The sequence below is a fragment of the Amaricoccus macauensis genome, from assembly GCF_014201905.1.
In the GTDB taxonomy this organism is placed as follows: Bacteria; Pseudomonadota; Alphaproteobacteria; order Rhodobacterales; family Rhodobacteraceae; genus Amaricoccus; species Amaricoccus macauensis.
Genome location: NZ_JACHFM010000006.1, coordinates 1 through 56,141, shown reverse-complemented (window position 1 = coordinate 56,141; position 56,141 = coordinate 1). Strand labels below are relative to the sequence as shown.

At 68.8% G+C, this 56,141-nt stretch carries 52 protein-coding genes, 1 pseudogene and 1 CRISPR repeat array (1 of these 54 running past the window's edge); of the genes and pseudogenes, 34 read left to right on the top strand and 19 right to left on the bottom strand.

The genetic code is table 11. From position 1 onward, the window contains the following. The 11 genes from casA to HNP73_RS20930 form a co-directional block, all read left to right on the top strand. Positions 1–912 carry the 3' portion of a type I-E CRISPR-associated protein Cse1/CasA gene (casA, locus tag HNP73_RS20980; RefSeq protein ID WP_184154832.1) on the top strand. It extends 573 nt beyond the left edge of the window, so the window shows 912 of its 1,485 coding nt (coding positions 574–1,485); the start codon falls outside the window, past its left edge; its stop codon occupies positions 910–912. After that, complete coding sequence (casB, locus tag HNP73_RS20975) at positions 909–1,436, top strand: type I-E CRISPR-associated protein Cse2/CasB (protein WP_184154829.1); 528 nt, start codon at positions 909–911, stop codon at positions 1,434–1,436. Before casA ends, casB begins: the two co-directional genes overlap by 4 nt. Continuing rightward, on the top strand, positions 1,433–2,503 hold the full coding sequence (gene cas7e / locus HNP73_RS20970) for a type I-E CRISPR-associated protein Cas7/Cse4/CasC (RefSeq protein WP_184154826.1): 1,071 nt from the start codon (positions 1,433–1,435) through the stop codon (positions 2,501–2,503). The genes casB and cas7e overlap by 4 nt, the downstream gene beginning before the upstream one ends. After that, positions 2,503–3,192 carry a type I-E CRISPR-associated protein Cas5/CasD gene (gene cas5e, locus HNP73_RS20965; RefSeq protein ID WP_184154824.1) on the top strand — a complete coding sequence of 230 codons (690 nt, stop codon included), beginning with the start codon at positions 2,503–2,505 and terminating at the stop codon, positions 3,190–3,192. Before cas7e ends, cas5e begins: the two co-directional genes overlap by 1 nt. After that, positions 3,189–3,860, top strand: a complete 672-nt coding sequence (gene cas6e, locus HNP73_RS20960) for a type I-E CRISPR-associated protein Cas6/Cse3/CasE (RefSeq protein WP_184154821.1) — start codon at positions 3,189–3,191, stop codon at positions 3,858–3,860. Before cas5e ends, cas6e begins: the two co-directional genes overlap by 4 nt. Further along, positions 3,857–4,795: a type I-E CRISPR-associated endonuclease Cas1e gene (gene cas1e / locus HNP73_RS20955; protein WP_184154818.1), complete on the top strand. Its 939-nt coding sequence runs from the start codon at positions 3,857–3,859 to the stop codon at positions 4,793–4,795. The genes cas6e and cas1e overlap by 4 nt, the downstream gene beginning before the upstream one ends. A 15-nt stretch (positions 4,796–4,810) precedes the next feature. After that, on the top strand, positions 4,811–5,098 hold the full coding sequence (gene cas2e, locus HNP73_RS20950) for a type I-E CRISPR-associated endoribonuclease Cas2e (RefSeq protein WP_184154815.1): 288 nt from the start codon (positions 4,811–4,813) through the stop codon (positions 5,096–5,098). A gap of 80 nt (positions 5,099–5,178) precedes the next feature. Next, positions 5,179–5,512: direct repeats of the CRISPR family, unit length 29 nt; unit sequence CTGTTCCCCGCGCCCGCGGGGATGAACCG. A 1,006-nt stretch (positions 5,513–6,518) separates the two neighbouring features. After that, on the top strand, positions 6,519–7,415 hold the full coding sequence (gene osmF / locus HNP73_RS20945) for a glycine betaine ABC transporter substrate-binding protein OsmF (RefSeq protein WP_221288965.1): 897 nt from the start codon (positions 6,519–6,521) through the stop codon (positions 7,413–7,415). Positions 7,416–7,460: 45 nt separating this feature from the next. Further along, positions 7,461–8,657 (top strand): ABC transporter permease, encoded by a 1,197-nt coding sequence (locus HNP73_RS24000; protein ID WP_343063401.1) that lies wholly within the window; start codon positions 7,461–7,463, stop codon positions 8,655–8,657. Further along, complete coding sequence (locus HNP73_RS20935) at positions 8,654–9,694, top strand: ATP-binding cassette domain-containing protein (protein WP_184154812.1); 1,041 nt, start codon at positions 8,654–8,656, stop codon at positions 9,692–9,694. The genes HNP73_RS24000 and HNP73_RS20935 overlap by 4 nt, the downstream gene beginning before the upstream one ends. Further along, a complete protein-coding gene (locus HNP73_RS20930) occupies positions 9,691–10,428 on the top strand; it encodes an ABC transporter permease (protein WP_184154810.1) in 738 nt (245 codons plus the stop codon). Before HNP73_RS20935 ends, HNP73_RS20930 begins: the two co-directional genes overlap by 4 nt. Positions 10,429–10,662: 234 nt before the next feature. On the opposite strand, the gene HNP73_RS20925 is transcribed toward HNP73_RS20930, so the two are convergent. After that, entirely contained in the window at positions 10,663–12,021 is a 1,359-nt protein-coding gene (locus HNP73_RS20925) for an aminotransferase-like domain-containing protein (RefSeq protein WP_184154808.1), read from the bottom strand. A 158-nt stretch (positions 12,022–12,179) separates the two neighbouring features. On the opposite strand from HNP73_RS20925, the gene HNP73_RS20920 reads away from it, so the two are divergent. Beyond that, the gene (locus tag HNP73_RS20920; protein ID WP_184154806.1) at positions 12,180–13,040 is read left to right on the top strand and encodes a DMT family transporter; all 861 of its coding nucleotides are present in this window, start codon (positions 12,180–12,182) and stop codon (positions 13,038–13,040) included. Between the two features lie 7 nt (positions 13,041–13,047). Here the strand turns inward: HNP73_RS20920 and HNP73_RS20915 are convergent, their stop codons facing one another. Next, positions 13,048–13,701, bottom strand: coding sequence for a helix-turn-helix domain-containing protein (locus HNP73_RS20915; RefSeq protein ID WP_184154804.1), 654 nt, complete (start codon positions 13,699–13,701; stop codon positions 13,048–13,050). Positions 13,702–13,979: 278 nt separating this feature from the next. Here HNP73_RS20915 and HNP73_RS20910 point away from each other — a divergent pair. From HNP73_RS20910 to HNP73_RS20900, 4 genes and pseudogenes are all read left to right on the top strand, one after another. Then, positions 13,980–15,365: pseudogene (locus HNP73_RS20910) on the top strand (hydantoinase/oxoprolinase family protein); the annotation flags it as partial. 43 nt (positions 15,366–15,408) lie between these two features. Continuing rightward, the gene (locus HNP73_RS23510; RefSeq protein ID WP_246400013.1) at positions 15,409–15,999 is read left to right on the top strand and encodes a hydantoinase/oxoprolinase family protein; all 591 of its coding nucleotides are present in this window, start codon (positions 15,409–15,411) and stop codon (positions 15,997–15,999) included. Between the two features lie 13 nt (positions 16,000–16,012). Beyond that, complete coding sequence (locus HNP73_RS20905; protein ID WP_221288943.1) at positions 16,013–17,815, top strand: hydantoinase B/oxoprolinase family protein; 1,803 nt, start codon at positions 16,013–16,015, stop codon at positions 17,813–17,815. Positions 17,816–17,882: 67 nt separating this feature from the next. Next, positions 17,883–19,262, top strand: a complete 1,380-nt coding sequence (locus HNP73_RS20900) for an NAD(P)/FAD-dependent oxidoreductase (protein ID WP_184154799.1) — start codon at positions 17,883–17,885, stop codon at positions 19,260–19,262. Between the two features lie 20 nt (positions 19,263–19,282). Here HNP73_RS20900 and HNP73_RS20895 read toward each other — a convergent pair whose 3' ends face one another. Next, on the bottom strand, positions 19,283–20,509 hold the full coding sequence (locus HNP73_RS20895) for an NnrS family protein (RefSeq protein ID WP_184154796.1): 1,227 nt from the start codon (positions 20,507–20,509) through the stop codon (positions 19,283–19,285). A gap of 51 nt (positions 20,510–20,560) precedes the next feature. Beyond that, the gene (locus HNP73_RS20890) at positions 20,561–21,004 is read right to left on the bottom strand and encodes a pseudoazurin (RefSeq protein WP_184154793.1); all 444 of its coding nucleotides are present in this window, start codon (positions 21,002–21,004) and stop codon (positions 20,561–20,563) included. Between the two features lie 232 nt (positions 21,005–21,236). On the opposite strand from HNP73_RS20890, the gene HNP73_RS20885 reads away from it, so the two are divergent. From HNP73_RS20885 to HNP73_RS20855, 7 genes are read left to right on the top strand one after another with little or no spacing between them, the layout of a single operon-like run. Then, positions 21,237–23,453 carry a NosR/NirI family protein gene (locus tag HNP73_RS20885; RefSeq protein WP_184154790.1) on the top strand — a complete coding sequence of 739 codons (2,217 nt, stop codon included), beginning with the start codon at positions 21,237–21,239 and terminating at the stop codon, positions 23,451–23,453. Between the two features lie 14 nt (positions 23,454–23,467). Next, positions 23,468–25,372, top strand: coding sequence for a TAT-dependent nitrous-oxide reductase (nosZ, locus tag HNP73_RS20880; RefSeq protein ID WP_184154787.1), 1,905 nt, complete (start codon positions 23,468–23,470; stop codon positions 25,370–25,372). Next, positions 25,369–26,715 (top strand): nitrous oxide reductase family maturation protein NosD, encoded by a 1,347-nt coding sequence (locus HNP73_RS20875; RefSeq protein WP_184154784.1) that lies wholly within the window; start codon positions 25,369–25,371, stop codon positions 26,713–26,715. Before nosZ ends, HNP73_RS20875 begins: the two co-directional genes overlap by 4 nt. Continuing rightward, positions 26,712–27,599, top strand: coding sequence for an ABC transporter ATP-binding protein (locus HNP73_RS20870; protein ID WP_184154781.1), 888 nt, complete (start codon positions 26,712–26,714; stop codon positions 27,597–27,599). The genes HNP73_RS20875 and HNP73_RS20870 overlap by 4 nt, the downstream gene beginning before the upstream one ends. Then, entirely contained in the window at positions 27,599–28,477 is an 879-nt protein-coding gene (locus HNP73_RS20865; protein ID WP_246400012.1) for an ABC transporter permease subunit, read from the top strand. Before HNP73_RS20870 ends, HNP73_RS20865 begins: the two co-directional genes overlap by 1 nt. After that, the gene (locus tag HNP73_RS20860; RefSeq protein ID WP_184154778.1) at positions 28,477–29,013 is read left to right on the top strand and encodes a nitrous oxide reductase accessory protein NosL; all 537 of its coding nucleotides are present in this window, start codon (positions 28,477–28,479) and stop codon (positions 29,011–29,013) included. The genes HNP73_RS20865 and HNP73_RS20860 overlap by 1 nt, the downstream gene beginning before the upstream one ends. Next, complete coding sequence (locus tag HNP73_RS20855; RefSeq protein ID WP_184154775.1) at positions 29,003–29,920, top strand: FAD:protein FMN transferase; 918 nt, start codon at positions 29,003–29,005, stop codon at positions 29,918–29,920. The genes HNP73_RS20860 and HNP73_RS20855 overlap by 11 nt, the downstream gene beginning before the upstream one ends. Here HNP73_RS20855 and hemN read toward each other — a convergent pair. Genes hemN through HNP73_RS20820 form a run of 7 tightly spaced genes read right to left on the bottom strand, consistent with a single transcriptional unit; the run spans position 29,915 to position 36,196 of the window. Next, positions 29,915–31,273, bottom strand: coding sequence for an oxygen-independent coproporphyrinogen III oxidase (hemN, locus tag HNP73_RS20850; RefSeq protein ID WP_184154772.1), 1,359 nt, complete (start codon positions 31,271–31,273; stop codon positions 29,915–29,917). The genes HNP73_RS20855 and hemN overlap by 6 nt on opposite strands. A gap of 44 nt (positions 31,274–31,317) precedes the next feature. Further along, positions 31,318–31,563 (bottom strand): NnrT protein, encoded by a 246-nt coding sequence (locus HNP73_RS20845; protein WP_184154769.1) that lies wholly within the window; start codon positions 31,561–31,563, stop codon positions 31,318–31,320. After that, positions 31,542–31,715 (bottom strand): hypothetical protein, encoded by a 174-nt coding sequence (locus HNP73_RS20840; protein ID WP_184154765.1) that lies wholly within the window; start codon positions 31,713–31,715, stop codon positions 31,542–31,544. Before HNP73_RS20840 ends, HNP73_RS20845 begins: the two co-directional genes overlap by 22 nt. Before the next feature lie 3 nt (positions 31,716–31,718). Beyond that, the gene (locus HNP73_RS20835; RefSeq protein ID WP_184154763.1) at positions 31,719–33,581 is read right to left on the bottom strand and encodes a nitric oxide reductase activation protein NorD; all 1,863 of its coding nucleotides are present in this window, start codon (positions 33,579–33,581) and stop codon (positions 31,719–31,721) included. A gap of 8 nt (positions 33,582–33,589) precedes the next feature. Further along, a complete protein-coding gene (locus tag HNP73_RS20830; protein WP_184154760.1) occupies positions 33,590–34,387 on the bottom strand; it encodes a CbbQ/NirQ/NorQ/GpvN family protein in 798 nt (265 codons plus the stop codon). A gap of 2 nt (positions 34,388–34,389) precedes the next feature. Further along, positions 34,390–35,733 carry a cbb3-type cytochrome c oxidase subunit I gene (locus HNP73_RS20825; protein WP_184154757.1) on the bottom strand — a complete coding sequence of 448 codons (1,344 nt, stop codon included), beginning with the start codon at positions 35,731–35,733 and terminating at the stop codon, positions 34,390–34,392. 10 nt (positions 35,734–35,743) lie between these two features. Next, positions 35,744–36,196, bottom strand: coding sequence for a c-type cytochrome (locus HNP73_RS20820; protein ID WP_184154754.1), 453 nt, complete (start codon positions 36,194–36,196; stop codon positions 35,744–35,746). A gap of 130 nt (positions 36,197–36,326) precedes the next feature. On the opposite strand from HNP73_RS20820, the gene HNP73_RS20815 reads away from it, so the two are divergent. Continuing rightward, positions 36,327–36,584: a DUF1858 domain-containing protein gene (locus tag HNP73_RS20815; RefSeq protein ID WP_184154751.1), complete on the top strand. Its 258-nt coding sequence runs from the start codon at positions 36,327–36,329 to the stop codon at positions 36,582–36,584. Here the strand turns inward: HNP73_RS20815 and HNP73_RS20810 are convergent. The 3 genes from HNP73_RS20810 to HNP73_RS20800 all read right to left on the bottom strand — a co-directional run bounded on the left by HNP73_RS20810 (position 36,532) and on the right by HNP73_RS20800 (position 40,122). Next, on the bottom strand, positions 36,532–37,227 hold the full coding sequence (locus HNP73_RS20810; RefSeq protein WP_184154936.1) for a Crp/Fnr family transcriptional regulator: 696 nt from the start codon (positions 37,225–37,227) through the stop codon (positions 36,532–36,534). The two genes, HNP73_RS20815 and HNP73_RS20810, sit on opposite strands and share 53 nt — an antisense overlap. Positions 37,228–37,353: 126 nt before the next feature. Beyond that, positions 37,354–38,874, bottom strand: a complete 1,521-nt coding sequence (gene nirK, locus HNP73_RS20805) for a copper-containing nitrite reductase (protein WP_221288941.1) — start codon at positions 38,872–38,874, stop codon at positions 37,354–37,356. A 303-nt stretch (positions 38,875–39,177) separates the two neighbouring features. After that, on the bottom strand, positions 39,178–40,122 hold the full coding sequence (locus tag HNP73_RS20800; RefSeq protein WP_184154747.1) for a sulfonate ABC transporter substrate-binding protein: 945 nt from the start codon (positions 40,120–40,122) through the stop codon (positions 39,178–39,180). Between the two features lie 117 nt (positions 40,123–40,239). Between HNP73_RS20800 and msuE the strand changes: the two genes are divergently transcribed. From msuE to HNP73_RS20760, 8 genes are all read left to right on the top strand, one after another. After that, positions 40,240–40,821, top strand: coding sequence for an FMN reductase (gene msuE / locus HNP73_RS20795; RefSeq protein ID WP_184154744.1), 582 nt, complete (start codon positions 40,240–40,242; stop codon positions 40,819–40,821). A gap of 34 nt (positions 40,822–40,855) precedes the next feature. Then, complete coding sequence (gene sfnG, locus HNP73_RS20790) at positions 40,856–41,953, top strand: dimethylsulfone monooxygenase SfnG (protein WP_184154741.1); 1,098 nt, start codon at positions 40,856–40,858, stop codon at positions 41,951–41,953. 117 nt (positions 41,954–42,070) lie between these two features. Then, entirely contained in the window at positions 42,071–43,318 is a 1,248-nt protein-coding gene (locus tag HNP73_RS20785; RefSeq protein WP_184154737.1) for an SfnB family sulfur acquisition oxidoreductase, read from the top strand. Positions 43,319–43,366: 48 nt separating this feature from the next. After that, the gene (locus tag HNP73_RS20780; RefSeq protein WP_221288939.1) at positions 43,367–44,809 is read left to right on the top strand and encodes an FAD/NAD(P)-binding protein; all 1,443 of its coding nucleotides are present in this window, start codon (positions 43,367–43,369) and stop codon (positions 44,807–44,809) included. A 113-nt stretch (positions 44,810–44,922) separates the two neighbouring features. Beyond that, positions 44,923–45,900, top strand: a complete 978-nt coding sequence (locus HNP73_RS20775; RefSeq protein ID WP_184154731.1) for an aliphatic sulfonate ABC transporter substrate-binding protein — start codon at positions 44,923–44,925, stop codon at positions 45,898–45,900. Between the two features lie 17 nt (positions 45,901–45,917). Then, positions 45,918–47,078 carry an FMNH2-dependent alkanesulfonate monooxygenase gene (gene ssuD / locus HNP73_RS20770; protein WP_184154728.1) on the top strand — a complete coding sequence of 387 codons (1,161 nt, stop codon included), beginning with the start codon at positions 45,918–45,920 and terminating at the stop codon, positions 47,076–47,078. Continuing rightward, positions 47,075–47,839 (top strand): ABC transporter permease subunit, encoded by a 765-nt coding sequence (locus HNP73_RS20765; RefSeq protein ID WP_184154725.1) that lies wholly within the window; start codon positions 47,075–47,077, stop codon positions 47,837–47,839. Before ssuD ends, HNP73_RS20765 begins: the two co-directional genes overlap by 4 nt. A 10-nt stretch (positions 47,840–47,849) precedes the next feature. Next, positions 47,850–48,683 carry an ATP-binding cassette domain-containing protein gene (locus HNP73_RS20760; RefSeq protein ID WP_184154722.1) on the top strand — a complete coding sequence of 278 codons (834 nt, stop codon included), beginning with the start codon at positions 47,850–47,852 and terminating at the stop codon, positions 48,681–48,683. A 3-nt stretch (positions 48,684–48,686) separates the two neighbouring features. Here HNP73_RS20760 and murI read toward each other — a convergent pair whose 3' ends face one another. Continuing rightward, entirely contained in the window at positions 48,687–49,502 is an 816-nt protein-coding gene (murI, locus tag HNP73_RS20755) for a glutamate racemase (protein WP_184154719.1), read from the bottom strand. Then, positions 49,499–50,428 carry a LysR substrate-binding domain-containing protein gene (locus tag HNP73_RS20750; protein WP_184154716.1) on the bottom strand — a complete coding sequence of 310 codons (930 nt, stop codon included), beginning with the start codon at positions 50,426–50,428 and terminating at the stop codon, positions 49,499–49,501. The genes murI and HNP73_RS20750 overlap by 4 nt, the downstream gene beginning before the upstream one ends. Before the next feature lie 108 nt (positions 50,429–50,536). On the opposite strand from HNP73_RS20750, the gene HNP73_RS20745 reads away from it, so the two are divergent. Then, entirely contained in the window at positions 50,537–51,760 is a 1,224-nt protein-coding gene (locus HNP73_RS20745; protein ID WP_184154930.1) for an aminopeptidase P family protein, read from the top strand. Positions 51,761–51,911: 151 nt separating this feature from the next. Then, positions 51,912–53,252, top strand: coding sequence for an MFS transporter (locus HNP73_RS20740; RefSeq protein ID WP_184154713.1), 1,341 nt, complete (start codon positions 51,912–51,914; stop codon positions 53,250–53,252). Positions 53,253–53,273: 21 nt separating this feature from the next. Here HNP73_RS20740 and HNP73_RS20735 read toward each other — a convergent pair whose 3' ends face one another. The 3 genes from HNP73_RS20735 to HNP73_RS20725 all read right to left on the bottom strand — a co-directional run. Continuing rightward, on the bottom strand, positions 53,274–54,059 hold the full coding sequence (locus tag HNP73_RS20735; protein WP_184154710.1) for a metallophosphoesterase: 786 nt from the start codon (positions 54,057–54,059) through the stop codon (positions 53,274–53,276). A 79-nt stretch (positions 54,060–54,138) separates the two neighbouring features. Continuing rightward, on the bottom strand, positions 54,139–55,749 hold the full coding sequence (locus tag HNP73_RS23995; RefSeq protein WP_184154707.1) for an FAD-dependent oxidoreductase: 1,611 nt from the start codon (positions 55,747–55,749) through the stop codon (positions 54,139–54,141). Positions 55,750–55,994: 245 nt separating this feature from the next. Further along, positions 55,995–56,141, bottom strand: a 147-nt coding sequence (locus tag HNP73_RS20725) for an EF-Tu C-terminal domain-related protein (protein WP_484477030.1), incomplete at its 5' end; no start/stop codon positions are given.

Here is a 56,141-nt window from a genome sequence, read left to right as displayed (position 1 = left end):
AATGTTCCTTGCGGTGCGCCCCCGAGCGCGGACGAATTGCCCTGGATGCACCGGACGCGAGTCTCGGACAACGGGCAGCAGGTCCATCAGCCCTCGGGCGAAGGGATCGCGATTGAAGCCTTCTTCGGAATGCCCCGCCGATTGCGGCTGGTCTTCGCCGAAGGGCGGGTGGCGGGCGTGATCCAGCGACCCTGGGGCACGAACTACGGCCTGTGGCGGCACCCGCTGACGCCCTATTACCGGATGAAGCCCGGCGAGGCGCCTCTGCCGGTCCATCCGCGCGCCGGGCTCTTCGGCTATCGCAACTGGCTCGGCGTTGTCGCCAAGGCTGGGAACGGTGAGCTGCGCGAACGAGCGGCGGCGCTCGACGAATTCGACGCTCGCGTGCGGGAGGGCGAGCAGCTGGCGGCGCGGGTTATCGTCGCCGGTTGGGCGATGGACAACATGAAGCCGCTGGACTTCACCCTGTCGGTGCAGCCCTTCGTGGATCTGCCGGAGGACGGAGCACTGATCCTGTCCGGGCTGGTCGAGGCGGCGGACCAGGCGGCGCTGGCCCTGCGCACGGCGCTCGAGCCGCTGCTCGCCGGGGGCGCGACCCGCGAGGCGGAGCGGGAAGCGTTCCATGCCGCCACGGAACGTGCCTTCCGAGACCGTTTCGACGAACTCAAGGCCGGCGCCGCGGCGGCCGAGATTGCGACGCGCTGGCTCTCGGACCTGCGCGGCCAGGCGCTGGCGCAGTTCGACGCGCTGGCCCTGCCGGGGCTCGACCAGCGGGAGACCGACGTGATCGCGCGCATCGTCACCGCCCGGCGCCTCCTGCTCGGGGCCTTCGCGGGTCAGGGCAAATACGGCGACGCGATGTTCGGCAAGCTGATGCTGGAAAAGCCGGCACGGAAAGGGAGGGCCGCATGAGCGCGGCGGAGGACGACAAGACCCCGGCCCGGATCATCCTCGGCTGGTGGAGCCATGCCCTGGCCGATCGCCAGAGCGGACGCGCCAGGGCTCTGGCGGCGCGGCTGCGCCGGGCGAGCCCGGTCGAGGCGCTGGCGGAGCGGGAGGTCCATGACCTCGCCGGTGCCCTCAACCTGCGCGACGGCCTGCGCCTCACCCGGATCGTCACCCTGCTGGCCGAGGTCCGAACCCACTCACCGCAGACCCTGATGCAACGCCTGGGCGGGCCCGATCCGGCGCTCTCTCCCCTTCGGTTCCAGCGGCTGATGCGGGCGAGTGTCGAAGAGTTGCCCGACGCCCTGCGCCGGGCGATCGGGCTGGCGGAGCGGAGCTGCAACGTCGCCGCGCTGGGGGAGGATCTGCTGTACTGGTCCGAAAAGACCCGGCTGCGCTGGTCCTTTCAGTATTTCGGGGGCGCCGCGCCCCTGAGCCTGTCGATCGGGAGCCCGTCAGGCGGCACCCCGTCCAAGGAGACGACCGAATGACCACCTTCCTGCAATTCCATCTGCTGACGGTCTATGGCCCTTCGAATCCGAACCGCGACGACCAGGGGCGGCCCAAGCAGGCCATGGTGGGCGGCGCGCCGCGGCTGCGGCTGTCTTCGCAATCGGTGAAGCGGGCGCTTCGCGAGAGCGCCTTCTTCGCGCTGGATCTGGCGGGCCATCAGGGCGTCCGCACCAAGCGGCTTTGTGGTGAGTTGACGGATAGGCTCGTGGCGAGCGGCGCCGATGTGGCTGCGGCCCGGGGCGCCGCCGAGAAGGTGGCCGGCATCTTCGGCAAGCTGGAGGCTCCGGACAAGAAGGCGCCCGAGAAGGTCGTGGCGACAACCCTCGCCTTCATCTCGCCCGACGAATGGCGGCTGGCCGAGGATCTCGCCGCGCGGATCCTGGCCGGCGAGGACCTGCCGAAGGACAAGGATCTGAAAAGCCTCGTCCTGCGCAAGGCCGACGGCGCGGTGGACATCGCCATGTTCGGCCGGATGCTGGCCGATGACGCGGATTTCAACCGCGAGGCTGCGGTGCAGGTCGGCCATGCCATCACCACCCATCGCGCCCAGGCCGAAGAGGATTGGTATTCCGCCGTGGACGACCTGAACAAGGCCGAGGACACCGGCGCGGGCCATCTGGGCGAGCACGCCTTCGGCTCGGGGGTCTATTACCAGTATGTCTGCGTGAACGTGGATCTGTTGGTGAAGAACCTCGGCGGCGATGCGGAGCTGGCGGCGAAGGGCCTGGAGGCGCTCGCCCGCGCGCTCGCCATCGCCACGCCGACCGGCAAGCAGAACAGCCACGCCCATCATCCCCGCGCCGCCTATATCCGGGCGGAACGCGGGCGGCAGGCCCCGCGCGATCTGACCGGGGCGTTCTTCGCGCCAGTGACCGACCAGCCCTGGGCCACCCGCTCGGTAGCGGCGCTGGAGGAGATGGCCGCGATGATGGACCGCGCCTATGGTCCCGCCTGGGACGACGAAGCGGTGCTGGACGTGGTGCGCGGTCTCGGCTCGCTGGATGAGATTGCCGCCTTCGCTGCCGCCTCGGCCCCGACCGCCTGATGCAGCCCTATCTGGTCTTCACCCTCGCGGCGAACCTCGCCGCCATGGGCGAACTGGCGGGGCACGAGCGGCGCGGCTCGCTGACCTGGCCTGGTCGCTCGGAGATTCTCGGGCTGCTGGGCGCGGCCCTGGGGCTGGAACGCGGCGGGGACTTCTCCGCCCTCGACCTGCTGCGCGTAGGGGTTGCGGTCTTCGACGACGGGACGCTCCTGCGCGACTATCACACGGTAGAGACCGTGCCCTCCGCGGCGATCCGGAGGCCGAATTCCCGACCACAGGCGCTGGCCGCCGCGCGGCTGCGCTCCAGCACAACGATCACGCTCCGCGACTACCGCACGGATGCGCTCTATGGGGTGGCGGTCTGGGGTGGCGACCTCGCGCCCTTGCGCGACGCACTGGCAACTCCGCATTTCACGCTCTACCTCGGCCGCAAGTCCTGTCCCCTGTCCGCACCGCCGGGCGCAAAGATCGTCACCGCAGCCGGGCCGGAGGAGGCGCTGGATGCCCTCGTCTTGCCGCCGTGGCGGCAAGGGGAGACGGCCAGCTGGCTGATGACCGACGCCGAGCCCGGCGACACGCATGTGGAGCAGCGGCAGGACCAGCCGCTCGACCGGATGAGGTGGCATTTTGCCGCGCGCCGTGTCGCCGTCCGCAAGGTTGCGATCCAGCCGAAGGGCCGCTCAGCATGACGCTGTATCTCTCTCGTCTGCGTCTGTCCCGAACGGCCTCCGCGAAGGCGCTGGACGCGATCCTGAACCCCGCCGAGCCTGGTCTGCGTCTCGATGCCCATCACCGTCTGCTCTGGGCCGCCTTCGCCGACAGCCCGGACCGGAGGCGGGATTTTCTCTGGCGCGAGGAAAGGGGGGGTGAGTTCCTGACGCTCTCCGCCCGTCCGCCCGCGCCCAGCGACCTGTTCGAGGCGGCGGAGGTGAAGGACTTTGCCCCCCGGCTCGGGACGGGCGACCGCCTCGCCTTCGCGCTGCGGGCGAACGCCACCCGTGACCGAAAGGATGTCGGCCGGGTCGATGTGGTGATGGACGCGCTCCACGCCGTGCCGAAAGGCACCAGGGCCCCCGAACGCGCGGCCTTGGCCCAGCGGGAGGGCGCCGCCTGGCTGACCCGACAGGGCGAGACCACCGGCTTTCGCCTGATCGGGGTCGAAGTCGGCGACTATTCGGTCGCGGCGCTTCCTGGCTATCGGGGGAAGCGGATGGGCCAGCCGCAGTTCGGCATCCTCGACATGACCGGCACGCTGGAAGTGACGGACCCCGCCGCCTTTCTCGCCCGACTCGCCCAGGGTTTCGGCAGAGCCAAGGCTTTCGGCTGCGGGCTGATGCTGATCCGACGGGCAGGATGACCCTGCCCGGCCTGCCGCCGCCGAAGCCGGTCCCGCTCAAGGATCGCGCCTCGCTCGTCTTTGTTGAGCGCGCCCAGCTTGATGTGCAGGATGGGGCCTTCGTCGCGGTCAACGCCGACGGAACGCGCACCCAAATTCCAGTCGGCGGCCTCGCCGGGATCATGCTCGAGCCCGGCGCGCGCATCTCGCATGCCGCGGTGTCGCTGGCCGCTCGGACCGGAACGCTGGTCACCTGGGTGGGCGAGGCCGGCGTTCGGCTCTACTCCGCCGGTCAGCCAGGCGGGGCTCGCTCGGACCGGCTGCTCTGGCAGGCCGCCATCGCCCTCGATCCTGAGGCGCGGTTGCGGGTGGTGCGGCGTATGTATGCCATGCGCTTTGGAGAGGACGCGCCCCAGCGCCGCTCCATCGACCAGCTTCGCGGAATAGAGGGCGCACGGGTGCGCAAATCCTACGAGCTGCTTGCCCGGGCCCATGGGGTACGATGGGCCCGACGCAGTTACGACCCCAGGGACTGGGAAGCCGGGGATATTCCGAACCGATGCCTCTCAGCCGCCACTGCCTGCCTGCACGGATTGACCGAAGCTGCCGTCCTCGCGGCGGGCTACGCACCGGCGATCGGCTTCCTGCATACCGGCAAGCCGCTCTCCTTCGTCTATGACATCGCCGACCTCTGGAAGCTTGACACGGTCGTCCCCGAGGCGTTTCGGGTCGCCGGGCTGGCTTCGAAAGGCAAGCTCGATATGCACCCTGACCGTGCAGTGCGGCTTGCCTGCAGGGACGCATTCCGCCGCACCGGACTTCTGGCGAAGATCATTCCGCGTATCGAGGAGGTGTTGGAGGCCGGTTCCCTGCCGCGTCCCGAGCCGCCGCCGGAAGCGCTCGGTCCTGCCTTCGACGACAGCCCTGCCGCAGGCGACGAGGGCCATCGTGGTTGATCGGACAGCTTCGCCATGATGGTCATCGTCGTGACCAATGCCCCACCGCGCCTGCGCGGCCGCCTTGCGGCCTGGCTTCTGGAGATCCGGGCGGGCGTCTTCGTGGGGGACTATTCCGCGCGAACGAGAGAGCGGATCTGGGATCAGGTGGTTGGCGGCATTGATACCGGAGACGCCGTCATCGCCTGGACCGCATCAACCGACCAGGGTTTCGACTTCCGCACGACCGGTCAGAACCGTCGAGAGCCGGTGGATTTCGACGGATTGAAACTCGTCGCATTTCGACCCCGGCGGCAGGATTGACCTGGAGGCCGAGAGACCTCAGAATCGGTAAGTTCTTTGACTTCGCGAAAATCCCAATAGCGCAATGCCTTCCAGGCAGTCTGTTCCCCGCGCCCGCGGGGATGAACCGTGGCTGACGATCTGGTGGAGGACGCCAACTTCCTGTTCCCCGCGCCCGCGGGGATGAACCGTATTTTCGGGATCGCGGCGAAGCGTGGGACGACTGTTCCCCGCGCCCGCGGGGATGAACCGCGAAAATACTTCGCGACTTTCTGCGCTGCACTCTGTTCCCCGCGCCCGCGGGGATGAACCGAGTTCCGCCGGCAGAAGGTCGAACGCGACGCGCTGTTCCCCGCGCCCGCGGGGATGAACCGTGCGACTACCAGCGAGTCGCCGTCGCGGACTGCTGTTCCCCGCGCCCGCGGGTAGGTACGATGGCCTGTGCGCAAGGTTACGGTCGAACGCGTCGTCCGTCCTGGTGGAACAAGGTGGCGGCCGACGAGGGCGCCGGCGGCGCGGATCACCGCGAGGTGCCCGTGACCGCGCTTAAAAGGCGTGGACTCCGCCTGTACCGCGGTATGCGATGATCTCGGCCTACAACTCGGAGATGGCGAGGCTCGAACCACTTCCAAAACGGGCAAGCCAGTGACCCGTGCGAAAGCTCTCGCCAGCCGACAAGGCCTCTGCGCCAGTCCAGACCCATGCTTCGACGAGTAACCGGCGTTGGTATCCTGCCACCGCAACGAGAATACCAAACGCCGCGTGCCGAAAGGCCGCGGCGTCTTGCGTTTGTAAGCCAACGGACGGCCCATCGCGCCCCGCAGCACGTCGCCGGAGCCCGTCTCCGTAAGTTGAAGCTCGAATCCGCCTCAGGCAGCACACGCAGAAACCTCAGCCCGCGCAGCGGTGGCCATGAACGGCGTCGTATGATCTGAAAACCCTGCAACGATAGAGAGATCGGCCATGGCCGGATGCAGGATCGGCCAAGCCGTCTTGAAATGGCTCGGCCTCAGCGTCACCCTGCGCCATAATGCTGACGTGCGGGCTGTCGGTGAGAGGTCGGGCGCTTGCTCGTGAGAATGTCCTCAAGGTCAGCTTCCCCGTTCCCACAGTCTTAATCTGCGGGCGACCGCCGTCATCCTGGAGTCCGTGCACCGTGACGGCGAGAGGTCCGAGATTGGCGGGTTCAAAGGGCATCACCGGCCGCCCTTCGGTTGAATTCGAGGCCGTCTTCCTTTTCCCATGCCGGACGTCATGGAATGGTTATTCGGGGGCTGGGGTGGAACTCGGGGCCGCGCGAGCCATTTCCCCCGTTTGGGGTGGGGGAAACGCGGGTGCCGACGCGGCCGCCTCTTCGTGATACCCAATTGGCTTCGCAAAGAGGAGATCGCCGATGCTTCGACAGCTTGCCACTCGCGCTTCCACCCTGGTCCCGGCCATGATGGTGGCCGCGTTCGCGACACTGGCCGCCGCCGTCGTGCCATCGGCGGCAGGGGCAGTCGTGGTCTCGTCGAAGATCGACACCGAAGGGGGTGTGCTGGGCAACATCATCCTCAAGGTGCTGGACCATGCCGGGATCCCGGTAGAGGATCGCCTGCAGCTCGGTGCCACGCCCATCGTCCGGCAGGCGCTGCTGGCCGGGGAGATCGACATCTACCCCGAATACACCGGCAACGCGGCGTACTTCTTCGAGCGGGCAGAAGAGCCGATCTGGCAGGATGCGGCCAGGGGCTATGCGGAGGCGAAGGCCCTCGATCTTGCGGCGAACGACATCGTCTGGCTGGCGCCGGCTCCCGCGAACAACACTTGGGGGATTGCCTTGCGCACGGACGTGGCTGAGCCCAACGGCATCGTGAGCCTGTCGGACTTCGGAAAATTCATCACAGGGGGTGGCGCGGTGAAACTTGCCGCGTCGGCGGAGTTCGTGAACTCGGCCCCGGCGCTGCCTGCGTTTCAGACGGCATACGGCTTCACGTTGACTCCCGATCAACTCATCGTGCTGTCCGGGGGCGACACCTCGGCGACGATTCAGGCCGCCGCGGCGGGCACCAGCGGCGCGAACGCGGCCATGGTCTATGGCACGGATGGCGGCATCGCCTCGACCGGGCTGACGGTGCTCGAGGACGACAAGCACGTGCAGCCGGTCTATGAGCCGGCGCCGATCGTGCGCAAGGCGGTGCTCGATGCGAACCCCGAGATCGCCGACCTGCTCGCGCCGGTGTTTGCGAAGCTCACTCTCGAGACACTCCAGACGCTGAACGGCAAGGTTCAGGTCGAGGGGGTGCCGGCGAACGACGTGGCAACCACATGGCTCACCGAGGCGGGATTCCTGAATTGAGGCCGCCGATGCGGTTCGGGAAGCCGCAGGTGTGAGGTATCTGGCGTGAGGCAGGGAGGAGTCGATCTTCTGCGCCTCGGGCTCGCCGTCGTTGGCGTTGCGGCGGCTATGGCGTTGCCGGTCGTGTCAGTGCGTGCGTCGCGCATTGCGCCGCCGGAGTTGCGCTGGCTGGCGGCGGTCCTTGGGCCGGGGGAGCTTGCCGCGGCCGCGTCGGTGGGGCTCGCGGCGCTGGCCACGCTCGTGCTGGCGCGAGACGCGCGGGTGCGGCTCGCGGTGGCACTCGTCACGGTGGCGGGGCTGCTCGTGGGGCTCGGCCAGCTGGCGGCGGCGCTCGTGCCCGAGGCGGGACCCTATGCACGGATCGCGCCGGGCCCGGGCGCCTGGCTGTTGCTCGGGACACTGTCGCTGTTCCTGACCGAAGCGGCGGCGGCGCTCACGCTCGGGCCGCTCGGTCGGCTCGGGCTGGGTGCGGGGATCCTGGCCGGGCTCGTAAGTCTGCTCGGCTCGCCGATGCTGGCGTCCTTGTCTCTCCTCGTCGAGTACCGCAATCGTGCGGCGAGCTTCTGGAGTGAGGCGGCGCAGCATCTGGTGCTCGCCGGTGGCTCGTTCGCGGCGGCGCTCGTGGTTGGGGTGCCGCTGGGGCTCGTCGCGGCGCGAAGTCGTCGGGTGGGCCGACCGGTGCTCGCGGCGCTGACCGCCATCCAGACGGTCCCCTCGATCGCGATGTTCGGCCTGCTGCTCCTGCCGCTCGGCTGGCTCGCGACCCATGTGGCATTGGCGGCGACGCTCGGGGTGCGGGGCATCGGCACGGCACCGGCGCTGGTGGGGCTCTTCCTCTACGCGCTCCTGCCGGTGGTCGGCCATACCGCGGCCGGGATCGCTGGCGTGCCCGCCGCGGTTCTCGAGGCCGCCTCCGCCATGGGTCTCGACCGCCGCCAGCGACTGCGCGACGTAGAGCTGCCGCTCGCGCTGCCGGTGCTGCTCACGGGGGCGCGGATCGCGCTGGTGCAGAACATCGGGCTCGCGACCGTCGGGGCGCTGATCGGAGCGGGCGGCTTCGGGGTGTTCGTGTTCCAGGGCATTGGTCAGACGGCCACCGATCTGGTGCTGCTGGGTGCGCTGCCGCCGGTGGCGCTGGCACTCATGGCGGCTCTCGTCATGGACGCGCTCATCGCCGCCGTGCCGGGGAGCGCCGCGGCGGGGCGGGCCCGGTCGGGGTCCGCGCCGGAGGTTGCGGCGTGATCGAGCTCGACACTCTCAGGAAGAGCTATGGCGACGAGGTGGTGGTCGACGACGTGTCGCTCACGCTTGAGACCGGGACGATCACCGCGGTGGTCGGCACCTCGGGCTCGGGCAAGTCGACGCTCCTGAAGCTGGTGAACCGCCTCGTGGAGCCGGAGTCCGGAACGGTGCGCGTCGACGGCACGGACACCCGGGCGCTGCCGCTTACGGAACTGCGCCGGAGCATCGGCTACGTGATCCAGGACAACGGGCTGTTCCCGCACTGGAGCGTGGCGCGCAACGTTGGTGCGGTGCCGCGGCTGCTTGGCTGGCCGCAGGACGAGATCGACGCGCGGGTGAGCGAGCTCCTCGAGCTGATGCGGCTCGACCCGGAGCGGATCGGGCCGCGCTATCCGCACGAGCTCTCCGGTGGGCAGGCGCAGCGGGTGGGGGTGGCGCGCGCGCTGGCGGCGCGGCCGCGGATGATGCTGATGGACGAGCCATTCGGGGCGCTCGATCCGGTGATCCGGCAGGAGGCGCGGGCCGAGCTTGCCGCGATCCAGCGCCGGCTCGGCGCCACGGTGCTGCTCGTCACGCATGACATGGGCGAGGCGCTGTCGCTCGGCGATCAGATCGCGGTGATGGAGGCGGGGCGGCTTTTGCAGGTGGGGACGCCTGCGGAGATCGTGCTCAGCCCGGCGGCACCGCAGGTGCGGGCGTTGATCGGCGAGGACGAACGCGGCTTCCGGCATCTGGCGCTGCTGCCGCTCGCGCCGCTGGTCCGGCCGAACCGGGCCCACGTCCCGACGGGCGGCGCGGAGCTGGGCGAGCCGCTCGCGGCGGGCGCGAGCTGCGCCGATGCGTTGTCGCGGATGATCTGGACCGGCGCGCGGATGCTGCCGGTGGCCGGTCAAGCCGGGGAGCCGCCCGGGGTCGTCGCGATCGAAGACGTGCTCGCCGCGGGCCGGGCCGGCGGCCCGCAGACCGGTCGCAGCGGTCGCCCGGACGGCGTTGGCAGCGGCTGTGACGGGCGGCGGAACCGGGGCACGGGGCGATGAAGGCGAGCCTCGGGCTCGCGGCGGTGACGGGCGCGTTCCTGGCGATGCCCGGTGCCTTCGAGCCGCTGCTCCGGCCGTTCGCACCGCCGGGTGGGCCGATCCTCTATGACCGGGCGTCGCTCGCGGGGCTCGCTGCCGCGCACTTGCTGCTGGTTGCGGCTGCTCTCTTGCCCTCGGCGCTGCTCGGGGTTGGCCTCGCGATCTGGGTGACGCGGCCGGGGCAGGGGAGAGTGCTGCCGCTGGCCCGGGCGGTGGTGACGTTCGGCCAGACCCTGCCGCCGGTCGCCGTGCTGGCGATCTGCGTGCCGATTTTCGGCTTCGGCGCGTTGCCGGCGCTCATGGCGCTGTTCCTCTACGGGCTGCTGCCGATCTTCGAGTCGGCGCTCGCAGGCTTCGGGTCGGTGCCGGTATCGGTGCGGACCGCCGCTGACGGGATGGGGCTCACCCCGCGCCAGCGGCTGTTCCGGGTGGAGCTGCCGCTGGCGGCGCCGCTGATCCTCGAGGGGCTGCGCCTCTCGGCGGTGATCTCGCTCTCGACGGCGGCGATCGGGTCGACGGTCGCGGCGCGCACGCTGGGCGAAGTCATTATCGCCGGGATCAACGTGATGAACCTCGCCTTCGTTCTTCAGGGTGGGCTCCTGACCGCGGCGCTTGCGCTGCTCCTGCATGAAGCCTTCGGCGTGCTCGCCGATCGGGCGCGTCCGCCGGGGAGCACGGCGCACCCGGGGCCGTGAAGCGCGCCGCCCGCAAGAGACCCGGACATTCCGGCTCCGCGCGGCCCAAGGTTCGGGAGCAGTGCACAAACCGGGAGATTCCAGTTTGGCGCGGCCCTGAACGCGGGGAAAGGTCAGTCGGGAATCGCTTCCTTGCGCAGGCGGGCATGCGAGCGCAGCGACCAGCGTCGTCGTACTGCCATCGGTGACAGTGGACGGTGGATACAGGCTGACTGGAGGCCTCCTCGGGGTGTTTCAGGTTCTCGCCATTGCTTCCCGCACGACCGAGAACACGCGCGGGTCGTTCAGTTGCGCGGCGTTGAAGCGGAGGAAAGACGCTGCGGACTGCGAGATGCTGAAGACGTTTCCCGGCGCGAGGACCACATTCTCGTCCATGCAGCGCTGCGCGAGCACGGTGGAATCCTGGCCGTCGGGCAGGCGGCACCAGAGGTAGAAGCCGCCGCGCGGGATGATCCAGGGGGTGATCCCAAGCGGGCGCAGCCGGTCGATTGCGTCTTTCCTCGCGCGGGCCAGCCGGTGACGGACCTCGTCCATGTGCTTGCGATAGCCGCCCCCGGCGAGGACGCTTGCGATCAGTTCAGTTGCAACCGGGCTCGGGCCGCCGAAGCTGGTCGCGACCTGAAGATCGACCAGCCCTTCGATCCAGTCGGGCCGGGCCGCGATATAGCCGCAGCGCACGGCCGCCGAGAGGGTCTTGGAGAAGCTGCCAACTCGAATGACGCGGTTGAGACCGTCCAGGATCGCCAGGCGCGGCGACGACGCGGGCTCGAAATCGGCGAAGATGTCGTCCTCCACGATGGTCAGGCCGTGTGTTGTCGCCGCGCTCAGCACGCGATGGGCCACCTGAGGAGAAAGGCTCGCGCCGGTCGGATTGTGCAGCGCGGAGTTGGTGATGTAGAGGCGCGGCTTCTCGACCACGAGAGCCTGCTCGAAGGCCGAGGCGTCCGGCCCGGACGGTGTGAAGGGGATGCCGACGATCCTGACCTGATGCGCGCGCAACAGGGCCTGAAAGTTGAAGTAGCAGGGATCATCGACAAGGACTGTGTCGCCGGGCCGCAGCAGCAGACGGCATATGAGGTCGATGGCCTGCGTCCCCGACGCGGTCAGCAGGATCTGGTCCGCCGTTGCCGGGAGGCCTTCGTCGGCAAACCGGCCAAGCAGAAGGCGCCGCAAGGCCGGCGAACCGCGCGTCCCGGCATAGTCCGACAGCACCGTGTCGTCGGCACGGCCGAGCGCCCGCAATCCTCGCCGAAGCGCTGCGTTCGGCATCCAGTCGGCCGGCAGCCACCCGCAACCGGGCTTCAGGACCGAGGCATCGGCGTCGAGGGATTGTCGGGACACCCAGAAGGGGTCGACGTTGCGCTCGCGCGGCGGCCCCATCTCCGCGAGAGCCATGGGGGGCAGATCGGCGCCGGTGACATAGAACCCCGAGCCTCGACGCGCCCGGACGATGCCTTCGGCCTCCAGTCGGTCGTAGGCCTCGACCACGGTGGACGGCGAGACGCCCATGGTTGCCGCGAAACCGCGAACCGATGGCAGCCGGTCCCCGGGGCCGAGCACGCGGTTGGCGATCCTGTTTCGGACGGCCTCCATCAAGGCTTCCGTGCGTGTCGTCGCCTGGCTGTCCAAGGGGCCGGTCTCCCGAATTGTATGGGCATCAATACCAATACAGTTCGTTGACATTGTATCCCGCTGTTTCTGTCCAGCCCAGCCCCGGATCGCTATCTGATCGCATGGGAAGGCGAGGGCACATGGAACGAACGGCTACGGGTCTGGGCAGCGGCCTACTTGGCGTCATCATCTTCAGCGGGTCGCTGCCGGCCACGCGCGTTGCCGTTGCGGACTTCTCGCCGCTGTTTCTCACATCTGCCCGCGCGGTGATTGCCGCCTTGCTGGGCGCCGCATTCCTGTTCGCACTGCGTCAGCCGAAGCCGGAACGGCGCGATATCCTGCCCCTGACGCTCGTCGCCATCGGCGTGGTGGTCGGGTTCCCGTTGCTCACGGCGCTGGCGCTCCGGCACATCACCGCCGCGCACTCGATTGTCTTCATCGGGCTGCTGCCGCTGGCGACGGCCATCTTCGGCGTTGTGCGCGGTGGCGAGCGTCCCCACGCGCCGTTCTGGGTCTTCTCCGTCATCGGCGCGGCCGCAGTGGCGGGTTTTGCCCTCCATGGCAGCGGTGGCGGAACGCTGGTCGGCGATCTGCTCATGGTCGCGGCGATCCTCGTCTGCGGGCTTGGCTATGCCGAAGGGGCCACCTTGTCCCGGCGTCTTGGCGGTTGGCAGGTCATCTCGTGGGCGTTGTTGCTGTCCCTGCCGATCATGGCGGGCATCGCCCTGCTTGCCCTGCCCGCGAGATGGGCGGACATCGGGGTGCCCGCCTGGATCGGTCTCGCCTACGTGTCGGTCTTCTCGATGCTGGTGGGGTTCATCTTCTGGTATCGCGGCCTCGCGCTTGGCGGGATCGCCGGGGTAGGGCAGCTGCAACTCCTGCAACCCTTCTTCGGGTTCGTGCTGGCGGCAATCCTGCTGGGCGAGCCGATCGCGTGGACCATGATCGCGTCCACGGTGATCGTCGTGGCCTGCGTCGCCGGAGCCAAGCGCTTCGCGTGACGCGGGGTCAGTAGGACGGGGGCGTGATCGCCCAGATGACGACCGAGACCTGATCGGTGGGGTTCGCGTACTTGTGCGGCACGTCGCTCGGGAAGGCGAAGCTGTCGCCTTCGTTGAGGATGATCTCGTCACTGCCGAGCCAGAGATGCAGCGTGCCGGAGACGACGATGCCCGCTTCCTCGCCGCGGTGGGTGTAGCTCTCGGTGCCGCTCTCGGAGTGCGGCCGGAAGGTGCAGCGCAGGAGTTCGATCTGCCGGGAGAGGTTGGGCGAGAGCAGCTCATCAGTGATGCCGCTCTCGAACTGCAGGCTGCGGCGCTTGTCCGCGCGCACCACGTAGTCCTTCAGGTGCTCCTCGCCGTCCTCGGTCGCGCGGAAGAACCAGCTGATCGTGACGCCGAGCGCCCGGCTGATGGCGTGCAGCGCCTTGACCGATGGCCGGGAGAGACCACGCTCGATCTGGCTCAGGTAGCCCTGCGACAGGCCGGTGAGCTCGCTCAGCGTTGAGAGCGTCGTCTCGCGGGCGCGTCGGAGGTTGCGGATTTCCTCGCCGACACCTGCGTCGACTTCGAGAACATCGGCGATGCGCACCTGTTCGCTCGTGGCCTCCACCGGCCCCCGAAGGGTCGAGGGCCGCAGAATCTTGGGAAGCTCGCGCTCCATTCGTCCTTGCTCCTCCGCAGGCGCGCCCGATTGCTACCATCCGGGATTCAGCGGGGCAATCTTCACCGGTGTGAAAATGGTGCGCGCGAATCGATCATTTTCCGCTCGGATGACGATCCTCTGGTGCGATCGGGATGGACTCATCCTCGAAAATACCATTAATTCCAGATGGTTAGCCTTGTCACACCGAAGTGCAGAAATGCACTATCATTCTGATTGACAGTGAATTTGTTGGCTAGATAATTCACTTTATCAAAAAGATCACACGGGAGGTTGGCATGTGGCGCGTAGGGATCGACGTCGGAGGCACGTTCACTGACCTGTTCGCCTGGAGCGAGGCGGACGGGAGTTATCGGACGGCGAAGGTGCTCACGACGAAGGACGACCGGTCGCGGGGGGTGTTGAGCTCGATCGAGACCGCCGGGATCGACTTCGGCGATATCTCCTACCTGATGCACGGTACGACGACCGCCACCAACGCGCTCATCGAGCGCAACTATCCCGACGCGGCGTTCGTCACCACCGACGGCTTTCGCGATACGATCGAGATCGGACGCCAGCATCGCAAGTCGCTCTACGATCCCTATCAGACCAAGCCCGCGCCGCTGATCCGGCGGCGGAACCGCTTCTCGATCGGCGAGCGGATGTCCGCGGGCGGTGAGGTGCGCCGGCCGCTCGACGAGACCCGCGCCGCGGAGATCGCCCGCGAGATTGCCGCGCGCGGCATCCGGGCCGTGGGCATCGGCTTCATCAACTCCTACGCCAATCCGGCCCATGAGCAGCGGATGCGCGAGATCCTCCGGGAGCACGCGCCCGACGCGCACATCGTCATCTCGGCCGAGACGCGGCCGGTCTTCCGCGAGCACGGCCGCTTCACGACGACGGCGATCCGGGCCTGCCTGATGCCGATCATGACCGAGTACTTCGACCGCCTCTCGGACGCGCTCAGCGAGCGCGGTTTCAAGGGCACGCTCCTGATCCTGAAGAGCAACGGCGGGGTGATGGGCGCAGACAACGCCAAGCTTCGTCCCGAAGAGCTGATCGAGTCGGGACCGGCCGGCGGCGTGGCCTATGCAAGCTATCTCACGCGCTCGACCGGGTTCGAGAACATCATCCACACCGACGTCGGCGGCACCAGCTTCGACGTGTCGCTGGTGGAGAAGGGCGAGGGGCTCATCACCCGCGACTACGAACTGCAGTGGGAGGTGCCGGTCAGCGTGCCGATGCTCGACATCCACAGCGTCGGCGCCGGTGGCGGCTCGGTTGGCTGGGTGGACGAGGGCGGCTCGCTGCGCGTCGGGCCGCAGAGCGCGGGCTCGGAGCCCGGGCCCGCGTGCTATGGCCGAGGCGGCACGGAGCCGACCATCACCGACGCAAACCTCGTGCTCGGCCGGCTCAATCCGTCGCTGAACGACAAGTTCACTCTCGACCGCGCGGCGGCGGAGGCGGCCATCGACCGGCTGGCGGAGGAGATCGGCCTGTCGCGGCTCGAGACCGCGGAAGGCATGATCAAGATTTCCTGCGAGACCATGGCGCAGGCGGTGAAGGGTGTGGTCGTGGCGCGCGCCCGTGATCCGCGCGACTTCGTGCTGGCGAGCTTCGGCGGTGCGGGACCGATGCACGCGACCTTCGTGGCGCAGGCGATGAACATCCCCAAGGTGGTGATCGCGACAGGCGGGGGTGGCGTCGGCCTTTGGTGCCACGGCGATGAACATCCGCCACGATATCGAAAGCTTCCACTTTGCGCCGCTCGAGTCGGTCGACACGGAAACGGTGAACCGGCTCTATGCCGAACTCGAGGAGGGCGCGCGGGCGCGGCTCCGGCTCGACGGGATCGACGTCGCCAACATGACGACGACCCGCACCGCGCAGATGCGCTACATCGGCCAGACCTACGAGGTGGAGACCGACATCCCCTCCGGCGACCTGCGGGCGGAGCAGATCCCCGAGATCGCGAACGCGTTCCACGCGGCGCATCAGCGCGAGTACGGCGTCAGTGACGAGCAGTTCCAGATCGCGCTCGTGGCACTCGGCGTCACCGCCACGGGGACGTTGCAGTCGCCGCCGGAATACGACTTCGGCGAGGCGATGGAGAGCGCGCCGCGCAGGTCGCGCGACGTCTACTTCGACGGCAAGTGGTACGACTCCGGCCTCTACGACGGGTCGCGCCTCGCTCCGGGCGCGGAGATCGAGGGGCCGGCGGTCATCGAATATCTCGACTCGATCGCGGTCGTCCCGCCGGCCTGCCACGCCAGCATGGATCGCCGCGGCAATCTCGTCGTCTCCGTGGCCCAGTGAAGGATCGCACACCATGAACCAGATGTCGGAGACCAAGGCGCGCGTGAGGGCCCCGGAGACCCGTGGCAACTTCGGTGACGTCGATCCGGTGACCTTCGAGGTCCTGCGCAACACCTTCGAGTACGCCTGCAACCGCATGACGACGATCATGCAGCGCACGTCGTTCTCGCCGATCCTCGCGGACGTGCTCGACTTCTCGAACGCGGTCTACGACGCCAACCTGCAACTGCTGGCGCAGGCGGCGAACTGTCCGGTCCACCTCGCCGCCATGCAGTTCAGCGCGCAGGCGGCGGTGAAGCGCTTCCCCGTCGAGACGCTGAAGCCGGGCGACATCATCGCGTTGAACGACCCGTATCAGGGCGGCACGCACACCAACGACATCACCTTCACGATGCCGGTGTATCACGAGGGCGAACTTATCGGCTTCGCCGTCAGCCGAGGCCACTGGATGGATCTCGGCGGCGGTGCTGCGGGGGGCATGTCGTTCAGCACCCATGTGGCGGCCGAAGGGCTGCGGCTGCCGCCGATCAAGCTTTACGAGGGCTACAAGATCAATCGCGACTTCCTCGCGATCATCCTCAACAACACCCGCACGCCGCATTTCGTGGAGGGCGACCTGCAGGCCCACCTCGGCGCGCTCAAGGCCGCCGAGCAGGAGCTGCAGCGCGCGGCCGACCGCTATGGCCGGGAGACCGTCCAGTCCTGCATGCGCGAGCTGATCGGCTATACCGAGCGCATCATCCGCAAGAGCATCGAGGACATTCCGGACGGCACCTACACCGCCGAGGATTTCGCCGATACCGATGGCTTCTCGCCGAAGCCCGTGAAGGTGAAGGTGACGCTCCGGGTCAGGGGCTCGGAGATCGAGGTGGACTTCACCGGGTCGGATCCGACCTGCAAGGGCTCCATCAACTCGCCCTATGCCAACACGGCGTCGGCGGCCTACTATTCGCTGCAGTTCTTCCTCGCGCCGCATGCGCCGTCGAACGCCGGGATGTTCCGGCCGATCACTCTCAATATCCCCAAGGACAGCTGGCTGAACCCGTCCTGGCCGGCGCCGGTGATCGGTTGCACCACTGTCGCGTCGTCGAAGATCACGTCGGCGATCTGGCAGGCGCTGGCGCAGGCGATCCCCGACCGGGTGACGGGCTCCACGTGCTCGGAATGCAACTGGTTCGTTTCCTCGACGACCGACGCGCAGGGGCGGGCAGACGTCTTCTCCGATCTGCCCGCCGGCGGCTGGGGCGGCACGCCCTTCAATGACGGCATGTCGGTGACGATGGATCCGCTCGGCAACTGCATGAACATGATGGCCGAGACCGCCGAACTGCTTTTCCCGATCGAATACGAGAGCTTCGAGCTTCGGCCCGACTCCGCCGGTGCCGGCAGGTTCCGCGGCGGGCTCGGAGCGGTCTTCAAGGTTCGCTTCCTGCACGAGGGCGAGATGAACATGGAGACCTCGCGCACCCGGGAAGGCAGCCCCGGCGTCAACGGCGGCGGGCGGAGCGTGGTACAGCGTTCGAGCCACATCGCCCCGGACGGCTCGGCGACGGTGATCGGCGGGATTGCTCCCGATGGCACGTGGCGCAGTCCGCTGCTCTCGGGGCATCATTTCGGTCCCGACGAGGTCTTCATGTTCGAGAGCACCGGCGGCGGAGGCTGGGGTAACCCGCACGAGCGGCCGAAGGAGCGGGTCCTCGAGGACGTGCTCGACGGCTATGTCTCGCTCGAGCGGGCGCGCAGTGACTACGGCGTCGCGATCGACCCGGGCACACTGACGATCGACGAGGCCGAGACCGCTCGGCTCCGCGCCTGACCCTTTTCCCGCCGCCGAAAGGCCCGGCGGCGGGGCCCCTCCAATTGCCTGAATCCGGAGACGACCGATGACCTCTCTCTGGCTTGCCGAGATCGAAGGGCAGGGCGAGGCGCAGCCCGAGCTGACGGGCGATGTCCGGGCCGACGTGGCCATCGTCGGCGGCGGCTTCGTCGGGCTCTGGACGGCGATCCACCTGCGGCTGCTCGATCCTTCGTGCGACGTGGTGGTCCTCGAGAAGGGCCGTTGCGGACACGGCGCCTCCGGTCTCAACGGCGGCTTCGTCATGTCCTGGTGGCCGAAGATCGCGAGCCTGCTGAAGATCTGCGGTGCCGAGGATGCGGTGTGGCTCGCCGATCAGACCAGCGAGGCGGTGGGCGATCTCGGGCCGTTTCTCGACGCGCATCACATCGATGCCGAGTTCGTCCGGGCCGGCTGGCTCTGGACCGCGACGACGAAGGGCCATGTGGGCGCCTGGGAGAGTGTCGTGCGCACCGCCGAGCGGCTTGGGTGCGGCGATGTCTTCGAGCGCCTCGACCCCGACGAGGTGGCGCGGCGCACCGGCTCCGCGGCGCATCTCTCGGGTGTCTTCGAGCCGATGAATGGCACCATCCATCCGGCGAAGCTGGGGCTCGGGCTCGCCCGGATCGCGCGCGGGATCGGGGTGCGGATCTTCGAGAACACGCCGGCTGCGCTCGCTTCTCGCGGCTGTCCCGTCCGGCTCACGGCGCCGCGCGGCGCCGTGACGGCGGAGCGCGCGGTCATCGCCACGAATGCATGGGCGGCGACCGTGCCCGAGCTTGCCTCGCGCTTCATCTGCGTCACCAGCGCGGTGGTCGCGACCCCGCCGATCCCCGAACGGCTTGCGGAAATCGGCTGGACGGGCGGCGAGAGCATCACCGACTCTCAGACCACCGTCGATTACTACCGTACCACCCGGAGCGGGCGGATCGTCTTCGGCAAGGGCGGCGGTCGGCTTGGCTTTACCGGTGAGCCGGGGGACGCGGTGTTCCGTGACGCGGCGCTCATTGCCGCGGCTGAAGCCGATTTCCGCCGGGTCTATCCCACGCTCGCCGACGTGCCGATCGACCGGAGCTGGTCCGGTCCGATCGACCGCACCTATGACAGCCTGCCGCTCATCGGCCGCCTCGCCGGAGCGGAGCACATCTCGTACGGCGTCGGCTGGAGCGGCAACGGCGTCAATCCGAGCAAGATCGGCGGGCGCATCCTCGCGGGCCTCTCCCTCGGGCGGCGGGAGCGCTGGACGGAGAACGGCCTCGTCGACCGTCGGGCGCGCCGCTTTCCGCCGGAGCCGCTGCGCTTTCTCGGCGGCAACCTCGTCCTCAGCGCCGTGGGGCGGGCGGACATGGCAGAGATCGCCGGCCGCCGGCCCTCGGTGATCGACCGCAATCTCGCGCGGCTGGCGCCGGCCGGGCTGGAAGACAAGTGAGCGCCCGACCGGGCTGAAGCTCAGGACTTGCGGTCTCGCAGCAGCATCGGTCCGTACTCGATCAGGAACAGACCGAACGCCGCGATCCAGAGCCCGCCCGCGAGGTCGAGGAGCCACGACGCGGCGAAAACATCGGCCGCCGGCCGGGCCAGCGCCGCGGCGAAGAGGCAGGCGTAGGACGCGACCGTGATGCGCGAGGCGGTGAGTTCGTGCCGGGTGTGGCCGCGTGTCGCCCGTGTCATCACCGCGAGCATCATTCCGGCGATGCCGCCGACCAGCATCGGATGCATCGCGCCGGCGGGCGGCAGCCAGCCGACGGCGCCGGCCGCGAGGCTGAGAAAGCCGAGGACGAAGAACCCGAACGCGATGTGAAGGACGAGAAGCAGCGGCTCGGGCCACGTGGTGACCCCGCGCCAGCGCAGGAGCCGCCAGAGGACGACCCCGGCACCGGCGACACTGGCAACGGCCGCGGGAATGCCGGCGGGTGCCACGACCCAGACGAGCAGCGCCACGATGACGGCGCCGATGGCGATCCCGTCCTGACGGTTGAACGCCACTGGCAGGCGCTTTGCCCGCCGCATCGCCAGCCAGTTGCGGGTGAAGCTCGGGATGATGCGCCCGCCGATCACCATGACGAGGGTCACGTAACCCGCGAGGGCGGCGCGTTCGGCGATCTGGCCGGAGCCGGTCAGGATGACCTCCGCATGATAGCCGAGGTTCGCGAGGGCGATCACCGAGATCACGACGAGGACCTTCATGTCCTTGTATTTCCGCCCGGCGATCAGCTCGCGGGCGCAGACGGCGACGAGCACCGGCAGGAACAGCGCATCAATCGCCACCGCGGCCGTCACCCCGATCCACGGGGCGCCGAGCATGGCGAGCCGGCCTGCGAGCCAGAGGAGGGCGAGGGCCGCGAGCGGCGGACCCGACAGCGGCATCTGGCCGGTCCAGTTGGGGATCGCGGTCATCAGGAACCCCGCGACCACCGCCGAGGCGAAGCCGAAGAGCATCTCGTGTCCGTGCCAGGCGACCATCCCGTAGTCGCCGCCGAGCGGCAGGCCGCTCGTGAGGGCGGTGATCCAGAGGACCATCGCGACCACGGCGAAGACGCCTGCCCCAAGGAAGAACGGCCGGAATCCATAGGAGAGCAGCGCCGGGCCGGTGCGGCGCAGGCCGCGCGGAATGCCATGACGGCGGGGCGTGTCACCGGGCGCTTGCAGGGGCGCCGCAGGCGTGGTGCTGGACATCTCGGGTCTCCTTCAGGGGGCGGAACCTCTCGCCCGCCCCGTTCGTGGCGCCTACTGCCCGATCTTGGCGAAGGCCGCGTCGAAGCGCTCCTGCGCCTTCTTCGGGTTCTTCACGGCCTTGGCCGCCTCGAGGTTCGAGGACGGATCACCGACGACAATTAGCGCGACCATGCCCATGGGAACATGCGGCGTGCACTTCACGCCGTAAACGCCTTCCTCGGTGACGGTGAGGTCGTAGGCTTCATTCATCTTCGCCTTGAAGGGCTCGACACCGTCGGGAAGCATTCCCTTCACGCTCTCGACGTCGTGGCCCTTGTCGGTGGGAATGAAGTGGATGACGTCGCCGGGCTGGGCCTCGACGAAGCCGGGCTCGAACACCATCACGCCGTCGACGCCCTTGTTCAGCATCTTGACCTCGATGTCGGCGGCCGAAACCGCACCGGCAAGGGCCGTGGCGAGCGCAGCGGCCGCCGTGATCATTCCATAGAGTCTCATGTCGGTCTCCTTCGTGCGGAGCCGTCCGGGACCCCGCTCTTGGTGCGGACCACTGTCCGCGAGGCCGATGTAGGCGCCCGCCGGGATGTGGACGTTGCTCGGGCGCAAACTCGCCGCCCTTTGTGGGGGAGCCGCCGACTTTCCCGGAAAGTTTGCGATACCGCAAAGAATATCACGGAGTGAGAGCACAGAAATGTGAAATCCGACATGCGAGGAGGAGGAGGTGCGGAAGATGGAGGCCCTCAAGCGGCTGGCGGCGCTGCTGACGTTCGCTCTCTGCCTCGCACTGGGCAGCCTGGCGCAGGCGAAGACCCTCGGCGAGTTCCTCGCCGACGCCTCGCCCGCGGATCTCTTCCCCGGAGCCGCCAGCTTCGGCCCGGCCGAGGGAACCCCGCCGCTGGTGCCGGTGCTCGATGCCGGTGGCGAGCGGCTCGGCTGGGTCTATCTCAACACCGATTACACCACCTCGGTCGGCTATTCCGGCAAGCCGATCCGCATCCTCGTCGGCATCGATCCCGCCGGTACGGTGCGCGGGCTGAAGCTCGTGGAACATCACGAGCCGATCGTTCTCATCGGCATCCCCGAGCCAGAGGTGATGGCGGCGCTCAACGACCTGATCGGAACCGATCTCGGCAGCGTCGCGGCAGGTCAGGCAAAGCCGCCGCAGGTCGACATCGTCTCCGGCGCCACGGTCACCGTTCTGGTGATGGGCGACAGCGTGGTGCGCTCGGCGGTCAAGCTCATCCGCAGCGGCCGACTGAGTGGCGACGCGGCCACCGCCGCGGCACCGCTCGAAGTCAGGCGCGAGCTCGATCCGGCGAAGACCGAGGTGCGCGACTGGGCGAGCCTCGTCGGGGACGGGTCGGTCCGCAGCCTGCAACTGACGGTCGGCGAGGTGAGCCAGGCGTTCACCGAGGCCGGGCAGCCGGTCGCCGCGGCCCATCCGGAGACGGCGAACCCCGACGATCGCTTCATAGAGCTCTACGTCGCGCCGGTGTCGGTGCCCGCCATCGGGCGCAGCCTGCTCGGCGATGCCGCCTACGACCGTCTGGCGTCGAAGCTCCGGCCGGGGCAGGCCGCGATCCTCGTTGCCGGTGACGGCGCCTATTCCTTCAAGGGCTCGGCCTACGTCCGGGGCGGGATCTTCGACCGGATCGAACTGCTTCAGGACGGGCAGGGGATCCGCTTCCGCGACCGCAACCACTCGCGCCTGAACGCGATCGCCGCCGCGGGTGCCCCCCGGCTGAAGGAAATCGGGCTCTTCGTCGTGCCCGAGGACTTCGCCTTCGACGTGACCGAGCCGTTCGATATCCAGCTTCTGGTGCAGCGCGCGGCCGACGGCCGCGACAAGGCGACGATCCCCTTCGATCTCGGCTACACGCTGCCCGAGAGGTACCTGCTGCCGGCACCGCCGCCGCCCGCGCCCGCCGCCGTCGCCGCCGGGCCCGCCCCCGCGCCCGCCGGTCTCGCGGAGGAGGAGGAAGGTCCGCCGCTCTGGGTCTCGATCTGGGAGATGAACCGCGTCCAGATCGGCGTCGTCGTCGCCGCGCTCCTTGCGCTGACAGGCATCTTCTTCTTCCAGAACACGCTCGCGCGCCGGCCAAGGCTCCTGAAGGGCGTACGCTACACCTATCTCGCCTTCACCCTCGTCTGGCTCGGCTGGTACGCGCACACCCAGCTTTCCGTCGTCAACATCCTGACCTTCTTCAACGCGCTTGTGACCGGGTTCTCGTGGGAGTTCTTCCTCACCGCGCCGCTCGTCTTCATCCTGTGGGCGGCGGTTGCCGCGGGCCTGCTCTTCTGGGGACGCGGTCCCTTCTGCGGCTGGCTCTGCCCCTTCGGCGCGCTGCAGGAGTTCGCGAGCCTCGCCGCGAAGAAGCTGCGCATCCCGCAGATCCAGGTGCCTTGGTCGCTGCATGAGCGGCTCTGGCCGATCAAGTACATGATCTTCCTCGGCCTCTTCGGGCTTTCGTTCTACTCGCTCGCGCACGCCGAGAGGCTGTCCGAGGTGGAGCCCTTCAAGACCGCGATCGTGCTCCGGTTCGACCGCGAGCTGGTCTTCATCGGCATCGCGCTGCTGTGGCTGCTGCCCGGGCTCTTCATCGAGCGCTTCTTCTGCCGCTACGTCTGCCCGCTCGGCGCGGCGCTCGCGATCCCCGGCCGGCTCCGGATGTTCGAGTGGCTGAAGCGCTGGCCGGAATGCGGCTCGCCCTGCCACCGCTGCGCCAACGAGTGCCCGGTGCAGGCGATCCACCCGGAAGGTCAGATCAACGTCAACGAGTGCATTTACTGCATGCACTGTCAGGAACTCTACCACAGCGAAACCCGCTGCCCGCACATGATGGTCGTGAAGGCGCGGCGCGACAAGATCGCCGCCAGCAATGCGCCCTCCGCCCCGCCGGTCCTCCCCCGCGACCCTCGCCGCAAACCCGCTCACGCCCATTCCTGAGAGGAGACAGACCCGTGTCGACCGACGACCGCCTGCAGATCAACCGCCGCCAGCTCATCGGCAGCTCCGCGGCCATCGCCGCCACCGCCCCTGCCATCGGCGGCCTCGGCCTCATCGGCATCGGCTCGCCGGCATACGCCCAGGATGCGGCCGGATCGCCGCACGTGGAGCCGGGTGAACTCGACGAATACTACGTCTTCGTGTCGGGCGGCCAGTCCGGCGAAATCCGCATCGTCGGGCTCCCCTCCATGCGCGAGCTGATGCGCATCCCGGTCTTCAACCGCGACAGCGCGACCGGCTGGGGCCAGACCAACGAGAGCCGCCGGATCCTGACCGAGGGCCTGCTGCCAGAGAGCCGGGAGTTCCTCGCCGACAAGGGCGGGATCTACATGAACGGCGACCTGCACCACCCGCACCCGTCGCAGACCGACGGCACCTATGACGGACGCTACCTCTACGCCAACGACAAGGCGAACACCCGCGTCTGCCGCATCCGGCTCGACGTGATGAAATGCGACAAGATCATCCAGTTGCCGAACCAGCATACGGTGCACGGGCTGCGGGTGCAGAAGTACCCGCGCACGGGCTACGTCTTCGCGAACGGCGAGGATGGGGTGCCGCTGCCGAACGACGGCAAGATCCTTGACGATCCCAAGCAGTACTGGTCGATCTTCACGGCGGTCGACGGCGACACGATGGAAGTCGCCTGGCAGATCAAGGTGGACGGCAATCTCGACAACGTCGATGCCGACTATCAGGGCAAGTACTGCTTCGCCACCTGCTACAACTCGGAGGGGGGCGTCACGCTCGCGGACATGATGGCGGCGGACGAGGACTGGCTCGTCGTCTTCAACATTCACCGGATCGAGGAGGCGGTGCAGTCCGGCAAGGCCGAGATCATGAACGGCGTACCGGTGCTCGACGGCACGCACGGCTCGCCCTACACCCGCTACATCCCCGTGGCGAACGGTCCGCACGGCATCAACACCGCCCCGGACGGCATTCACATCGTGGCCAACGGCAAGCTGTCGCCGACCGTGACGGTCTTCGACGTGCGGCTCTTCGACGACCTCTTCGAGGACAAGATCGAGCCGCGCGCCACGGTCGTCGCCGAGCCGGAACTCGGCCTCGGGCCATTGCACACGGCCTATGACGGGCGGGGCAACGCCTATACCACGCTCTTCATCGACAGCCAGGTCTGCAAGTGGAACATCGACGACGCCAAGCGCGCCTTCCTCGGTGAGAAGGTCGACCCGATCCGGCAGAAGCTCGACGTCCACTATCAGCCGGGGCACAACCACACCTCCATGGGGCAGACCAAGGAGGCCGATGGCAAGTGGCTGATCTCGCTTAACAAGTTCTCCAAGGACCGGTTCCTGAACGTCGGGCCGCTGAAGCCGGAGTGTGACCAGCTCATCGACATCTCGGGTGACGAGATGAAGATCGTCCACGACAACCCCACCTTCGCCGAGCCGCACGACGCGACGATCGTGCATTCCTCGAAGATCAATCCGGTCTCGATCTGGGACCGGGCCGATCCGATGTTCGCGGATACGATCAAGCTCGCCGAGGCCGATGGCATCGACCTGATGCAGGCGGCTGACGTGATCCGTGATGGCGACAAGGTGCGGGTCTACATGACCTCCTCCGCGCCGGTGTTCAGCCTCGAGGCCTTCACGGTGAAGCAGGGCGACGAGGTGACCGTTGTCGTCACCAACATCGACGAAGTGGAGGACCTGACCCACGGCTTCGCGATCGTGAACTACGGCATCAACTTCGAGGTCGCGCCGCAGGCGACCGCCTCGGTCACGTTCAAGGCCGACAAGCCCGGTGTCTACTGGTACTACTGCGCCTGGTTCTGCCATGCGATGCACATGGAGATGAAGGGCCGCATGATGGTGGAGCCCGCCGCCGTATGACGTCTCGACTCGTCCTCCTCGCGCTCCTCTGCCTCGCCGGTCCGGCGTTCGCGGGCACGCGCACCCTCGTGCCCGGCGACGACGTGGCCGGGGCCGTGGCGGCGGCAGCGCCGGGGGACGAGATCGTGCTCGGGGCCGGAACCCACGCCGGCCCCGTAGAAGTCGACCGCGCCCTCACCCTGCGCGGCGAGCGGGGCGCTGCCCTTGTCGGCAACGACAGGGGCAGCGTCATCAACGTCACCGCTCCGGGCGTCACGGTCCGGGGCCTTGTCATCCGCGGCTCGGGCTCGGATCGCACCGGGATGGACGCGGGCGTCAATCTCGCGCGGGGCGCCGCCGGCGCGGTGGTCGAGGACAACGAGCTCATCGGCAACCTGCATGGCATCCGCATCCAGGGCGCCCGCGACGCCATCGTTCGCGGCAACCGCATCACCGGGCGCACGGGCCGCCAGTCGGAGGCCGGCAACGGCGTCTCGGTCTGGAACGCACCCGGCGCGCTGGTCGAGGGCAACACGATCCGCCTCGGCCGAGACGGCATCTTCTCGAACGCCTCGAAGAAGGACATCTTCCGCGGCAACCGGATGGAGAAGACCCGCTTCGCCATCCACTACATGTACACCAACGACAGCGTCATCGCGGACAACGTCTCGGTCGACAACACGGTTGGCTATGCGATCATGTTCTCCGACCGGCTGGAGATCACCGGCAACGTCTCCGACGGCGACCGCGACCACGGCTTGCTCCTGAACGCCGCCAACAAGTCCGGGATCCGCGACAACCGCGTCATCGGCCGCGAACTGCCCGCGGCCCGCTGGTTCACCGGCGAGGCAGGGGGCGCCAGCGACGGGATGCCCGGCTCGGACGCGGCCAGCGATGCCGCACCAGAGCCGGGCGGATCGCGCCTCGGGCCGGAGAAGTGCCTCTTCGTCTACAACGCCAACCGCAATTCCATCGCCGACAACCGCTTTGACGGGTGCGGCATCGGCATCCACTTCACCGCGGGCTCCGAGGGCAACAAGGTCACGGGCAATGCCTTCATCGGCAACGTGACACAGGTGAAATACGTCGGCACCCGCACCCTCGACTGGTCGGTGGAGGGGCGCGGCAACTTCTGGTCCGACAATCCCGCCTTCGACCTCGACGGCGACGGCATTGCCGATGCGGCCTACCGCCCGAACGACATCATCGACCGGGTGATGTGGACCGCCCCGCAGGCGCGTCTGCTGGTCACGAGCCCGGCGGTGCAGGTGATCCGCTGGGCGCAGTCCCGCTTTCCCGCAACCCTCCCCGGTGGCGTACTGGACAGTGCGCCACTCATGTCTCCGCCGGAGGCCACGCCATGATGAAGACGGTCGCTCTCGAGGGTGTCACCAAGCGCTACGGCTCGGTTGTCGCGGTGCGCGACCTCGATCTCGCGCTTCATGCCGGCGAGACCGTGGCGCTCGTCGGGCATAACGGGGCCGGCAAGACCACGCAGATCAAGATGATGCTGGGCCTCGCGCGACCGACCAGCGGCAGCGTGCGCCTGCTCGGGTTCGACCCGTCCACCGCCGCTTCCTCCATCCGCGCGCAGGTCGGGTACCTGCCGGAAAGCGTGTCGTTTCACCTCGCGCTCACCGGCCGTGAGACCCTCGGCTTCTACGCCCGTCTGAAGGGTCTCGACTCGCGCAGCCTTGACCCGGCGCTTGCCGAAGTCGGCCTGATCGGTGCCGCCGACCGGGCGATCGGCACCTATTCCAAGGGAATGCGGCAGCGGCTCGGTCTCGCGCAGGCGCTGCTCGGCCACCCCCGCGTGCTGATCCTCGACGAGCCGACCAGCGGCCTCGACCCGGCGTTGCGGCGCGAGTTCTACGCGATCGTCTCGGCCCGGGCCTCCGAGGGGGCGACGGTCCTTCTCGCGAGCCACGCCCTGACCGAGCTTGAGGGCCGCGCCCACCGCGTCGTGATCCTGAACCAGGGCCAGAAGATCGCCGACGGCACCCTTGACGATCTCCGCAGCGCTGCTCGCCTGCCGGTCAGCGTGCGGATCCGGCCGGTGGGCCGCTTCGCCGCCATCGGCTGGCGCCGCCTCGCTGACGGCAGTTTCGAGACCGAGGTGGCGGCAGGCGGCAAGCTGCCGCTGCTCGCATGGCTCCTGAGCGATGCCAGCGCGATCGCCGATCTCACCATCACCGAGCCGACGCTCGACGATCTTTACGCCCACTTCCTGCGCCGCGAGGCCGCCTGATGACCGTCACGACCAACACTGACGCCCTTCCCCGTGTCCGCCTCCAGCTGGAGCGTTCGATGCCGACGATCCTGACGCTCGCCGCGAAGGAAGTCCGGGAGGGCATTCGCAATCGGTGGGTGCTCGCAACGACCCTGCTGCTCGCAGCGCTCGCGCTGACGCTCGCGCTTCTCGGCAGCGCCCCCACCGGCACGGTCGGGGCGAGCCGGCTCGATGTGGTGACGGTCAGCCTCGCGAGCCTCACGATCTTTCTCGTGCCGCTGATCGCGCTGCTCCTCTCCCACGACGCCATCGCCGGCGAGGCGGAACGCGGTACGCTGCTCCTGCTCCTCGCCTATCCGGTCGGGCGCACGGCGGTGATCCTGGGGAAGTTCCTCGGCCAGCTCGCGATCCTCGGGTTCGCGACCACCTTCGGCTACGGCGCCGCCGCGCTCGTCGTCGGCTGGAATCTCGGCGCCGCCGCATGGGGCGCCTTCGCCGCGATGGTCGCCGCGTCGGTCCTGCTCGGCGCGGTCTTTCTCGCCCTCGGCCTGCTCGCGAGCACGCTGGTCCGGCAGCGTTCGACCGCCGGCGGCATCGCCATCGGCCTCTGGCTGTTCTTCGTCCTGATCTATGACATGGCCTTTCTCGGGCTTCTCGTGGCGAGTGGTGGCCACAGCCTGCCGCCGCTGCTGATCGACGCGTTGCTGGCGCTGAACCCCACGGACGCCTATCGGCTCCTGACCCTCGGCATGGCCGGCACCGGCAGCCTGACCGGCATCGGTGCCCTTGCCGGCCACACCGCCCTGACGCCGCCGATCCTCGTCGCGGTGCTGCTCGCCTGGACCGCGGCGCCGCTTGCGCTCGCCACCAGCGTCTTCGCCCGGAGGGAGCTCTGATGCCGCATGCGACCCTGCCCGCGCTTCTCGGCGGCCTTGCGCTTCTCGCGCTGGCCGCCTGCAAGGAGGAGGCCGGGAAGCCGGCGGCGCACACGCTGACCGACGATGCGATCGGGCGGTACTGCGGGATGATGCTGACCGAGCATGAGGGGCCGAAGGGCCAGATCCTGCTCGACGGCGTCGACGAACCGGTCTGGTTCTCGTCCGCCCGCGACACGCTTGCCTTCACTGTCCTGCCCGAGGAGCCGAAGGACATCGCCGCGATCTATGTCTCGGACATGGGCGCCGCGCCAAGCTGGGCCGAGCCCGGCGTTGACAACTGGACCGACGCGAAGACCGCGAGTTTCGTCGTCGGGAGTAACGTGGAGGGCGGCATGGGCGGCACGGAGACCGTGCCCTTCGCCGACAGGGAAAAGGCCGAGGCGTTCGCCCGGGAGCATGGCGGCGAAGTCGTCGCCTTCGAAGCGGTCGCGACCGAGGCCATTCTCACCCCGCACGGGGAGCCTGAGCCGGAGGAGGCGCAGCATGACCACTGAGGCTTTCACGCGTCGTCGCACCCTCGGCCTGCTGGCCGCAGCCGCGGGCCTGCCCCTCGTCCTTCGGGCCAGCCGCGCCACGGCGGAGGTCGTGACGTGGCACGGGCGGGCGCTGGGCGCCCCCGCGACGCTCGTCCTGCACCACCCCGATCGCACGGTGGCAGAGCGGCTGGTGGCGGCCTCGGTCGCCGAGCTGGAGCGGCTCGAGAGCGTCCTCAGCCTCTACCGTCCCGAAAGCGCGGTGTCGGAGCTGAACCGGGTCGGCGCGCTTGCCGCGCCGCCGGCGGAGCTCGTGGCGATCCTTGACGACTGCCGTCGCTTCCACGCGGCGACCGGGGGTGCGTTTGATCCGACCGTGCAGCCGCTCTGGCGGCTCTACGCCGGGCACTTCGCCGCTGGCGGCAGCCCGGCCGGCCCGGCGCCTGCCGACGTCATCGCGGCGCGTGGCAAGGTCGGGCTCGATGCGGTCAGCGTCAGCCCCGAGCGCATCGCCTTCGCGCGGCCCGGCATGGCGCTGACGCTGAACGGAATTGCGCAGGGCTGGATCACCGACCGCATCGCCGAGCGGTTGCGCGCGGCGGGCGTCACCTCGACCCTCGTCGACATGGGCGAGATCCGCGGGATAGGGCCGCATCCGTGGCAGGTGGGGATTGCCGGCACCGACGAGGTCGTGGCCCTGACCGACCGGGCGATCGCGACATCGTCGCCGCAGGGCTTCGCGTTCGATGCGGCCGGGCGCTTCACCCACATCATCGATCCGCGGACCGGCGCCACTCCGGCACGGTTCTCCCGCGTGACGGTGACCGCCCCGAGCGCGGCCGCGGCCGATGCCCTCTCGACCGGCCTCGCCATCGCGGCCGAGCTGCCGGTGATGCCGGGCGTCAGCGTCGAGCGGGTGGCGTCATGAGGCGCGGCTGAAGCGTCCGCCGGCCGCGAGGTAGCGGTCGAAGGCGCTCGCGATGATCCGGGTCAGCGGTCGCCCGGCGGGCAGGATCGAGAGCCCGCCGGCATCCGCCTCGACGAGATCGCCGAAGCGCGCGCCCGCCGCCAGCACATCGGCCGCCAGCACATCGGAGCCAAGCCTGTCGCCGTCCTGGCCGAGGGCCGCCAGATCGAGGCGGAAGTCGCAGAGCAGCATCTCGATGGCGCGGGCGCGCAGGCGGTCCTCGGCGTCGAGGGCGTGGCCGCGGCTTCCCGCCAGCGCTCCGGTCGCGATGCGGGCGGCCCAGGCGTTGGTCGCGGCGGCGTTCTGCACATAGCCTTGCGGGAAGCGCGAGATCGACGAGGCGCCGAGGCCGATCAGCGTCGGCCGGTCGTCGTCGGTATAGCCCTGAAAATTGCGCCGCAGGTGACCGGTGCGCGCCGCGCGATCGAGCCCGTCGCCCGGCCGGGCGAAATGGTCGATGCCGATGCGGCGGAACCCCGCGGCCTCGAACCCCTCGGCGGCGAGGGCCGCGAGACGGACCCGGGCGAGATCGTCGGGAAGCGTCGCCTCGGAGATCAGCTTCTGGCGCTTCGAGACCCACGGGACATGGGCGTAGCCGAAGATCGCCAGCCGGTCGGGCGCGAGCGCCAGTACCTTCTCGACGGTCTCGGCGAGGCGCGCCTCGGTCTGGTGCGGCAGTCCGTAGACCAGATCGGCGTTGAGCGACGCGACACCGGCGGCGCGAACGGCATCGACGGTGGCCCGGGTTTCCTCCCAGCTCTGCAACCGGCCGATCGCCTGCTGGACCTGCGGGTCGAAGTCCTGAATGCCTAGGCTGACCCGCGTCAGCCCTTCCTCGGCGAGCGCGTCGATCTTGGCGCGATCGACCAGCGTCGGGTCGATCTCGACGGAGAAGTCGCAGGTCCCGGCGGGCGGGATCACGTCGCGGATCGCGCTGGCAAGGCGGTGGATGAGCGCGGGCGGCAGGATCGTCGGCGTGCCGCCGCCCCAGTGCAGGCGGCTCATGCGGACGCCCGCGGGCAAGCGGGCGGCGACGAGCGCAAGTTCGGTCTCGAGCGCGTCCACGTAGCTCTCGACCGGGGCGAGGGTCTTCGTCCCCTGCGTGTGGCACGCGCAGTACCAGCAGAGGCGCTCGCAGAAGGGGATGTGCACGTAGACCGAAACCGGCGTGGCCGGATCGACGGCGCCGAGCCACTGCCCCTGCGCCGCCGCGCCGACGTGCGGCGTGAAGTTCGGCGCGGTCGGATAGCTGGTGTAGCGCGGCACGCGGCTGTCGAAGAGGCCGAGTTCGGCGAGGCGTTCGAGGTTTTCCATGCCCCTCTTTTCGCCCGGTGCGGCGTCACCGTCCTTGTGCGATGTCAAGCTTTCGGCGTCTCGTCGGCCTTTGCCATCAGCCGGCGTAGGTGCCGGGCAAAGGCCCATGCCGCCGGCACGCCGATGACGAGGCCGCCGACGACCGACCAGTTGGGGGTGAGCACCGGCACCCCGACCCAGCTCAGGATCAGCGACAGGAAGAAGAGGTTCACCGCGGCGGCGCCGGCGGCGAAGGGATAGACCGCGGCGAGGAGCCGCCAGCCCGGCCTCAGCGACGGCTGATCAGCCATTGCGCGGCTGCGAGGGTGACAACGAGGCCGACCGCGGCGAGGGCGTAGGAGACGGCGGCCGCGCCGGTCTCTCCCTGCGGCACCGGCCGCTCGAACGCCTCGGCGAGGACGGGACCGGGCAGGACGACGAGGAGCGTGAGGAGGCGGCGCATGGGTCAGGTCTCCATTGTCAGGGTCTGGTAGATCTCGGGCAGCGCCCGGGGCAGGCGGCTCGGGTCCGGCAGCAGGGTGAAGCCGCCGCGGCCGAAGATGCGGGCGAACCAGTCCTGCCCGTCGGTATCGACGACGATCCCGTGCACCGAGTGGCCGAGCGCGCGGGCTTCGCGCACCGCCATGCGGCTGTCCTCGATGCCGTGGGTGCCCTCGTAGTGGTCGAGGTCGTTCGGCTTGCCGTCGGTCAGTACGATGAGCAGGCGGCGCGCGGCGGTCTCGTCGGCGAGCTTCGCCGAGGCGTGGCGGATGGCGGCACCGAGCCGGGTATAGTGCCCGGGCCGGAAGCCGCCGATGCGCGCGGTGACGGCTGGCCCCATCGGTTCGTCGAAGCGCTTCGCGCGGGTCAGGTACACCCGGTCGCGGCGGAGCGAGGCGAAGCCCCAGATCCCCAGCCGGTCGCCGGCGGTGTCGATGCCCGCGGCGAGGGCCGCGAGGGCGTGGCGGGCGGTGTCGATGACCGATCCATCGCCGATCGCGGCTTCGGTCGAGCGCGAGCAGTCCATGAGGAAGGCAACGGAGAGATCACGCGCGCTCTTGCGCGAGGATTGCCAGATGCGGTCGCTGCCGCTCGACCCGGCGCGGATCGCGATCCGGCTCGCCACTGCGGCGTCGAGGTCGAGATCGTCGCCGTCGATCTGCCGCGACAGCATCACCCGGCGCGGGTGCAGGGGCTCGAACTGGCGGCGAACCCGCGCGATGAGGCGGGCATCCGGGATGAAGCCCGCGCCGGGCTCGCCCTCGGCCTCGAGCACGCAGGTATGGTCGGGCATCAGGGCACGGGTGCGGTGGTTCCACTCCGGGTAGGTGAAACGCCCGGCCAGCCGCTCGTGGTCCACGTCCTGCGGCGCGAGGTCGAGGCTCAGCCTCAGGCGCGACGCGGCGCGGCGCACGTGCTCGGAGAGGGTGATGTGGTCCTGATCATCGGCTGCCTTCTGGGCGTTCTCCGCGTCGTCGTCGTCGGTGGTGCGGTTGAGGTTCAGGCTCTCCGCCCAGGACATGATCGCTTCGAAGCGGTGGATGATGAAGCTGTCAGTGCGGCTCGCCTGGTCGCGGTCCTCGCGCTTCGCGCTCTTGCGGGTGCTGACCGGCAGCGAGGGGGCGGGTGTGTCGTCCGCGTCCGGCGCGGGGGCGCGGCCGGCTTCGATCCGCGTGAGGCGGAGCAGGATCGGCACCGGCGCCCAGGTGTGATAGCCGCGCGGCGCCGGGCCGACGGGCAGAACCCCGGGCTCGCCGCTGCCGAGGATCGCGCCGATGATCGCCTCCACCTGGGCCTCGGTCCTCGGCAGCGATCCCCGTCGCCGCCCCACCCGGAGTGCGACGGACATCGTTTCGTGCTCGGTCACGAGACCGGGACAGAGGTGCAGCGCCCGGCGGGACGCCTTCGCAAGCGCGGCGAGTTCGGCGAGATCGGCGAGGAGCGGATCGGACTCGGGCTCCGGCAACTCGACGCAGGCGGCGAGTGTCGCGAGCCAGAGATAGGCGGCGCGGTTCAGCGACGGATCCTGGAACGCGTCGATCTCCGGTGGCAGGCGCAGCCGGTCGCCGGAGAAATCGGCGACGTGGGCCATCTCGCGCCGCGCGCCGACCTCGGGACCGCGCCGGTGGCCGGGCGTGCTGGACGGGGCCTCGACGATTTCGGTCGCGGCCGCTCCGCCGAGGGCACGGAAGAGAGCGGCGACGCTCGGGCGCATCTGCTCGAACCGGGCGGCGGACCCGACACGAGCCGCCGGCCCGCGTGTCGTCCAGTCGTGCCAGAGGTTTCCGACGGTCTCCTCCGGCTCCATCAGGTCGCGCGGGCGGATCATCGCGCGTGCTACCCGTAGACCGAGGCGGCGACGTCGCGCAGCGCCTGTTGCACGTCGGCCTCATCGCTCAGGGGCGCGACGATGGCGGTCTCGATCGCCCGGTCCACGCGCATGCCGCCGGCGATCAGCGTGGCAGCATAGACGAGAAGCCGGGTCGAGACGCCTTCCTCCAGATCCATTCCCGAAAGCTTGCGGATGTGGCCGCCGAGGCGGACGAGCGCGCCGGCACGGGCCGGGTCGAGACCGGTCTCGGCGACGAGGACCGCTGTCTCGGTGGCAGGGTCGGGAAAGCCGAAGCCGATCGAGACGAACCGCTGCCGGGTCGAGGGCTTCAGCTTCTTCAGGATCGACTGGTAGCCGGGATTGTACGAGGCGACGAGCATGAAGGATGCCGGCGCATCGAGCTCCTCCCCCGTCCGGTCGATGACCAGCCTGCGCCGGTCATCGGTCAGCGGGTGGAGGACGACAGTGACGTCCTTGCGCGCCTCCACCACCTCGTCGAGGTAGGCGATGCCGCCCGCCCGCACCGCCCGGGTGAGCGGCCCGTCCACCCACTCGGTCTCGCCCCCCTTCAGCAGGTAGCGCCCGATCAGGTCCGCCGCCGAGAGGTCGTCATGGCAGGCGACGGTGAAGAGCGGCAGCCCGAGGCGGGCGGCCATGTGCTCGACGAACCGGGTCTTGCCGCAGCCGGTCGGCCCTTTCAGGAGCAGCGGCAGGCCGTGGCGGTGGGCCGCCTCGAACACCGCGCACTCGTCGGCGACGGGACGGTAGAACGGAGCGGCGGGGGTGGGAGCGAGCGCGTTCATCGTCACTCTCCGGGTACGGCGACCGGGCCGGGATCGATGATCTCACGCCGGACGACGAGCTGGCTGTAGATGAAGATGAGCGCCCCGACGACCACCGCGAGCCCGGCGCCGAAGCGCATCAGGTAGAAGAGCCCGAGCTGGTCCTGCACCTCCATGAAGGTCATTCCCATCACCCGCTGCAGGTGGGTCTGGACAACGCCGGCGAAGGTGAGCGTGAAGGTCATGAACGCCATGCCGCTCGTCATCAGCCAGAAGGAGACCATGTTCAGCACCTGATTGTAGGGTGCGCGGCCGCGCAGCACCGGCATGGCGAAGGTGATCATCGCGAGGTTCAGCATCACGTACGCGCCGTAGAACGACAGGTGCCCGTGGGCGGCTGTCACCTGGGTGCCGTGGGTGTAGTAGTTCACCCCGTGGATCGTGTGCATGAAGCCCCACACGCCGGCACCGAAGAAGGCGACGACCGAGCATCCGAGCGACCAGAGGAGGGCGGCCTTGTTCGGGTGGTTCTTGCGGCCCTTCCAGACCATGACGAAGGCGAAGCTCATCATCGCGAAGAATGGCACCACCTCGAACATCGAGAAGATCGTGCCGGTCCACTGCCAGTAGCCGGGCGTGCCGATCCAGAGATAGTGGTGGCCGGTGCCGAGGATGCCGGAGAAGAGCGCGGTCGAGACGATGACATAGAGCCACTTCTCGATGACCTCGCGGTCGACGCCCGTCAGCTTCAGCATGAGATAGCCGAGGATCGCCGCCATCACGAGTTCCCAGGTCGCTTCGACCCAGAGATGCACGACGAACCACCAGTAGAGCTTGTCCAGCCCGAGGTTCACCGGGTTGATGATCGCGAAGACCCAGAGCAGCGACAGGAGCCAGAGGCCGAGGAGCAGGATGTTGGTGATCGCGGTCTTTCGCCCCGCGAGCGCGGTCATCGAGACGTTGACGAGGAAGATCACCGCCGCCACGAAGATGCCGTACTTTACCCAGAGCGGTTGCTCGAGGAATTCGCGCCCGCCGTGGATGCCAATGAGATAGCCGGCGACCGCGGCGAGGGTGCCGACGACGAGAATCGCGAGCTGCACGTAGGCGAGCATCGGCGAGAAGAGTTCGCGTTCCGCTTCCTCGGGCAGCAGGTAGTAGGTGGCTCCGAAGAAGCCGAGGAGCAGCCACACGATCAGCGCATTCGTGTGGATCATCCGGATGACGTTGAACGGCACCGCCTCGGAGAGCGTGTTCGGTGAAACGTAGACCCAGCCGGCGAGAAGCCCGCCGAGTACCTGGATCGCGAAGAGGCCCATTGCCACGTAGAAGTATGCGAGGGCGACTTTCTGGGACTGGTACTTCATTTCTCTCCCCTCACCCGGCGTCGTTGGGCGGCCAGCCCTGGGTGTCCATGTGGTCGGACCAGCGCAGGAATTCGGACAGCGCCCGGGTCTCCTCGTCGCTGAGCGCGAAGTTCGGCATCTGGCGGCGGCCTTCCATGCCGGACGGTTGGGCTTCCATCCATCCCTTCATGGTCTCGAAGGCGGCCTCGGGATCGTCGTAGACCCCCCAGCGCGTCGTCACGTTGCCGAGTTCGGGCGCGAAGTAGGCGCCTTCGCCGTGCAGCGTGTGGCAGTTGATGCAGCTGTGGCGCTCCCAGACCTCCTTGCCGAGCGCGACCTCTTCGGTCAGCGGCAGGGACGCGGTGGACTTGGTCACGATGTGGTGGTGGCTCTGCCAGGCCAGCAGCGCGAAGACGCCGGCGAAGAAGATCGATCCGCCGTAGAAGACGTTTCGCGCCCGCGCTTTGGTGAGGAATTCGGACATTCCACGACCTCTCCCGGTGGTTTGCAGTCTCGCCTGCGTAGACCCGGCCGAAATCGGCAACGTTGCGAAAATGCAAAGAAGCGGCATCCGGGCGGCGGCACGCTCAGGCGGCGCCAGGGAGGACGCTTCCATGTCCGTGGACATCGACGACCCGGATCTCACGCTCGCCGAGATTTTCCACCGCTGGCCGGAGGTCGCGCGCGTTTTCTGGCGGCACGAGACGGCATGTGTCGGCTGTCCGATCGCGCCGTTTCACACGGTCATCGACACGTGCGTCGAGTATCACCTCGATGAGGTGGTCTTCCGGGCCGAACTGCGAGCCATTGTGGCCGGTGCTACTTCGCGGCGCCGCTCAGTACGACAAGACGATGAGGAGCCGAGACGGTGACCCGTCGGCGCGCGCTCTTGACGATCCCCTCGCGTTCCCACGCCGAGAGCAGGCGGCTGACGGTGTGAAGCGTCGTTCCGGTCATTTCGGCGATGTCGGCCCGCGTGACGGGAAACACGATCTCGATGCCGTCCTCGGTCTGGCGACCGGACTGGTTCACCATCCTGAGGAGTGCCGACGCCACCCGCCGCTCCACCGCCTGCGTCGCGAGTTCGGTCACCCGGGACTGGAACTCGCCGAGCCGCGCGCCCAACGTGCGGTAGGATTCCGTGGCAAACCCGTCGTAGTTCGCCGAGAACTCTGACCAGAGCCGCACCGGCCATCCGAGCGCCAGCGATTCCACGGCGGCGATGGCGGTGGCGGGGTAGGTTTCACGTCCGATTGCCGGGGCAATGCCGAAGAGCTGGCCGGGCGGGATGTGCAGGGCGATCACCTGCTCGCCGTCCGAGGTGGTGCGGACGACCCGGATATAGCCGTCGAGCAGCAGGAAGAAGCGGTCGGAGGATGCGCCCTCGCGAAAGACCGCCGTACCCTCAGGGTAACGCCTGGGCGTCGCGCGGTCGAGGATCTCGCGGATCTCGGTCCGAGACAGTCGGGAAAACGGCGGGAGGCTTGTCAGGAGGCTTTCATCAAGCTTGGGCAATGCATCACCGGCAGAATGGGGCGCGACCATCTAAACCCATCCTGTTGGAATCCGAAAGAGAGCGGCCGACCCCCGATGGAGGCCGGCCGCGGGGTGTGGCGCCCTGGGTGCAGCGATCGGCGTGGATTACTGCGCCGGTGCCGGTGCCTGGTCGGCGGTGCCGGAGTGCATGATCTCGTCATTCTCCGGGCCGTCGACGATCAGGTAGCCGGCGAGGCCGCGCTCGGCGCGCGACAGCGCGTGGTCGACGAGCACGAACGTCCCCGCCCGATCGAGCTTGAAGTCGACGACCGTCGAGCCGCCGGGGGGCACGGTGATCGTCTGCACGTTGGTCAGCGGCGGCGAGGTGACACTGCCGAAGGAATAGGCGGTGTCGAAGATTTCGCCGATCACATGGAACGACGACGTGAAGTTCGGGCCGCCGACGCCGAAGTAGATCCGCACGGTCTCGCCGGCGTTTGCGTAGAGCGGATGCCGCTTGGTGAGCGACTCCACAGCACCGTTGAACACGAAGTATTCCGGGTTCTCGGAGATGAGCTTGTCGTAGTCCATCTCCATCTCGCCCTGCGTGCCGAAGGGCTCGACCGTGTAGAGCTCGCCCTGCATCACGTAGAACTCGCGGTCGACCTGCGGCAGGCCGCCTTCCGGCTCGACGACGATCATGCCGTACATGCCATTGGTGATGTGGTGGGCGACGCTCGGCGTGGCGCAGTGGTAGACGTAGACGCCGGGCTTCAGAGCCTTGAAGGTGACGGTGTTCTCGGCCCCCGGCTCGGTCTGCGTCGAGTGGGCGCCGCCACCCGGTCCGGTCGCGGCGTGGAAGTCGACCGAGTGCATCACCACGCTGTCCGCATGGTTCTTGAGCTTCACCTCGACGGTGTCGCCGACGCGAACGCGGATGAGCGGCCCCGGTACCTTGCGGTTGAAGGTCCAGAACTCATAGCTGGTGCCGTTGTCGAGCCGGCCCTTCAGCTCGACGGTCTCGAGCTCGACCTTCACGACCTCCGGCTGACGCTGCCCGATCGGCTCCGGGACGTCCCCGGGGTCGCGCACGATGTCCGCCACCTGGTCGTCGGCCTCCTCGCGTGATCCGGCGATGACCTGGATCAGGCCCTCCATTCCGGCCGCGCGGTGGCCGGGGATCGTGCAGAAGTAGGCAAACTCGCCGGGCTTGTTGGCGAGGAAGGAAAACGTCGACGACGCGTTCTTCTCCACGACCAGCGACGAGCGGGCGTTGTACTGGTCGACGAACATGTCGTGCTCGGCGCCCTCACCGTTGATGAGGTTCACCTGCACGAGTTCACCCTCGTAGACGGTGAGCGTCGGGTTGATCTGGCCGTTGATCGTGCCACCGACGCCGATATAGACCATGCGGCCCTGGGCGATGCCGGTGCGCAGGGTGAAGACGAGGGGCGCGTGGTAACTGACTCCCGGAGAGGCTCCGGCAGAGGTGGCCTCGGTCGCGGCGGTTTCGCTTGTTGCCGGTTGGGTCGTGGCAGCCTCGGTCGCCGTGCCGCCGTGGTCATGGCTCTGGGCCCGCGCCGTGCCGGGGACGACCAACGCCACGAGCGCGAGGCAGAGCATCGCCAGAATGGTCTGGCCGAGCGTCCGCCACAGGCCGGGGGGTAAGCCGGCCGTTCTTGTCATATCTGAAATCATCCTCGATCCTCCGGACTTGCGTGTCGTGAATCTGCTTTCGACACCGAGCGGGCCCGGGTTGCCGGCATTTCACGCCCCCGTGACCCGGGCGGATCGTTGATCGCTGGCGCCATCGCCGTCGTTGCAGAATCGCAAGCACTCAACCGCCGGACGCGCCACGCGGCCCGGCTCGCGCGGCCGTGCGAACATCCGGCGGGGCGGGCCGGGACGCACACGCTCGTGGGCGCGACCCGGCCGGCGTTTGAGGAGAGGAAGGCTGCGGCGGTGCGCGCCCCCGTGGACCTTGGATCCCTAGATGCCGACGACGGCCTGAGCGACGACCACCGGCCGCGGCAGCAGGCCGAGCGCCGCGAAGGTGTCCGCGATGCGCTGCTGATCGGCGACCACCTGCGAGGTGAGGGGGGCCACGCCAAAGCTCTGGCGCGTCAGCGCAAGTTCGAGCGCCTCGGGGGGAATGCCGGTCAGGGGCGCCAGCTCGTCGGCCGCGGCCTTGGGGTTCTCCGAGATCCAGACGCCGATCTCGTGGATTGCCTCGGAGAGGGCCCGGATCGCGTCCGGGTTCGCTTCGACGAACGAGCGCTCGCCGAGATAGAACTGATAGTTCGGCGCGAGCCCCTCGGCGTTCACCAGCTCGCGGGCTCCGAGCGTCTGCTCCGCCGAGGCCTGGAACGGATCCCAGATCGCCCAGGCATCGACGGCGCCCGTGGCGAAGGCGGCGCGTGCATCGGCGGGGGTGAGGAACGTCGGCCGGATCTCGTCATAGCCAACGCCGGCGGCCTCGAGCGCGCGAATGACCAGATAGTGGACGTTCGATCCCTTGTTGAGCGCGACCCTCTTGCCCCGGAGATCGGCCACCGACCGGACCTGGCTGTCCTTCGGGACAAGGATCGCCTCGCCCTTCGGGGCCGGCGGCTCGAAGGCGAAGTAGGTCAGTCGCGGGCTCGCCGCCTGAGCGAAGATCGGCGGCGCTTCGCCGGTCTGCGCGATGTCGATGGCGCCCGCGTTCAGCCCCTCGAGCATCTGCGGCCCGGCGGTGAACTCGGCCCACGTGACCTTGTAGCCGAGTGGAGCAAGCTTCTCCTCCAGGAGCCCCTTGCCCTTCAGAAGCACCAGCGCGCCATATTTCTGGAAGCCGACGCGTACCTCTTTCCCGGCGGCCAGCACCGGAGCGCCTGCGAGCGCGAGGCCGATGCCAGCGGTGGCGCCGATCCCGAAAGCTCTTCTTGTCACACGCATTTCCGTCTCCTTGATGCAATGATGCGCAATTTTTCGCGCATGCGAAGGTCGTAGTTGCGGGCGCTTTTTATATCTATAATCTCGACCAAGTTAATAGTGATTCGGGACTGAGTGACCATGAACGGAAAGATTGTCGGACTGTCGGGCAGCCTCAGCAATCCGTCGCGGACGCGGGCGCTGGTCGCGGCCGCGGTCGAGCGCGCCGCCGCGAGGTACGGGCGGGAGCCGGTGGTGATCGAGCTTTCCTCGATCGCCGGTTCGCTCGGCGGCGCGGTGCGAATCGGCGATCTCGACACGGTTGCCCGCGCAGCGGTCGATCTCATGATCGAGGCGGACGGGCTCGTGCTCGCGAGCCCGGTCTACAAGGGCAGCTACGGCGGCCTCTTCAAGCACCTGCTCGATCTCATCGACCCGCTGGCGCTCATGGGCAAGCCGGTCCTGCTCGGTGCGACCGGTGGGGGCGCGCGCCATGCGCTTGTCATCGAGCACCAGCTCCGCCCGCTCCTCGGTTTCTTCGAGGCGCAGGCCCTTGCCACGGGCGTCTATGCCTCGGACGCGGATTTCCACGACGGGGAGATCGCCTCGGAGGCGCTGCTCGACCGGCTTGACCGGGCGGTCGGCCAGTTCGCGCCCTTCCTGCCGCAGGTCGCGCCGCGCTCAGTCGCCCACAGTGACGCCGTGCACGCCCTGGCGTTCTGACCCGTCCAACCAGACTCAACAGGAGACGATTCCGATGACCACGGAAACGCCGATCAAGTTTGCCTACTGGGTGCCCAACGTCTCGGGCGGGCTCGTCATCAGCAATATCGAGCAGCGCACCCATTGGGGCATCGACTACAACCGCAAGCTCGCGCAGATCGCGGAAGCGGCGGGCTTCGAATATGCGCTGTCGCAGATCCGCTTCACCGCCGGCTATGGCGCCGACAACCAGCACGAGTCCGTGTCGTTCAGCCACGCGCTCGCCGCCGCCACCGAGCGGCTGAAGATCATTGCCGCACTCCTGCCGGGGCCGTGGAATCCGGCGCTGGCCGCGAAGCAGATCGCCACCATCAACAACCTCACCGAAGGCCGGATCGCCGTGAACGTCGTCTCCGGCTGGTTCCGCGGCGAGTTCTCGGCGATCGGCGAGCCCTGGCTCGACCACGACGAGCGCTATCGCCGGTCGGAGGAGTTCATCCGGGCGATGCGCGGCATCTGGAGCGAGGACGACTTCACCTTCGCCGGTGATTTCTACCGCTTCCGCAACTACACGATGAAACCGAAGCCGATCGACCCGCAGCCCGAGATCTTTCAGGGCGGCTCCAGCCGCGCGGCGCGCGACATGGCCGCGCGGGTGTCGGACTGGTATTTCACCAACGGCAACACGCCCGAGGGTCTCGCCACACAGGTCGAGGACATCCGGGCCAAGGCTGCCGAGCAGGGCCGCCGGGTGAAGATCGGCATCAACAGCTTCGCGATCGCCCGGGACACCGAGGCGGAGGCCCGCGCGGTGCTCGGGGAAATCATCGACAAGGCGAACCCGGACGCGGTGCACGGCTTTGCCCACGAGGTGAAGAACGCCGGCGCGGCCTCGCCCGAAGGCGAAGGCAACTGGGCGAAGTCGAGCTTCGACGATCTCGTCCAGTACAACGACGGCTTCCGGTCGAACCTGATCGGCACGCCCGAGCAGATCGCCGGACGGATCATCGCGCTGAAGGACGCGGGCGCGGACCTCGTGCTGCTCGGCTTCCTGCACTTCCAGGAGGAGGTGGAGTTCTTCGGCAAGCGGGTGATCCCGCTCGTCCGCGAGTTGGAGGCGAACCGCAGCCGCACCGCCGTCGCGGCCGAGTAGGGCCGCGATCGGCGAGCCCGCAACTTCCGACCCTCACAGGGGGCACGCGGTCCCCGCAGCCAGAGATCTTTGTGGCGTCGCCCGCGCGGCGCTCCCCCCCGACAAGGAGCTACACCCATGACCGTCCACAGCCTGCCGCGCGCCAGCGAAGGCGCCGCCGTCCCGCCTGTCGCCCGCCCGAAGGCACCGGCGCACGTCATCCGCACCGATGACGAGGCGATCGCCATCGCGAAGGAACTCGCCACCGAGTTCGCCAGGGGCGCGTCGCAGCGTGACCGCGAACGCATCTGGCCGCTCGCCGAGCTCGACGCCTTCTCGCAGAGCGGCCTCTGGTCGATCAGCGTGCCGAAGATCTACGGCGGCCCTGAACTCTCCTACGTCACCCTGAACCGGGTGATCGCGATCATCGCGGAGGCCGACCCGAGCCTCGGGCAGATCCCGCAGAACCACCTCGGCGTCGTTGCGGCGATCCGCACGGTGGCCGCCGAGGCGCAGAAGACGCTGCTCTTCGCCGAGGTGCTGAAGGGCACGCGCTTCGGCAACGCCTTCTCGGAATTCGGCTCGAAGCGGGCGGTCGATTTCCACACCACATGGACCGACGCCGGTGATCATGTGGTGGTCAACGGCCGCAAGTTCTACGCCTCCGGCGCCCTGCTGGCCCACCGGGTGCCGATCGTTGCGCTCGATGACCAGAACCGGGCCTGGTACGCGATCGCCGATCGTGGCGCGCAGGGGCTGACGGTGATCGACGACTGGTCGAGCTTCGGCCAGCGCACCACGCTTTCCGGGACGGTGATCCTCGACAACGTCAAGGTGCCGAAAACCCACCTGATCCCGGGCTACAAGGGCTACGAGACCCCTTCGGCCGATGGCCCGGTCTTTCAGGTGATCCAGGCGGCGGTGGACCTTGGGATCGCCCGCGCGGCGATCGCCGACACCATCGACTTCGTGAAGACGAAATCGCGGGCGTGGGTCGACAGCGGTCTCGATCACGCGTGGCAGGATCCCTACACGATCCAGGCGATCGGCGACCTGAAGCTCCGCGAACGCGCCTCGGCCGCGCTGCTCGATGTGGCGAGCGCGAAGATCGACCACGCCATCGCCGAGCCGGGCGCCGAGACCGTCGCCGAGGCGCAGGTCGCGACCGCCGAGGCCAAGGTCCTGACGACCGAGCTGTCGATCGCCGCGACGAACAAGCTCTTCGAGCTTGCCGGCACCCGCTCGACGCTGGCCGAGCACAACCTTGACCGGCACTGGCGCAACGCCCGGACGCACACGCTGCACGACCCGGTGCGCTGGAAGTACGCGATCCTCGGCAACTACTACCTGAACGGCGTGAACCCGCCCAGCCACGCCTGGAGCTGATCCTACCGTCCAACCTCTGGTGACCCTGCAACAAGCGAGTAAACAGTCATGATCATGGACAAACCCCGCCGGGCCCGCCCCGTCGTCGCCATCCTCGGCGGCGGGCTCACCGGTGCCGCGACGGCGTTTCACCTCTCCCGGACGATCGCGCCGGAGGAGGTGGAGATCATCGTGGTCGAGCCGCGGGAAGCCCTCGGGCGCGGGCTCGCCTATTCCTCGGACGAGCCCGCTCACCGGATCAACGTTCCCGCGTCGCGGATGACGCTCTACGGCGATGACCTGAACCACTTCATGAACTGGCTGGCGGCCGAGAACATCCGCATGTCGCCGGGCACGCTGACCGCGCGCGGTGACTTCTTCCCCGAGCGCGGGGTGTTCGGCAGTTACGTCGCGGCACATCTCGAGCCGCTTCTGGCGAGCGGCGCGGTCCGGCACGCCCGGGCCTTCGCCGTCTCGGTCACCCGGTCGAACGAGCGCTACCTCATCGATCTCTCGGACGGCACCGCCCTTGGCGCGGATCTCGTGGTCCTGGCGATGACGCATCCGGCGCCGTCGGTGCCGGCGCCGCTGCGCGGACTCGTCGCGTCACGGCGTCTCGTCGCAAGTCCCTACGACAACGCCCGCATCGCCGCGATCGGCCATTCGGAGCGGCTTCTGATCGTCGGTGCGGGCCTGACCTCGGCGGACGTGGCCGCGAGCCTCGCCCGCCGCGGGTTCCGGGGGCGGATCACCGCGCTCTCGCGCCACGGGCTTCGGTCGCGCGGGCACGGAGTCGTCTCCGGGAAATGCGCGATCGACTTCGCGGCCGACGCGCCGCCCACGGCCCTCGGGCTGCTCCGGCGCATTCGCGCGGCGGTGGTCGCCGATGAGGCGCGTGGTCGAAGCTGGCACGCGGTGCTCGACGCGATCCGCGACCAGGGACAGGCGATCTGGGCGGTACTGCCCGAGGGCGAGCGCCGGCGGCTCGTACGCCACCTTCGGACGTTCTGGGACGTGCACCGCTTCAGGGTCGCCCCGCAGGTCGAGGAAGCCCTCGATCTCCAGGTCCGCCTCGGTCGCCTCGAGACCGTCGCGGCCCGATTGGTCTCGGCGCACGAGGAGGAGGGCGGCATCGTCGTCGAGTATCGCCCGCGCGGCTGCGACGAGGTCGCCTCGGAGGTCTTCGACACCGTCGTCGTGACCACCGGCCCGGATCACGCGAGCGCCCTCAGCTCGAACCCGGCGCTGCGGGCGCTGGCTGCGGAAGGTCTCATCGCCGCCGACCCGAACGGACTTGGTCTGCACGTCGCAGAGCATTGTCGCGCGGTCGGGGGCGAGGGCTCTGTCTCCGACACGCTCTTTGTCGTCGGCCCGCTCGCGCGGGGGTGCGTCGGTGAACTGATGGGCGTCCCCGAGGTGATCCGTCACGCGGAGCACGTGGCCGGCGTCCTTGCCCGCAAGGCCGGTGACATCGGCAAGGCGCTGCCGGAAGAAGCTCTGGCCGTCGGCTGACGGACCGGGGGCGAGCGGAAGATCGCCGGCATCCGTCTAAATAGACGATTTAGACTATCGTGATTTAGATGATTTGGCTTAGGCTGCACCCGAGTGAGAAAGAGGTTTTGTTCATGGTATCGCGACGAAGTGTCATCGCCGGAGGCGGGCTCGGCCTTGTCGCCAGTCTCGCCGCTCCGCTGCTCATATGGGGCAACGCCAACGCCGCCGGGACAAGGACGCTGCGGATTGGCTGGCAGAAGAACGGCGTGGTCGCCCTTGCGAAGAGCCAGGGCGCGCTGGAACGGCGGTTCGCCGCGCAGGGCATCGAGGTCCGTTGGTCGGAGTTCACCTCCGGGCCGCCGCTTCTCGAGGCGCTCGGCGCCGGGGCGCTGGACTTTGGCGCGACCGGCGACGTGCCGCCGCTCTTCGCGCAGGCATCGGGGCGGAATCTCGTCTATGTCGGAACCTATGCCGGCAGTCCGCAGGGCTCGGCAATTCTCGTCCACAAGGACTCGCCGATCCGGACCCTCGCCGATCTGAAGGGCCGGAAGGTCGCCTTCAAGCGCGGATCGAGTGCCCACAACATCACCGTGAAGGCGCTGCGCAAGGGCGGTCTGACGCCCGATGACGTCGAGGCGTCGGACCTCTCGCCGCCTGACGCGCTGGCGGCATTCCGGGCGGGCAGCATCGACGCATGGACGATCTGGGATCCCTACCTCGCTGTTGCCGAGGACGACCCGGACGCCCGGGTGCTGACGACCGCCGAGGGGCTCGTCCCGTCGTGGTCCTACTTCCTTGCGAACGGTGATTTCGCCAGCGAGACTCCCGATGTTGTCGTTGACATCCTGAACGAGCTCGCCGTCGTCGGCCGTGCCGCCCAGAGCGATCTCGACAGGACGGTGCCGGTCCTCAGCCGGATCACCGGCGTCCGCGAGGACATCACCCGTATCACACTGACCCGCAAGGGCTTCGATCTCGGCAGCGTCGCGCCGATGAACCGGGACGCGCAAGCCTACCAGCAGGCGCTGGCGGACGAATTCTACGGCCTCGGGATCCTGCCGAAGCCGCTCAACATTCAGGACATCGTCTGGCAGCCCAAGGCCAGCTGATCCGAGAAAGGCATGAAATGACCCAGCCCATCGACTTCTTCTGGTTCATCCCGACCTCCGGTGACGGAGCCTATCTCGGCTCCTCCGACCTCAACCGCGCGCCGAGCTATGACTATCTCTCGCAGGTCGCCGTTGCCGTCGATCGCCTCGGCTACACCGGCGTCCTGTTGCCCACCGGGGCCGGTTGCGAGGAGTCCTTCGTCATGGCGGCGGCGCTCGCGCCGGTCACGCGCCGGCTGAAGTTCCTCGTGGCGATCCGCCCGGGCGTTGCCTCGCCGGCCTACTACGCCCGGCTTTCCTCGACCCTCGACCGGGTGTCGAACGGCCGCCTGCTTCTCAATATCGTCGTGGGCGGCAACCCGGCCGAGTTGAAGGGGGACGGCGTCTTCCTGCCGCATGACCAGCGCTACGGCCACGCGGAAGAGTTCTTCGACGTCTTCGAGGATCTGCTCGCCACCGGCTCGGCCAATCTCGACGGCGAGCACATCAAGGCGATCGGCGCGACCCTCGGCTATCCGCCGGTCCAGTCGCCGCGCCCGCCGCTCTACTTCGGTGGCTCGTCCGACGCGGGCATCGATTTCGCCGCCGGCCGCGTCGACAAGTACCTGACCTGGGGTGAGCCGCCGGCGCAGGTCGCCGAGAAGATCGACCGCGTGCGCGCCGCCGCGCGGGAAGAGGGCCGCGAGGTCAGCTTCGGCATCCGCCTGCACTTCATCGTCCGCGAAACCGAGGAAGAGGCGTGGGCGGCGGCCGACCGGCTGATCTCGAAGCTCGACGACGAGACGATCGCCGCCGCCGCCAAGCACTTCAACAAGGAGAGCGACAGCGTCGGCCAGAAGCGGATGTTCGCCCTGCATCAGGGGAGTCGCGACAGGCTCGAGGTCTCGCCGAACCTCTGGGCCGGGGTCGGGCTCGTGCGGGCCGGGGCCGGCACCGCCCTCGTCGGTTCGCCCGAGAGCGTGGCGGCCCGGCTGCGCGAATATCAGGAGATCGGCATCGATACGGTGATCGGCTCGGGCTATCCGCATCTCGAAGAAAGCTACCGCGTCGCGGAGCTTCTCTTCCCCGCGCTCGGCATCGAGCGTGGCGAGCAGGCGGGCGGCTTCCTCAACGAGTTCGGCCAGAAGCGCGTCTTTGCCGGTGGCAGCCACGGCGGCAACCTTCGGGCCGCCTCGTGACGGCGCTGGCGCGAAACTCGATCGGCTGGCTCCTGCCGCTCACGATCATTCTCGCCTGGGAGGCACTTTCCCGGGCGGGGTTCATCGCCGCGAACGTCCTGCCGGCCCCCTCGGCCGTGGCGGCGGCCTTCTGGAAGCTGCTCCTCTCGGGGGAGCTGCTGCGCAACATCTGGGTGTCGTCCTGGCGGGCGCTGGCGGGCTTTGCCATCGGCGGCTCGATCGGCTTCGCGCTCGGCCTCGCCAACGGGCTTTCGCGGCTGTCGCGCGACATGACCGACACGACGCTGCAGATGGTGCGCAACATCCCGCACCTCGCGCTGATCCCGCTCGTCATCCTGTGGTTCGGCATCGGCGAGGAAGCGAAGCTCTTTCTCGTCGCGCTTGGCGTCTTCTTCCCGATCTATGTCAATACGCTGCTGGGGATTCAGGGCGTCGACCCGCAGCTCGTGGAGATGGGCCGGATCTACGGCATGAAGCCTGCCCGGCTGTTCTGGCGGGTGATCCTGCCCGGGGCACTGCCGGCGATCTTCACCGGGCTGCGCTATGCGCTCGGCATCATGTGGCTGACGCTGATCGTCGCGGAAACCATCTCGGCCTCGTCCGGGCTCGGTTACATGGCGATGCAGGCGCGTGAGTTCCTGATGATCGACGTCGTCGTGCTCTCGATCCTGATCTACGCGCTGCTCGGCAAGCTCGCCGACACGTTCGCCCGCCTGCTCGAGCGCCGGACGCTCGCCTGGCACCCGGCCTTCCAGACCTGAGGCGATGACCATGCTCGACCATACCTTCCCTTACCCAATCCCGGCGTCGCCCAAGGTACGCGAGATCCCGCGCGACGTCTCCGGTCCGCCCGGCTTCGAGATCCGCGGCCTCGTCAAGCGGTTCGATGGCAAGACCGTGCTTCAGGGCGTCGACCTCGTCGTGCCCCGGGGGCAGTTCCTCGCCATCGTCGGCAAGAGTGGCTGCGGCAAGTCGACACTCCTGCGCCTGCTCGCCGGCCTCGATCAGCCGACCGAGGGCACGATCCGGCATGGCGATGCGCAGACCGCCGACACGCGCATCATGTTTCAGGAGCCGCGCCTGCTGCCGTGGGCGCGCGTCGTCGATAACGTGACCGTGGGGCTCACCGGCATCGCCTCGGGCAAGCCCGCCCGCGAGCGCGCCCGCAGGCGCCTCGCCGAGGTCCGCCTTGAAGACCGCGCCGGAGAGTGGCCGTCGGTGCTCTCGGGCGGCCAGCGCCAGCGTGTGGCGCTCGCCCGCGCGCTCGTCGGCGAGCCGCGCGTCCTTGCGCTCGACGAGCCGCTGGGCGCGCTCGACGCGCTCACCCGGATCGAGATGCAGGGCCTCCTCGAACGGGTCTGGCGCGGGCAGGGCTTCACGGCGGTGCTGGTCACCCATGACGTCGCGGAGGCCGTGGTGCTCGCTGACCGGATCGTGGTGCTCGACGAGGGGCGCATCGCCCTCGACGTCGATGTGCCGCTCCCGCGCCCGCGCCGCCACGGCACGCCGGAGGTCGCGCGGCTCGAGAGCCGGATCCTGTCGCGCCTGCTCGGTGGCGATCACGCGGAGCGCCACGGGCAGGCCCCGGTCGTCGTGAGGGCCTGAGGCTCAGGCGGCCTCGAACGCCACCGGCGCGCCGGTAAAGACGGCCGCGCGCGTTCCGACGATAGCGGGATCGCCAGTGGTGAGGTAGCGCACGGCGCCGGTTCCGCCGGCGAAGCGCGGATGACGCTTCAGGTAGTCACCGAGGCTCGCGGCGATCAGCTCCGGTTGCGAGACGAGCGTGGTCGCCGACGGCAAGGCGGCACGGAACGCCGCTTCGACCAGCGGGTAGTGCGTGCAGCCGAGCACCGCCGACTGCGGCGCGGGCAGTCGGGCGAGGAGGGCGGCCACGTGGTCGCGGGCGACCTCGGCCGCCCGATCGAGATCGCCCGCCTCGATCGCCTCGACGAGCCCGGTGCAGGCCTGCGGCGCGACCGTGACGTCACGCGCCCGGAAATGCAGCTCACGCGGGAAGGCACCACTGCGCACCGTCGCGGGCGTGGCGAACAGCGCCACGTCCCGCAGGCCGGTGTGGGTCGGCGGCGTGTTGTCGCCCCAGTCGCGGCGGGTCAGGTGCTCGATCACCGGCACGAACACCCCGAGCACGCGGTGGGCGGCGGGGTTCAGCCAGTTCACCTGCAGATCGTGCAGGGCCACGGCGGAGGCCGTGTTGCAGGCGAGGATGACAAGACCGCAATCCTCGCGGAACAGCCGCTCGACGCCTGCGATGGTCAGTTCGTAGATCTCGGTGGGCGCCTTCCAGCCGTATGGGGCGTTGGCGTTGTCGCCGAGGTAGACGAAATCCTGCGAGGGCAGCGCCCGCGTGAGCGCCGTGAGCACGGTGAGGCCGCCAAGGCCGCTGTCGAATACGCCGATCTTCATCTCAGTCCTCTAGACGAGTGCCGTGGGGGGAGGGAAGGGGTCTCGCCGACCGCCTCGGCCGTCGCGAGGAGCCAGTCGCGGAACGCAGCGATCGCCGGGGCGCGGTCGGCGGGAGGGGCCGCGGCGGAGATCAGGTAATAGCCGCAGTCCTCGCGCACGGTGACGCCGGAAAGCTGGGCCAGCCGGCCCTCGCGCAGGTCCTCGGCAACGATCGCGAGGGGACAGAGCGCCACGCCCTGCCCGGCGAGGGCCGCGGCGCGAAGCAGGTTGAAGTCCTCGAACATCGGGCCGGGGGCAACCTCGACATCGGCCGCGCCGGCCGCGTCGAGCCACGCCCGCCAGCCCGAGGCATCGGTGTCGTGCAGCAGGCCCGCCGCCAGCATCGCCTCCGGCGTCTCGGGCCGGCCGAGGTGCGGCGCGGCGACCGGCACGGTGCGCCCGGGCAGGAAGCGCGTCACCGCCATCCCTGGCGGTCTCGGCGGGCGCTCGGCAAAGACGACGGCGAGATCCACGTCACGGAAGTCGATGGGCTGGCCATGGATCGCGTAGAGGATGCGGACGGCAACGCCCGGCACCAGCGCGCGGAAATCGCCGAGCCGGGGGATCAGCCAGCAGATCGCCACGGACGGGATGACCGCGACGGCGAGCTCCGGCGGCCCGCCCGCGCGCCGGGCGCGGCGGCAGGCGCCATCGATCTCGCCGAACGCCCGCGCCAGTGACTCGGCCAGCTCGGCGCCATGCGGCCGCAGGGTCGCGCGGTTTCCGGTGCGCTCGAAGAGCGGCGCGCCGAACCAGTCCTCAAGCCCGCGCACCTGATGGCTGACCGCCGACTGGGTCACGCAAAGCTCGTCGGCCGCGCGGCTGAAGCTGCCATGACGGGCGACCGCCTCGAAGAAGCGGAGGCCCCCGAGAGGAACCTGTGACATCACCCTCCTCCATGAGCGCCGCTCATGCTGGCGCGAGAATCGGTCCTTTGACAGAATCCGGTCGGATGCTCACACTCCGAGCATATTCCAGCAGGAGAACCCGTGACAATGGACGGCAGCGTGCTTCCCCGCGAGCGACTTCAGGACTTTACCCGCAACGGCCCCAAGGTGACACTGACTTTCACGGCCGCCGAGATGCAGCGCCGTCTCGACGCCGTCCGCGGCGCCATGGCCGCGGTGGGCGCCGACGCGGCGCTTTTCACCTCCTACCATAACATCAACTACTACTCGGACTTCCTCTATTGCTACTTCGGGCGCCGCTACGGCCTCGTCGTCACCCCTGACGCTTCGACCTCGATTTCCGCGGGGATCGACGGTGGCCAGCCGGCCCGGCGGACGTTCGGCGGCAACGTTACCTACACCGACTGGCGCAAGGACAACTGGTTCCACGCCGTGCGCACCCTGACCGGCGGCGTGAAGCGCCTCGGCATCGAATTCGACCACATCACCATCGACACCCTGAACCTGCTCAAGGCCGAGTTCCCGGAGATGGAGTTCGTCGACATCGCCGCCCCGGCGATGCGGCTCCGCATGGTGAAGTCGGCCGAAGAGATCGCCCACATCACCGAGATGGCCCGCATCGCCGACGTCGGCGGCGCCGCCTGCGTCGAGGCAACGAAGGTCGGCACGCCCGAGCATGAGGTCGCCCTGCACTCGACCGCGACGATGGTCCGCGAGATCGCGAAGACCTGGCCCCACGCCGAGCTGCTCGACACCTGGACCTGGTTCCAGTCGGGGCTCAACACCGACGGCGCCCACAACCCCGTCACCTCGCGCCGGATCGAGACGGGCGACATCCTGTCGCTCAACTGCTTCCCGATGGTCGCGGGCTACTACGTCGCGCTCGAGCGCACGCTGTTCGCGGAGTCCGCGACCGACGAGCACATCCGCCTCTGGGAGGTCAACTGTGCGGTCCACGACCGCGGCAAGGAACTGCTGGTGCCGGGCAACAGGTGCTCCGACATCGCCCGCGAGCTGAACGAGATGTATGCCGAGAAGAACCTGCTCCAGTACCGCAGCTTCGGCTACGGCCACTCGTTCGGCGTGCTCTGCCACTACTACGGCCGCGAGGCCGGTCTCGAGCTCCGCGAGGACTGCGACACCGTCCTTGAACCCGGCATGGTGGTGTCGATGGAGCCGATGATCACCATCCCCGAGGACATGCCGGGTGCCGGCGGCTACCGCGAGCACGACATCCTCGTCGTCACCGAGGACGGCAACGACAACATCACCGGCTTCCCCTACGGGCCTGAGCACCTGATCGTGAAGTAACGCCAACCCGGCCGGCCCGACGCGCGTCGGGTCGACGCCAACCCGGCCCGCACAACGGGCCGCATCGGACGCGATCCGCGCGGCGGACGTGTCGGGTGGCCCCTGCTGGCCGGGGCCACCCGCCAAACACAAACAAACCCCGGGAGAGAACATGACCTATGCAACGACGGCCGCCACGGCGGCTGCGCGGGCTGAAGCCGTGCCCGCCGCTCACCCGCCAGCTGATCGCGCCGTGCTTCGCAAGGTGCTCGGCGCCAGTTTCATCGGCAACTTCGTCGAATGGTTCGACTACGCATCCTACGGCTTCTTCGCCACGGTGATCGCCCGCGCCTTCTTCCCCGAGATCGCGCCACACACGGCGCTGCTCGCCACCTTCGGGGTCTTCGCGATCTCCTTCATCGTGCGCCCGATCGGCGGCATCGTCTGGGGCGCCATCGGCGACCGGATCGGTCGTCGCACCGCGCTGTCGTGGTCGATCCTCATCATGTCCGGGGCGACGACAGTCATCGCCATCCTGCCGTCCTATGCGCAGATCGGCATTCTCGCCCCGGTGCTCCTGCTCGTCGTGCGCATGGTGCAGGGCTTTTCGGCCTCGGGCGAATACGCCGGCGCCACCGCCTTCATCGCGGAATATGCCCCGACCGATCGCCGGGGGCTCTACACCAGCATCGTCCCCGCCTCGACCGCTGCCGGGCTCCTCGCCGGCTCGCTGCTCTCGGCCGGGCTGTTCGCGCTGCTCGATGACGCCGAGATGGCGTCCTGGGGCTGGCGCCTGCCGTTCCTTCTCGCAGCACCCCTCGGCCTCATCGGCCTCTACATCCGCCTGAAGCTCGAGGACACGCCCAAGTTCCGCGAGATGGAGGCGCAGCACGAGGAGACCCGCACGCCGACCGCCGAGCTCTTCCGCGAGCACCGTGGCCGCATGGCGATCGCCTTCGGCGCGACCTGTCTCAACGCCGTCGGCTTCTACCTCATCCTCTCGTACATGCCGACGTACCTGATGACCGAGATGGGCCTCGGCAATGCACAGTCCTTCCTCGCCACCAGCATCTCGCTTGCCGCCTACATCGGCCTGATCTTCCTCATGGGCACGATCTCCGACCGGATCGGCCGGCGTACGGCGCTTCTCGCCGCCTCGGTGCTGTTCATCGTGCTGACCGTGCCGCTGTTCTCGATGCTTGATGGCGCCTCGTTCTTCGGCATCGTGCTGATCCAGATCGCCTTCGGGGCGCTCCTCACGGTCAACGACGGCACCCTGCCGTGCTTCCTCTCGGAGCTGTTCCCGACCCGGGTGCGCTATTCCGGCTTTGCGTTCAGCTTCAACGCGGCGAATGCGCTCTTTGGCGGCACCGCGCCGCTGGTGGCGACCTGGCTCATCGGTGTCACCGGCTCGAAGCTGGCGCCGGCGTGGTATCTCGTCGCCGCCGCGGTCATCGCACTGACGGTGATGCTCTTCGCGCGCGAGACTGCGGGCGAGCCGCTCGAGGACTGAAGAATGGCGCCGGCAAGGGCGTCAGCGGCGCATCCATAGGGTGCGCCAGGTGGGGCGGTCGGCCCTGACCGGCACGGGCACTGGTCCCGCGTCGGTCAGCAGGTCGACCGCCTCACCTTCCAGTACCAGACACGAGAGCCGGCCGGTGCGGAAGGCGCCGGTATCGACCGCGATGCGGTTCGCGTGGTGCTCGACCTCCGGCACGATCGTGTGGCCGTGCACGACCTTGACGCCGTAGTCGGCCGACGAGCTGAGGAACGGCTCGCGGATCCAGATGAGATCGTCGCGCTCCTGCGCATCGAGCGCCACGCCGGGCCGGATGCCCGCATGGACGAAGAAGTACCCCCCAAGCTGGAATCCGAGCTCGCACGCGTCGAGGAAGGCCATGTGCCCGGCCGGGAACGCGGCGGCGAAGGCGTCGCGCGTTGCCGCCGGGTGGGTGTCGCTGGCATCCGGCACGCCATAGGACTCGAGCGTGGCATTGCCGCCCATGGCGTCGTGCAGCCAGTGATAGGTCCGGTCGTACCAGTCGGGATCACGCAGGTAGGCGCCCACGTAGCTGTCATGATTGCCGAGCAGGAAGCGCGCGGGCAGGTCCGAGCCGCGCAGCTCGATCAGCGCCTCCAGAACGCCCCGGCAGGCCGGCCCGCGGTCCATGTAATCGCCGAGGCAGATGACGAGCGGATGGCGGTGCGGCCGCCGGGACAGGTCGAGACGGATCCGTTCGAGCGTCGCTCGGACGAGATCGAGGCGCCCATGCATGTCGCCAATCGCGTAGAGGCGCCGGCCTTCGGTCAAGTCGGTCATGGGCCGGCAGTAATCCCGCGCGACGGCCTTTGTCCAGATGGCAGAGGAGCGGCGCGCGAGCCCGCCGCTCCTCCGCCTGTCAGCCGGCGATGCGCTGCTCCTCCTCGGCGAACTCGCCGATCTCACTGGCAATGACACTCGCGACCCGCAGAGCGTGGGCGATCACCGTGAGGCTCGGCCCCGTGCCCCCGGACGACGGGAAGGCGGAGGCGTCGGCGACCGAGATCATCGGGTGGCCATGGAGACGGCCGTCCGCGTCCACGACGGAGGTGGCAGGATCGGTCCCCATCCGGCAGGTGCCCATGGGATGGCCCCAGTTTGGCGTGCCTGGCTCGCTCAGGAACCGCACCGGCAGCGGGGCGAACGCGGCGCGGATCTGGGCGCGCTTTGCGGTGGATATGGCCACGAGATCAGGGTCCGGCGTGTAGCAGGCGACGATCCGGTTGCCCTCTTCGCGGACCATGTTCTGCGGGTGGGGCAAGTCCTCGGTGATCGTCGCGTAGATCGCCAGCGGACCGATCAGCCGGGCAGCGGTCCAGGCCGCTGGCCGCAGGAATTCCACCAGCGGCATCAGGGTGCGGCTGATGCGTTTCACGGCGCGCATCCGCAGGACGTGCATGATCGCGCCGGTGCTCACGGTGGCGCCGGTCGACTGGATCTCGCCGATGCTGATCTTGCCCTCGTCGTAGAAGTCCCGCAGGCAGAGCCACTTGCGCGGGACGACGGTGGCGTCGACCGGCGTCCGGACGGTGAACGCCTCGGAGAGGTGGAACATGAGCCCACGCGACAGCATGGCCGGTCGTCCGGTCTCGCGCCACAGATCCTCCGAGCGTTCGAGGAGCAGCGGCGTGTTGAGCGCGCCGGCAGCCAGCACGAGGCGTGATGCACGCAGCACGTCGCCGGTGCCGGCGAGGCGCAGCCTGACGCCGCGGGCATCGACCTCGATCCGATCAATGGTCGCGTCGGTCCGAAGGCGCAGGAGACCGCTCTCCACCGCCTGTCTGAGCGCGTGGTTGTAGGCGTCCGATTTGCACGCGCTTTGGCATCGGTATCCGAAACACTCCGCGCAACCCGCGTGGTAGTCGATGGCCACGTGCAGCCGAAACGGCTTGAGGCCATTGGCGGTGAGCGCGTCGTGGATCACGAGCGCTTCCGGCCCCAGCGGCGGCGGGGGCAGGAGCTGGGCGAGATCATCGGGGTCGGCGGGATCGCTGTGGCCGCGGACGCCCATCATCGCTTCGGCGCAGCGGTAGTAGTTCGCGAACTCGTCGTAGTTGATCGGCCAGTCGTTCGGCAGGGCCGGATTGGCGGCCGTGCCGGGTTTCGACCGGGTGAAATCGACCCGTCGGAACCGGCTGAGCGCGGCGGCGTAGAGCGCCGATGAGCCGCCGGGGCCGCGTCCATGGCGCACCAGGACCGGCTTCGCGGTCCCGTGGCCATCGCTGGAGCGGGTGAAATAGCTGACGTAGGATGGATCGGGTCTGGACAGGCCGATCTTGTGGCCAATGCGGCTGAGGAGCCGTCGCAGCCGTGTTCGGGGCCGGGCGGCCTCGGCTGCCGCAGGCTCGGGTCCCGCGTCGAGCACCAGTACGTTCAAACCGCATTCTGCGAGATGCACTGCGGCGGCCGACCCGCCAAGGCCGGCGCCAACGACGATGACATCTGCATCGTCGAACGCCTTAATCTTCACTGAAATTCCCCCAGTTCATATAGGGGGAAATGCTACGCCAGACCGGTCTGATCCCATAGCGGAACATAACGCCCGTTATGTTTTGGCGACGGGCACAGACGTTAGCGGTGGAAGTTGATGTGGCGACGATACCCTATGGGACTATCGCAAAGATTTGATTCTCGTACGGGTTGCGGCCAGCAAGTCGCGGCAGCGGCAGGTGAGTCGCGGCCGGCCGGTGCCGGCCGCGACTCTATTGCTCTGGATTACTCGATGATCTTGGAGACGACGCCGGCGCCGACGGTGCGGCCGCCTTCGCGGATTGCGAAGCGGAGCTTCTCTTCCATGGCGATCGGCGAGATCAGGGTCACCTCGAACTTCAGGTTGTCGCCGGGCATGACCATCTCGGTGCC

Bases quoted from the DNA above. Each gene is read 5' to 3' on its own strand.
- casB (WP_184154829.1), top strand. From the start codon at position 909: ATGAGCGCGGCGGAGGACGACAAGACCCCGGCCCGGATCATCCTCGGC.
- cas7e (WP_184154826.1), top strand. From the start codon at position 1,433: ATGACCACCTTCCTGCAATTCCATCTGCTGACGGTCTATGGCCCTTCG.
- cas5e (WP_184154824.1), top strand. From the start codon at position 2,503: ATGCAGCCCTATCTGGTCTTCACCCTCGCGGCGAACCTCGCCGCCATG.
- cas6e (WP_184154821.1), top strand. From the start codon at position 3,189: ATGACGCTGTATCTCTCTCGTCTGCGTCTGTCCCGAACGGCCTCCGCG.
- cas1e (WP_184154818.1), top strand. From the start codon at position 3,857: ATGACCCTGCCCGGCCTGCCGCCGCCGAAGCCGGTCCCGCTCAAGGAT.
- cas2e (WP_184154815.1), top strand. From the start codon at position 4,811: ATGATGGTCATCGTCGTGACCAATGCCCCACCGCGCCTGCGCGGCCGC.
- osmF (WP_221288965.1), top strand. From the start codon at position 6,519: ATGGTGGCCGCGTTCGCGACACTGGCCGCCGCCGTCGTGCCATCGGCG.
- HNP73_RS20930 (WP_184154810.1), top strand. From the start codon at position 9,691: ATGAAGGCGAGCCTCGGGCTCGCGGCGGTGACGGGCGCGTTCCTGGCG.
- HNP73_RS20925 (WP_184154808.1), bottom strand. From the start codon at position 12,021: ATGGAGGCCGTCCGAAACAGGATCGCCAACCGCGTGCTCGGCCCCGGG.
- HNP73_RS20920 (WP_184154806.1), top strand. From the start codon at position 12,180: ATGGAACGAACGGCTACGGGTCTGGGCAGCGGCCTACTTGGCGTCATC.
- HNP73_RS20915 (WP_184154804.1), bottom strand. From the start codon at position 13,701: ATGGAGCGCGAGCTTCCCAAGATTCTGCGGCCCTCGACCCTTCGGGGG.
- HNP73_RS23510 (WP_246400013.1), top strand. From the start codon at position 15,409: ATGAACATCCGCCACGATATCGAAAGCTTCCACTTTGCGCCGCTCGAG.
- HNP73_RS20905 (WP_221288943.1), top strand. From the start codon at position 16,013: ATGAACCAGATGTCGGAGACCAAGGCGCGCGTGAGGGCCCCGGAGACC.
- HNP73_RS20900 (WP_184154799.1), top strand. From the start codon at position 17,883: ATGACCTCTCTCTGGCTTGCCGAGATCGAAGGGCAGGGCGAGGCGCAG.
- HNP73_RS20895 (WP_184154796.1), bottom strand. From the start codon at position 20,509: ATGTCCAGCACCACGCCTGCGGCGCCCCTGCAAGCGCCCGGTGACACG.
- HNP73_RS20890 (WP_184154793.1), bottom strand. From the start codon at position 21,004: ATGAGACTCTATGGAATGATCACGGCGGCCGCTGCGCTCGCCACGGCC.
- HNP73_RS20885 (WP_184154790.1), top strand. From the start codon at position 21,237: ATGGAGGCCCTCAAGCGGCTGGCGGCGCTGCTGACGTTCGCTCTCTGC.
- HNP73_RS20875 (WP_184154784.1), top strand. From the start codon at position 25,369: ATGACGTCTCGACTCGTCCTCCTCGCGCTCCTCTGCCTCGCCGGTCCG.
- HNP73_RS20870 (WP_184154781.1), top strand. From the start codon at position 26,712: ATGATGAAGACGGTCGCTCTCGAGGGTGTCACCAAGCGCTACGGCTCG.
- HNP73_RS20865 (WP_246400012.1), top strand. From the start codon at position 27,599: ATGACCGTCACGACCAACACTGACGCCCTTCCCCGTGTCCGCCTCCAG.
- HNP73_RS20860 (WP_184154778.1), top strand. From the start codon at position 28,477: ATGCCGCATGCGACCCTGCCCGCGCTTCTCGGCGGCCTTGCGCTTCTC.
- HNP73_RS20855 (WP_184154775.1), top strand. From the start codon at position 29,003: ATGACCACTGAGGCTTTCACGCGTCGTCGCACCCTCGGCCTGCTGGCC.
- hemN (WP_184154772.1), bottom strand. From the start codon at position 31,273: ATGGAAAACCTCGAACGCCTCGCCGAACTCGGCCTCTTCGACAGCCGC.
- HNP73_RS20845 (WP_184154769.1), bottom strand. From the start codon at position 31,563: ATGGCTGATCAGCCGTCGCTGAGGCCGGGCTGGCGGCTCCTCGCCGCG.
- HNP73_RS20840 (WP_184154765.1), bottom strand. From the start codon at position 31,715: ATGCGCCGCCTCCTCACGCTCCTCGTCGTCCTGCCCGGTCCCGTCCTC.
- HNP73_RS20835 (WP_184154763.1), bottom strand. From the start codon at position 33,581: ATGATCCGCCCGCGCGACCTGATGGAGCCGGAGGAGACCGTCGGAAAC.
- HNP73_RS20830 (WP_184154760.1), bottom strand. From the start codon at position 34,387: ATGAACGCGCTCGCTCCCACCCCCGCCGCTCCGTTCTACCGTCCCGTC.
- HNP73_RS20825 (WP_184154757.1), bottom strand. From the start codon at position 35,733: ATGAAGTACCAGTCCCAGAAAGTCGCCCTCGCATACTTCTACGTGGCA.
- HNP73_RS20820 (WP_184154754.1), bottom strand. From the start codon at position 36,196: ATGTCCGAATTCCTCACCAAAGCGCGGGCGCGAAACGTCTTCTACGGC.
- HNP73_RS20815 (WP_184154751.1), top strand. From the start codon at position 36,327: ATGTCCGTGGACATCGACGACCCGGATCTCACGCTCGCCGAGATTTTC.
- nirK (WP_221288941.1), bottom strand. From the start codon at position 38,874: ATGACAAGAACGGCCGGCTTACCCCCCGGCCTGTGGCGGACGCTCGGC.
- HNP73_RS20800 (WP_184154747.1), bottom strand. From the start codon at position 40,122: ATGCGTGTGACAAGAAGAGCTTTCGGGATCGGCGCCACCGCTGGCATC.
- msuE (WP_184154744.1), top strand. From the start codon at position 40,240: ATGAACGGAAAGATTGTCGGACTGTCGGGCAGCCTCAGCAATCCGTCG.
- sfnG (WP_184154741.1), top strand. From the start codon at position 40,856: ATGACCACGGAAACGCCGATCAAGTTTGCCTACTGGGTGCCCAACGTC.
- HNP73_RS20785 (WP_184154737.1), top strand. From the start codon at position 42,071: ATGACCGTCCACAGCCTGCCGCGCGCCAGCGAAGGCGCCGCCGTCCCG.
- HNP73_RS20780 (WP_221288939.1), top strand. From the start codon at position 43,367: ATGATCATGGACAAACCCCGCCGGGCCCGCCCCGTCGTCGCCATCCTC.
- HNP73_RS20775 (WP_184154731.1), top strand. From the start codon at position 44,923: ATGGTATCGCGACGAAGTGTCATCGCCGGAGGCGGGCTCGGCCTTGTC.
- ssuD (WP_184154728.1), top strand. From the start codon at position 45,918: ATGACCCAGCCCATCGACTTCTTCTGGTTCATCCCGACCTCCGGTGAC.
- HNP73_RS20760 (WP_184154722.1), top strand. From the start codon at position 47,850: ATGCTCGACCATACCTTCCCTTACCCAATCCCGGCGTCGCCCAAGGTA.
- murI (WP_184154719.1), bottom strand. From the start codon at position 49,502: ATGAAGATCGGCGTATTCGACAGCGGCCTTGGCGGCCTCACCGTGCTC.
- HNP73_RS20750 (WP_184154716.1), bottom strand. From the start codon at position 50,428: ATGTCACAGGTTCCTCTCGGGGGCCTCCGCTTCTTCGAGGCGGTCGCC.
- HNP73_RS20745 (WP_184154930.1), top strand. From the start codon at position 50,537: ATGGACGGCAGCGTGCTTCCCCGCGAGCGACTTCAGGACTTTACCCGC.
- HNP73_RS20740 (WP_184154713.1), top strand. From the start codon at position 51,912: ATGACCTATGCAACGACGGCCGCCACGGCGGCTGCGCGGGCTGAAGCC.
- HNP73_RS20735 (WP_184154710.1), bottom strand. From the start codon at position 54,059: ATGACCGACTTGACCGAAGGCCGGCGCCTCTACGCGATTGGCGACATG.